Source organism: Massilia mucilaginosa, assembly GCF_011682145.1.
GTDB lineage: Bacteria > Pseudomonadota > Gammaproteobacteria > Burkholderiales > Burkholderiaceae_D > Telluria_A > Telluria_A mucilaginosa.
In genome coordinates, this window is record NZ_WHJH01000051.1 from 1 (window position 1) to 50,444 (window position 50,444).

Annotated in this window: 50 protein-coding genes and 1 pseudogene; 31 read left to right on the forward strand and 20 right to left on the reverse strand. The window is 63.9% G+C overall.

The genetic code is table 11. The annotated features are described in order from the left end of the window. Window positions 1-254 precede the first annotated feature (254 nt). From F2P45_RS27330 to F2P45_RS27340, 3 genes are read left to right on the forward strand one after another with little or no spacing between them, the layout of a single operon-like run. Entirely contained in the window at window positions 255-581 is a 327-nt protein-coding gene (locus F2P45_RS27330) for a hypothetical protein (protein WP_166881373.1), read from the forward strand. A 54-nt stretch (window positions 582-635) separates the two neighbouring features. Continuing rightward, window positions 636-893 (forward strand): hypothetical protein, encoded by a 258-nt coding sequence (locus F2P45_RS27335; RefSeq protein ID WP_166881374.1) that lies wholly within the window; start codon window positions 636-638, stop codon window positions 891-893. Then, a complete protein-coding gene (locus F2P45_RS27340; protein ID WP_166881375.1) occupies window positions 853-1,470 on the forward strand; it encodes a hypothetical protein in 618 nt (205 codons plus the stop codon). The genes F2P45_RS27335 and F2P45_RS27340 overlap by 41 nt, the downstream gene beginning before the upstream one ends. Before the next feature lie 101 nt (window positions 1,471-1,571). Here F2P45_RS27340 and F2P45_RS27345 read toward each other — a convergent pair whose 3' ends face one another. After that, window positions 1,572-3,329, reverse strand: coding sequence for a DnaJ-like cysteine-rich domain-containing protein (locus F2P45_RS27345; protein ID WP_166881376.1), 1,758 nt, complete (start codon window positions 3,327-3,329; stop codon window positions 1,572-1,574). A gap of 335 nt (window positions 3,330-3,664) precedes the next feature. Between F2P45_RS27345 and F2P45_RS27350 the strand changes: the two genes are divergently transcribed. The 3 genes and pseudogenes from F2P45_RS27350 to F2P45_RS36460 form a co-directional block, all read left to right on the forward strand. Then, the gene (locus F2P45_RS27350) at window positions 3,665-4,489 is read left to right on the forward strand and encodes an ankyrin repeat domain-containing protein (RefSeq protein WP_166881377.1); all 825 of its coding nucleotides are present in this window, start codon (window positions 3,665-3,667) and stop codon (window positions 4,487-4,489) included. Between the two features lie 71 nt (window positions 4,490-4,560). Further along, complete coding sequence (locus tag F2P45_RS27355; RefSeq protein ID WP_166881378.1) at window positions 4,561-5,037, forward strand: DUF1795 domain-containing protein; 477 nt, start codon at window positions 4,561-4,563, stop codon at window positions 5,035-5,037. Between the two features lie 20 nt (window positions 5,038-5,057). Next, window positions 5,058-5,452 (forward strand): annotated as a pseudogene (locus F2P45_RS36460) (PAAR domain-containing protein); the annotation flags it as partial. A 286-nt stretch (window positions 5,453-5,738) separates the two neighbouring features. Here F2P45_RS36460 and F2P45_RS27365 read toward each other — a convergent pair. Beyond that, window positions 5,739-6,188 carry a hypothetical protein gene (locus F2P45_RS27365; protein WP_166881379.1) on the reverse strand — a complete coding sequence of 150 codons (450 nt, stop codon included), beginning with the start codon at window positions 6,186-6,188 and terminating at the stop codon, window positions 5,739-5,741. A gap of 220 nt (window positions 6,189-6,408) precedes the next feature. On the opposite strand from F2P45_RS27365, the gene F2P45_RS27370 reads away from it, so the two are divergent. The 5 genes from F2P45_RS27370 (at window position 6,409) to F2P45_RS27390 (ending at window position 10,753) form a co-directional block, all read left to right on the forward strand. Next, on the forward strand, window positions 6,409-6,675 hold the full coding sequence (locus F2P45_RS27370; protein WP_166881380.1) for a hypothetical protein: 267 nt from the start codon (window positions 6,409-6,411) through the stop codon (window positions 6,673-6,675). Window positions 6,676-7,110: 435 nt separating this feature from the next. Next, on the forward strand, window positions 7,111-7,458 hold the full coding sequence (locus tag F2P45_RS27375) for an ArsR/SmtB family transcription factor (RefSeq protein ID WP_166881381.1): 348 nt from the start codon (window positions 7,111-7,113) through the stop codon (window positions 7,456-7,458). Beyond that, window positions 7,436-7,864: a YeeE/YedE family protein gene (locus F2P45_RS27380; RefSeq protein ID WP_166881382.1), complete on the forward strand. Its 429-nt coding sequence runs from the start codon at window positions 7,436-7,438 to the stop codon at window positions 7,862-7,864. The genes F2P45_RS27375 and F2P45_RS27380 overlap by 23 nt, the downstream gene beginning before the upstream one ends. 7 nt (window positions 7,865-7,871) lie before the next feature. Next, window positions 7,872-8,279, forward strand: a complete 408-nt coding sequence (locus F2P45_RS27385; protein ID WP_166881383.1) for a DUF6691 family protein — start codon at window positions 7,872-7,874, stop codon at window positions 8,277-8,279. A 122-nt stretch (window positions 8,280-8,401) separates the two neighbouring features. Further along, a complete protein-coding gene (locus tag F2P45_RS27390) occupies window positions 8,402-10,753 on the forward strand; it encodes a prolyl oligopeptidase family serine peptidase (protein ID WP_166881384.1) in 2,352 nt (783 codons plus the stop codon). Window positions 10,754-10,882: 129 nt separating this feature from the next. On the opposite strand, the gene F2P45_RS27395 is transcribed toward F2P45_RS27390, so the two are convergent. Further along, entirely contained in the window at window positions 10,883-12,118 is a 1,236-nt protein-coding gene (locus F2P45_RS27395) for a M20/M25/M40 family metallo-hydrolase (RefSeq protein ID WP_166881385.1), read from the reverse strand. Window positions 12,119-12,120: 2 nt separating this feature from the next. Further along, window positions 12,121-13,350, reverse strand: a complete 1,230-nt coding sequence (locus tag F2P45_RS27400) for a urate hydroxylase PuuD (protein WP_166881386.1) — start codon at window positions 13,348-13,350, stop codon at window positions 12,121-12,123. Window positions 13,351-13,472: 122 nt separating this feature from the next. Between F2P45_RS27400 and F2P45_RS27405 the strand changes: the two genes are divergently transcribed. Together F2P45_RS27405 and F2P45_RS27410 are read left to right on the forward strand one after the other, a co-directional pair. After that, on the forward strand, window positions 13,473-14,411 hold the full coding sequence (locus F2P45_RS27405; protein ID WP_166881387.1) for a LysR substrate-binding domain-containing protein: 939 nt from the start codon (window positions 13,473-13,475) through the stop codon (window positions 14,409-14,411). 77 nt (window positions 14,412-14,488) lie between these two features. Beyond that, window positions 14,489-16,234, forward strand: a complete 1,746-nt coding sequence (locus F2P45_RS27410) for an allantoate amidohydrolase (protein ID WP_166881388.1) — start codon at window positions 14,489-14,491, stop codon at window positions 16,232-16,234. A gap of 45 nt (window positions 16,235-16,279) precedes the next feature. Here the strand turns inward: F2P45_RS27410 and F2P45_RS27415 are convergent, their stop codons facing one another. The 8 genes from F2P45_RS27415 to aptA all read right to left on the reverse strand — a co-directional run bounded on the left by F2P45_RS27415 (window position 16,280) and on the right by aptA (window position 27,401). Beyond that, the gene (locus F2P45_RS27415; RefSeq protein WP_166881389.1) at window positions 16,280-17,440 is read right to left on the reverse strand and encodes a zinc-dependent alcohol dehydrogenase; all 1,161 of its coding nucleotides are present in this window, start codon (window positions 17,438-17,440) and stop codon (window positions 16,280-16,282) included. 111 nt (window positions 17,441-17,551) lie between these two features. Beyond that, window positions 17,552-18,793 carry a Zn-dependent hydrolase gene (locus F2P45_RS27420; protein WP_166881390.1) on the reverse strand — a complete coding sequence of 414 codons (1,242 nt, stop codon included), beginning with the start codon at window positions 18,791-18,793 and terminating at the stop codon, window positions 17,552-17,554. Window positions 18,794-18,827: 34 nt separating this feature from the next. Beyond that, window positions 18,828-20,219: a dihydropyrimidinase gene (hydA, locus tag F2P45_RS27425; protein WP_166881391.1), complete on the reverse strand. Its 1,392-nt coding sequence runs from the start codon at window positions 20,217-20,219 to the stop codon at window positions 18,828-18,830. A 28-nt stretch (window positions 20,220-20,247) separates the two neighbouring features. Beyond that, a complete protein-coding gene (locus F2P45_RS27430) occupies window positions 20,248-21,729 on the reverse strand; it encodes an NCS1 family nucleobase:cation symporter-1 (protein ID WP_166881392.1) in 1,482 nt (493 codons plus the stop codon). Between the two features lie 70 nt (window positions 21,730-21,799). Next, window positions 21,800-23,077, reverse strand: coding sequence for an NAD-dependent dihydropyrimidine dehydrogenase subunit PreA (gene preA / locus F2P45_RS27435; RefSeq protein WP_166881393.1), 1,278 nt, complete (start codon window positions 23,075-23,077; stop codon window positions 21,800-21,802). Next, on the reverse strand, window positions 23,070-24,443 hold the full coding sequence (locus F2P45_RS27440; RefSeq protein WP_166881394.1) for an NAD(P)-dependent oxidoreductase: 1,374 nt from the start codon (window positions 24,441-24,443) through the stop codon (window positions 23,070-23,072). Before F2P45_RS27440 ends, preA begins: the two co-directional genes overlap by 8 nt. Before the next feature lie 122 nt (window positions 24,444-24,565). Beyond that, entirely contained in the window at window positions 24,566-26,080 is a 1,515-nt protein-coding gene (locus tag F2P45_RS27445) for a CoA-acylating methylmalonate-semialdehyde dehydrogenase (protein ID WP_166881395.1), read from the reverse strand. A 4-nt stretch (window positions 26,081-26,084) separates the two neighbouring features. Then, a complete protein-coding gene (gene aptA, locus F2P45_RS27450; protein WP_166881396.1) occupies window positions 26,085-27,401 on the reverse strand; it encodes an omega-aminotransferase AptA in 1,317 nt (438 codons plus the stop codon). A gap of 173 nt (window positions 27,402-27,574) precedes the next feature. On the opposite strand from aptA, the gene F2P45_RS27455 reads away from it, so the two are divergent. From F2P45_RS27455 to F2P45_RS27490, 8 genes are all read left to right on the forward strand, one after another. After that, window positions 27,575-29,041, forward strand: coding sequence for an aminotransferase-like domain-containing protein (locus F2P45_RS27455; protein WP_229505332.1), 1,467 nt, complete (start codon window positions 27,575-27,577; stop codon window positions 29,039-29,041). Window positions 29,042-29,049: 8 nt separating this feature from the next. Beyond that, complete coding sequence (locus F2P45_RS27460; protein WP_166881397.1) at window positions 29,050-29,736, forward strand: TetR/AcrR family transcriptional regulator; 687 nt, start codon at window positions 29,050-29,052, stop codon at window positions 29,734-29,736. Between the two features lie 7 nt (window positions 29,737-29,743). After that, complete coding sequence (locus tag F2P45_RS27465; protein WP_166881398.1) at window positions 29,744-30,043, forward strand: hypothetical protein; 300 nt, start codon at window positions 29,744-29,746, stop codon at window positions 30,041-30,043. Next, complete coding sequence (locus F2P45_RS27470) at window positions 30,040-30,381, forward strand: hypothetical protein (protein WP_166881399.1); 342 nt, start codon at window positions 30,040-30,042, stop codon at window positions 30,379-30,381. Before F2P45_RS27465 ends, F2P45_RS27470 begins: the two co-directional genes overlap by 4 nt. Before the next feature lie 174 nt (window positions 30,382-30,555). Beyond that, entirely contained in the window at window positions 30,556-31,218 is a 663-nt protein-coding gene (locus F2P45_RS27475; RefSeq protein ID WP_166881400.1) for a hypothetical protein, read from the forward strand. 86 nt (window positions 31,219-31,304) lie between these two features. Then, window positions 31,305-31,997 carry an SIMPL domain-containing protein gene (locus F2P45_RS27480; protein WP_166881401.1) on the forward strand — a complete coding sequence of 231 codons (693 nt, stop codon included), beginning with the start codon at window positions 31,305-31,307 and terminating at the stop codon, window positions 31,995-31,997. Between the two features lie 31 nt (window positions 31,998-32,028). Beyond that, a complete protein-coding gene (locus F2P45_RS27485) occupies window positions 32,029-32,640 on the forward strand; it encodes a hypothetical protein (protein WP_166881402.1) in 612 nt (203 codons plus the stop codon). 18 nt (window positions 32,641-32,658) lie between these two features. Then, a complete protein-coding gene (locus tag F2P45_RS27490) occupies window positions 32,659-33,255 on the forward strand; it encodes a hypothetical protein (protein WP_166881403.1) in 597 nt (198 codons plus the stop codon). Between the two features lie 69 nt (window positions 33,256-33,324). On the opposite strand, the gene F2P45_RS27495 is transcribed toward F2P45_RS27490, so the two are convergent. Next, on the reverse strand, window positions 33,325-33,828 hold the full coding sequence (locus F2P45_RS27495; RefSeq protein ID WP_166881404.1) for a hypothetical protein: 504 nt from the start codon (window positions 33,826-33,828) through the stop codon (window positions 33,325-33,327). 205 nt (window positions 33,829-34,033) lie between these two features. Here F2P45_RS27495 and F2P45_RS27500 point away from each other — a divergent pair, with 205 nt between their 5' ends. From F2P45_RS27500 to F2P45_RS27530, 7 genes are all read left to right on the forward strand, one after another. Further along, a complete protein-coding gene (locus F2P45_RS27500) occupies window positions 34,034-34,588 on the forward strand; it encodes a GNAT family N-acetyltransferase (RefSeq protein ID WP_166881405.1) in 555 nt (184 codons plus the stop codon). Then, the gene (locus tag F2P45_RS27505) at window positions 34,588-35,328 is read left to right on the forward strand and encodes a carbon-nitrogen hydrolase family protein (RefSeq protein ID WP_166881406.1); all 741 of its coding nucleotides are present in this window, start codon (window positions 34,588-34,590) and stop codon (window positions 35,326-35,328) included. Before F2P45_RS27500 ends, F2P45_RS27505 begins: the two co-directional genes overlap by 1 nt. Window positions 35,329-35,458: 130 nt before the next feature. Continuing rightward, on the forward strand, window positions 35,459-35,740 hold the full coding sequence (locus F2P45_RS35500) for a hypothetical protein (protein WP_187367237.1): 282 nt from the start codon (window positions 35,459-35,461) through the stop codon (window positions 35,738-35,740). 4 nt (window positions 35,741-35,744) lie between these two features. Further along, window positions 35,745-36,635, forward strand: a complete 891-nt coding sequence (locus F2P45_RS27515; RefSeq protein WP_166881407.1) for a sensor histidine kinase — start codon at window positions 35,745-35,747, stop codon at window positions 36,633-36,635. Between the two features lies 1 nt (window position 36,636). Beyond that, window positions 36,637-37,395 carry a LytR/AlgR family response regulator transcription factor gene (locus F2P45_RS27520; RefSeq protein ID WP_166881408.1) on the forward strand — a complete coding sequence of 253 codons (759 nt, stop codon included), beginning with the start codon at window positions 36,637-36,639 and terminating at the stop codon, window positions 37,393-37,395. A gap of 68 nt (window positions 37,396-37,463) precedes the next feature. Beyond that, window positions 37,464-37,895, forward strand: coding sequence for a VOC family protein (locus tag F2P45_RS27525; protein WP_166881409.1), 432 nt, complete (start codon window positions 37,464-37,466; stop codon window positions 37,893-37,895). A 35-nt stretch (window positions 37,896-37,930) separates the two neighbouring features. Further along, on the forward strand, window positions 37,931-38,323 hold the full coding sequence (locus F2P45_RS27530) for a VOC family protein (protein ID WP_166881410.1): 393 nt from the start codon (window positions 37,931-37,933) through the stop codon (window positions 38,321-38,323). On the opposite strand, the gene F2P45_RS27535 is transcribed toward F2P45_RS27530, so the two are convergent. From F2P45_RS27535 to xapA, 7 genes are all read right to left on the reverse strand, one after another. Beyond that, window positions 38,310-39,554, reverse strand: a complete 1,245-nt coding sequence (locus F2P45_RS27535; protein WP_166881411.1) for a nucleoside deaminase — start codon at window positions 39,552-39,554, stop codon at window positions 38,310-38,312. The genes F2P45_RS27530 and F2P45_RS27535 overlap by 14 nt on opposite strands. A 3-nt stretch (window positions 39,555-39,557) precedes the next feature. Beyond that, a complete protein-coding gene (locus F2P45_RS27540; RefSeq protein WP_166881412.1) occupies window positions 39,558-39,962 on the reverse strand; it encodes a cytidine deaminase in 405 nt (134 codons plus the stop codon). A 125-nt stretch (window positions 39,963-40,087) separates the two neighbouring features. Beyond that, window positions 40,088-41,410 carry a thymidine phosphorylase gene (gene deoA / locus F2P45_RS27545; RefSeq protein ID WP_166881413.1) on the reverse strand — a complete coding sequence of 441 codons (1,323 nt, stop codon included), beginning with the start codon at window positions 41,408-41,410 and terminating at the stop codon, window positions 40,088-40,090. A gap of 50 nt (window positions 41,411-41,460) precedes the next feature. Next, window positions 41,461-43,839 carry an aldehyde dehydrogenase family protein gene (locus F2P45_RS27550; protein ID WP_370663319.1) on the reverse strand — a complete coding sequence of 793 codons (2,379 nt, stop codon included), beginning with the start codon at window positions 43,837-43,839 and terminating at the stop codon, window positions 41,461-41,463. A 17-nt stretch (window positions 43,840-43,856) separates the two neighbouring features. Further along, window positions 43,857-44,813, reverse strand: a complete 957-nt coding sequence (gene deoC, locus F2P45_RS27555; protein ID WP_166881414.1) for a deoxyribose-phosphate aldolase — start codon at window positions 44,811-44,813, stop codon at window positions 43,857-43,859. Further along, window positions 44,810-46,003: a phosphopentomutase gene (locus F2P45_RS27560; protein ID WP_166881415.1), complete on the reverse strand. Its 1,194-nt coding sequence runs from the start codon at window positions 46,001-46,003 to the stop codon at window positions 44,810-44,812. The genes deoC and F2P45_RS27560 overlap by 4 nt, the downstream gene beginning before the upstream one ends. A 193-nt stretch (window positions 46,004-46,196) precedes the next feature. Continuing rightward, on the reverse strand, window positions 46,197-47,039 hold the full coding sequence (gene xapA / locus F2P45_RS27565; RefSeq protein ID WP_166881416.1) for a xanthosine phosphorylase: 843 nt from the start codon (window positions 47,037-47,039) through the stop codon (window positions 46,197-46,199). Window positions 47,040-47,325: 286 nt separating this feature from the next. Here xapA and F2P45_RS27570 point away from each other — a divergent pair, with 286 nt between their 5' ends. From F2P45_RS27570 to F2P45_RS27580, 3 genes are read left to right on the forward strand one after another with little or no spacing between them, the layout of a single operon-like run. Continuing rightward, window positions 47,326-48,471, forward strand: coding sequence for a carbohydrate kinase (locus tag F2P45_RS27570; protein WP_166881417.1), 1,146 nt, complete (start codon window positions 47,326-47,328; stop codon window positions 48,469-48,471). A 2-nt stretch (window positions 48,472-48,473) separates the two neighbouring features. Then, window positions 48,474-49,403, forward strand: a complete 930-nt coding sequence (locus F2P45_RS27575; protein WP_166881418.1) for a pseudouridine-5'-phosphate glycosidase — start codon at window positions 48,474-48,476, stop codon at window positions 49,401-49,403. Window positions 49,404-49,421: 18 nt separating this feature from the next. Beyond that, complete coding sequence (locus F2P45_RS27580) at window positions 49,422-50,321, forward strand: LysR family transcriptional regulator (protein ID WP_166881419.1); 900 nt, start codon at window positions 49,422-49,424, stop codon at window positions 50,319-50,321. The last annotated feature ends 123 nt before the right edge of the window (window positions 50,322-50,444 follow it).

The following is a 50,444-nucleotide window of genomic DNA, read 5'->3' on the forward strand; positions in this document are numbered from 1 at the left end:
GCACTTCTGCGTCATCCGCTCCTGTCTCGACACACTGCGCAAACAAGGCCACAGCATGCTCGCTGTACTACAACGCGCCTTTGCCGGCAACCCTATCCCACTAATTGCTTAGTCGCTGAACAGTCACTCAGTTCCTTAACCAGCTCTCGCCGGCGGCGCTGAAAAACAGCGACCGCCAGTCCTTCGCCGGCACCGATCGACAGGGTAAGGTCCAGCTGCTGCTGTGGGATTACACGCACACCCTGCCGGACGCGGTGAACAACCAGCAGTACTTCATCAAGGACCTGCCGCCGAAGGACAAGGGCACGGTCGATATCCGGCTGCGCGGACTGAAACGCGGCAGCTACACGGTGGACATCTCCACGATCGGCTACCGGCGCAACGATGCCTTTACCGCCTACATTGACATGGGGTCGCCGAAGCAATTGGCGAAAAGCCAGGCCGGCGCCCTGAAATCGCTGGCAAGCGGCAAGCCGGACGAGCGAAAAACAGTGCGGGTGGGCGCCGACGGCCGCTTTGCCCTCACCCTGCCGCTGCGCGAAAACGATGTCTACCTGCTTCAACTACGCCCCAGCAAATAGCCCCGAAACAGATCGACTATACTGTTAGCTTATTGATCACATCAAGGCTTTCCGATGAGCGACACCAGCAGCGTTCCAGACGATGCGGCTCCGATGATCAATGCCTATCGCCGCATCTGCGATCGGCTCGGCGCGGCAACTGAACCGCATCCACCAACGAGATCATCGCCGCGGCGATCCATTATCTTGAAAAGCCACTTTCATGCGATAAAACGGGGGCGCGAAGGCTGCAAGCGGAAAAACGACAACCGGGCCGATGTCTTGCGACGATATGAACAGAGAACAACTGGCAGCGATTTTCGAGGAACATGAACATGCTGACGCGCGGCTGCTCAGCCAGGCGGAGTCCAGCGGCGTTTCCGAAAAATGGGGCACGGGACTGCCGCCGCTGACCCTGGAGCCCTACGATAATGAACTGCGCGGCGACACGCCCTCCCCGTTTCTGAAAAGAGCCAGCGGTCCCGGAAAGAATCGGTTCAGGTACCTGTTCGACCAGCAGGCGCGTGTCGTATCGATGACGTGGTATTCGGCGTTGATGGACGACGGCCTGTGGATGCATGCTGACGAGGTCACCACATACGACGGCCAGGGCGCCTGCGAAGTCCGCTTCGGCAGCGTCTGCGGCCATGCAGGGAATGCGACCTTGCAAAGAGTGACTTACGGCTCGATGCGGGACGGGCGCATTCAAAAAACCTGGACGCTGCACGCCCAGGGCGACTACCTCGAAACGGATTTCCACTACGACGACGCGCGCGTCAGTGCGGTGAATATGCGTCTGTGGTACCAAATCTACATCGAGAGAAACTTCATCGTGAAGCACGACGGCGACCGGGTCTCAATCACGGAAGTATCGAACGGGAAGGTCCACCAGATCTACCCGCGCCGATAAATGTCCGCTTCCGTCATGCGCGCCGCCCACGGCAAGCAGCAATACCGGCTTTACCCGCAAGCCGATATGGGTTCATGGTCCTGAACCCCATGCGCGGCACACTACGGTTTCTCGGCGTTCCCGGCCGGCGCGTTTTTCGCGGGCGCCAATTTGTTACGCTCGCGCCGCTTCTTTTCGATCTCGACCACCGATTCGAACTTTCTACCCTCGCGCCGCATTTTTTCCATTTCCTCGGCCGCTTTCTGCGCTTCCACCGGGATTCTCGGTTCATACAAGGGAATCATGCCGTAGCCCTTGCCCTGATGATCGATCCACATCGGCCAGCGCTTGAAGAACGCCCCGGTGCTGCCGACCGCGGTCACCATGATCGCCAGCGCCGTCCACTTGCCCATCAACAGTCCCTGGCGCTGCGCCCACAAGACCGTCCTTTCGCCGCCGGCCTTTTTCAGCCAGCGCGTGCTGAGCCACTTCGCAACGAACCATCCGAGCAGCGTGAACGGAATCGTCATCAGCCCCATTTCCCACACAATGTCGGCGTTGCCCGGCGGGTAAATCAAACGGTGCGTATCGGCGGACAAGAGGTCGATGCGCTTGTCGCGCTCGATATACGCAATCGCCGCAAACGAAAACGGTATCGACAGGATGATAAACACAATCAGGCAGCGCAAACGCGACCAGTTCAGCGCGACCGAGACCGTTGTCTTGAGGTTTTTCAACGTCTCCTGCACATACGTTTCCGAGACCGAGCGGCTGAGGCGTTCCACAATCGCATTGGGAGCGAGCCCTTCAGTCGTCGCATCGAGCACCATCTGGTTCACCTCGGACTCCATGAACGGCGCGATCGCCTTGCTCGCCGAACGATAAAACCAGGGCGACCAGCGCGCGCTTCCGGTGCTCACGTCCGCGAGGGCTTTGAAATCGCTTTCCAGTAATGCTTCCAGCACCCCGCCGGCGTCGAATATCTGCGGATCCGTGCCGAACATCACCCACTTCGATGTCACGCCCCGCACGTCGATCGACAGCTCGCAAAATGGCATCGTGCATTGATACACAAACTCCACCGCCGACTTTTCGCGGAACACATCCACCTTTTCAAGCGTGATATCGCCGTGACTGGCCAGGCTGGCAAATCCGACTTTGCACAGGGCCGCATGCACATGCTCCGGCGTGCCTTCGGGATAGCGGCCCGCGAAACTCGGAATGGTATAAGTCGCCGTCGACGTGATTTTGGTCAGGTAGCCATGCCCGGAACAGCCGCTGCAGGTCACCTCGCCCGAACCACCGCAGTTGCCGCACTGGTTCTGCCCCGACCCGCCGCAGTGGAAGCACGTGACCCTGCCGCCCGAACAGGAACCGCACGAGCGATGCTGCGTCTCGGAGCGGCTATGGCCGTTGTAATCGGTCACGGTTCTATGCTGGACGACAGTGCCGGAACCGCCGCAGCTCGAGCAGCTGACTCTTCCGGAACCCGAGCAGCCGCCGCAGGTGACCTGGCCCGAGCCGGAGCACCGGTCGCAGCATACCCTGCCCCGGCCATTGCAGCCATTGCAGGTATACGTATGGAACAGGCGCCGCGGGTGGGTGCGAATACAGGTTTTGACGGAGATCGCAGCGTACGCCTGGTTCCTGACCGAATGCACCAGGCTATCCATCGTCTCGGGACGGTCCAGTTCCGCGTGCGCCTGCAATCCGACTTCCTCCAGGTACCACTTCCAATCGGCCGTGCCGAAATCGCCCTGGCCCGGATGGTGGACACCGTGGTAATCGGTTCCCTCGGAAGCCACCTCCAGCACATGCCGGATCGTGATCGAGAATTGATGCATGACAGGGCGCGCGTCGAGCACCGCCAGGTCGGTCACGTTAAAGCGGGTCGCGCGCTCGATATACCCGGCGGCCGTGGCCTTGCAGCGTTCCAGATAAAGCTGCAACGCGCTATCGTCAGCCCCCATGCGCCGCGCTCCTTGGATACAAGATGGTCGAGGTCGACGACAGTGGCAGCGAGATGCGCTGTGCGGACATGATCGGCTCTTTGACTGATGTTTAAAAAGTTGATCTTAACACAATGATCATTGCAAACCTAAGCGGTAGGCGGCTACCGACCCGTGTTCCGATACAAATTGTCTTGGGTGAAATGGTTTGATAGAATCTATCTTGCTTTTTATATATTGCAGCCACACTCGATGGATCTTCCAGCATGGGCAATTGCAAGGACTCACCTGAAACGCACACCAGGCCGCGCCGCCCGATCGGCTGCGGCACGCGCCTGGCGTTGCTGGCCGCCTGCCTGCTGGCCGCAGCGCTGGCGCCGGCCGCGCCCTTGCCGGACCAGCCTTCCGCGCGCCAGCGCTGTGCCGATGCCGATGCCGCCAAAGCCCCGCGCATCTTCGCCGCCCTCGGCAAGGACCGTCACGCCGCGCTGAAAAAAGTGCTGGCCGCCGGCGACAATCCAAATGCCTGCCACGGCGGGCGCACGCCAATGATCATATCCGCCGCCGCCGGCGACGCCGACGCGCTGCACATGCTGCACCAGGCCGGCGCCGTCGTCGATGCGCCGCTCGATGCGCAACAAGGCGGCACGGCGCTGCACGCGGCCCTCGCCGCCGGCCAGTGGCGCGCCGCCGCCGCCCTGCTCGAACGCGGCGCCGATACGCGCCTGCGCGACGACTACGGCAACACCGGCTTGCACCAGCTGGCCAACAGCGCCCACGGCGTGGACCCGGGCGCGCAGGCCGCGCTGGCCGACAGCATGCTCAAACTGGGCGCGGCGATCGATGCGCCCGGCCCGCAGGCCAGCACCGCGCTGATGCTGGCCGTCGAGGCCGGCAAGCGCGAACTGGCCGCCTTCCTGGTCGACCAGGGCGCCGATCCGTTTCTTCGCAACGCGCGCGGCGAGAACGCGCTGGCCATCGCGCGCCGGCGCGCCCTGCCCGCCATGATCGAGATGCTGGAACGCTGCACCGGCCAACGCGCGCCGCGCTGCGCCGGCAACCCCACGGCGGCGCGCTACTCCGCAAAATAGCGCCGGCACCCACAACCCGCCACCTCCCATCGCCAAATACTTTTTGAACTTCACATTACGGAAAGCAGCGCATGAGCGACACCACAGCAGCGAGCAGCAGCGCCAGGATCGGCATCCACGAAGGCAGCATCGGCCTGCCCGCCGGCTATGAAGACCGCAGCAGTAACATCTTCATCCCGGCCAACCTGCAGACCCAGCCCAACCTGAGCATCGCGCGCGACTGGCTGGCCGAGGGCGAAGACCTGCCCGCCTATGTCGAGCGCCAGATCGCCCTGCTCAAGGCGCGCCTGGCCAGCCACAAGCTGCTGGCGCGCGCGCCCGAACGCCTTGGCCTGCACGACCCGGCCATGCAAGGCGAACGGATCGAAGCCCAGTACAAGAACGGCGCCCAGACCATCCGCCAGCGCCAGGCCGCATTCCTGATCGGCCCGCGGCGCGCGCTGATCTTTTCGGCCGCCAGCGCGCGCCCGTTCGACCAGGAATTCGAGACGCTCTGGCGCACCTGGCTGGACAGTTTTGCGCCGCCCGCCGCCGCCAGCGCCCCGTAACGCCCAACGCAAGGTCCACCATGCTTGAAGCCGCCCGCGTCACCGACCCGATCGCCCACACAGCGCACTGACCGGTTTCCTGGTCGGCGCCGTGATCGGGATCGCGCTCATCGCCGCCGTCGCCTTTGCCACCTTCACCTGCGGCTTCGGCGTGGCCCTGCTGGCCGGCATGGCCGCCGGCCTCGGCGCGAGCGGCATACTCGCGCTCGGGGAGGGCATCGGCAAGATGTTCTCTTCCCCGGCCGGCACCATCATCAGCGGCTCGATGAACGTCTTCACCAACAACCTGGCCGCCGCCTATGCCACCGTCAGCACGGTCGCCTGCAGCAATCACGCGCCGGCGCCGGTGATCGCCGACGGCTCCGGCAACGTCTTCATCAACGGCCTGCCGGCGGCGCGCAAGACCGACGCCATCGCCGCGCTGGGCATCGTGGCTAGCACGGTCAACTTCGACTACGATGCCGCCGGCCGCCTGGTGGCCGAACACGGCGCGGAAGGCACGGTCGGATACGCGTTCGACACACCGCCAAATTTCATGAAAGCGGTCGATATTTACGAAAAAGAAGAACCGGTCAGCGCAGAAGCGGCGAAAGCGCTGCCGACGCTGGCAGCGCGGGGCGATGTCAATATCAAGAAACTGATCGCTGCGAGCGAGAACCCGCCTGGTGGCCGCCGTTGACCGCATCGCCATCCCAGCTGCGTCAATGACCGACGCGCCCTGAAAACCGGCCCCACGGGGTGCGCACGCAGCGCCCGACCGCCGTCCTGACGGCCTCTTTGCCCTGCACGGAGCGCAGCGTGACGGTGCAGACGAACGGGTCGCCCTGATAATCCCTATTGATGGGCCGATCCCGCAATGCGGTATTGAACTGGACATCCACCCTTGCTTCCTCAATTTCATCGAGCCCGATGCCTTTGGCTTGCAAGGCGCGCTGCAAAAACGCCGCATAGGTGCTGGCGACGATTGCCGAGGCGGGGGTGGAAGGTGCGGCGCCGCCGTCGAGCAGGCTCAACTTGAAGGAAAAATCCGGCGCACTGGCTTCGCCATACAGCACGCCGAACGCCCAGAAACCGCCGACGTCGTTGTTGCGGCTGACGAAGGACTGTAACAATCCCGCGGCGACATGGTGAAAGGTTTTCAGTCTGGTCATCGGTTACTCTCGCAAGGCGCTTGATCGCTTTCATCATCTTAATATTCGAACATTTCATATTGCCCAGTAACATCACTGGCGCGAATAATGCATATAGCCAAGAAATAGATTGATATTGACGATGGTGATATGGGGCATCATAAATCAAAATTTTCTTTATAGCTGCGACTCTCTTATACTGCACTGCAACAACACACAGTTTAATCCAGGAGAGTTCCAAATGAGCAGCGCCACCTACACCCAACCGACGAACCAGGGCTTCCGCCATTACCTGACCGATGTCAGCAATGCGGCACGTGCCTTTGCCGCTGCGCTGTTCGCTGCGCAAGAGCGCCAGTTCATCGCGCAGGAAGTAGCGGTCAAGCCGACCCAGAACGAGCGTGCGCGCATGCGCAGCCACCGCAAGCTGATCGTGATGGCGAATGCCTATCAGAACATGCATCCAAGCCTGGCTGCCGAGCTGCGCAACCTGGCATCGCGGGGTTGAACATGGAAGTCATCGAATATCTCCCTGGCGCCCTGGCGGCGATCGCCCTGGCCGTCCGCATTGCCATTTTCTTCCGCGACGGCCCCGAGCCGGAGCAGGACCAGCAAGACGCTTGATTCCTCACCGGCCGCGCTCGTGGCCGGACGCATGACCGCGCTGCCACCGCTGCAGCGCACAAAGCCCTCCGATGTCGGGCCTGGCATTCCCCCTCAATGCCAGGTCCGCCATCCTCCCTCCGGTGTCCCCTCCGGTGTCAGGTCTGACATTCGGACACGTGCTCAGCACTAGCGCATCATCCCCCATCGGTGTCAGGTCTGACATTCGGACCCGGCCAGGAAAGGCACGGCCTCAGCAATCGCCCCCAGAACAATTCACACAACCATATTCTATCTTGTGATATATTATTCGGATTGATAATGATTGCCGTACCTCCCCATGCCCGAACACCCACTTGATCTCGACCGCTTTGCCGCCGGTGCCGACAAGGCCTGCGCGCTGCTGAAAGTGCTGGTCAACCGCGACCGACTGTTCCTCCTTTGCCAGCTGTCTCATCAGGAGCGCAATGTTGGCGAACTCGAACAATTGACCGGTATCCGCCAGCCGACCCTGTCGCAACAACTCACAGTGTTGCGCAACGAGCAACTGGTCAGCACCCGGCGTGAAGGCAAGCAAATCTTCTACTCGCTCAGCAGCGAGCAGGCCAAAGCCGTCATGGACGTGCTGTACCAACAGTTCTGTTCGCCCACCCCGGAGAAGCAAGATGATGCCATCGCTCAACCCTGACTTTGTCCGCGCACTGGCGGGCGGCGCCCTGATCGGCCTGGCAGCGGCCATGTTCCTATTGCTAAATGGCCGCATCGCCGGCATCAGCGGCATCCTCGGCGGCTTGTTGCGTCCGGTGCGTAGCGAACTCGGCTGGCGCATCGCCTTTCTTCTTGGATTGCTCATCTCGCCATTGGCGTTCGTCTTGTTCGCTCCCTTGCCCACCGTGCACGTCGAAGCCGGCAAGGCGAGCCTGATCGTCGGCGGCTTGCTGGTCGGGCTCGGCACCCGCTACGGCTCCGGCTGCACCAGCGGACACGGCGTGTGCGGCATCGCCCGCAAGTCGCCCCGCTCGCTGGCCGCGACCGCCGCTTTCATGCTGGCCGGCTTCGCCACGGTCTTCGTGCTGCGCCACCTGTTCAATTAAGGCATCCATGAAACACCTTATCGCAGCTTTCGCAAGCGGCCTCGTCTTCGGCCTTGGCCTCATCCTGTCGGGCATGACCGATCCGGCCAAGGTGATCGGCTTTCTGGACCTGGCCGGCAACTTCAATCCCGCGCTGGCGTTTGTGATGGCCGGCGCCATTCCCGTGGCGGCGATCGGATTTCGCATCGCGGCCCGGCGCCCGGCCGCGCCGCACCTGCCCGATGCGCGCAAGATCGACAAGCGCCTGCTGCTCGGCGCGCTCACTTTCGGTGCCGGTTGGGGCGTGGCCGGCTACTGCCCGGGTCCGGCACTGGCGTCGCTCGCGACCGGCGGCAGCGATGCACTGGTTTTCGTGGCGGCGATGTTGGGCGGGATGCTGATCTACGAACTGATCGAAGCGCGGCGCAAGGCATAAGCCAGACGCGCAACGCTGCCCCGGCGCCCGCCGGAAGCCGCCCACGCCCGCCGCGCCTGCGCTAGAATGCGATCCTGCAACTTCTCGCATTTCCTTTCATTTTCCACTGAACTGTATTTACCATGCGCCTAATTGTCCTTCCCCTCCTGGCCGCGCTGTGGGCGATCCCCGCCGTCGCCGCCGACCCCATCAGCCTCGATCAGGCGATGGCCCATCCCGACTGGATCGGCACGCCGGCGGAAACCGCCTGGTGGAGCTGGGACGGCAAGCAGGTATTCTACAAACAGAAACGCAGCGGTTCGCAGCTGCGCGACATCTACCAGGCCGCTCCCGGCAAAGCGCGCGTGGTCGCTGACGCCGAACTGGCGAACCTCGACAGCGACAAGGTGATCTACAACCGCGAGCGCACGCGCTCGCTCATGCTGCGCAACGGCGACCTGTTCGAGCGCGACCTGAAAAGCGGCGCGCTGACCCAGATCACACGCGGCAGCAACGGCATCACGGCGCCCCAGTATGCCGCCGACGGGCGCGGCGTGCAGTTCCGCGTCGGCCACGAGTGGCTCGGCTGGAACCGCGCCGACCGCCTGATTTCGCCTCTGGCCGCCGTGCGCGCCACCAAAGATCCCGCCGCCGCGCCGGACGCCGACAACCTGCGCGACCTGCAACTGCGCCTGATCTCGACCCTCAAGCGCCAGAAAGAAGACCGCGACGCGGGCCGCGACCGCGCCGAACAGGAACGCCGCGCGGACGCCACGCGCGCGCCGGCGCCGATCTACCTGGGCGACAAAGTCGTCATCGACGGCAGCGCCCTGTCGCCGGACGGCCGCTGGCTGCTGCTGGTCACCGCGCCGAAGGTGACCGACAAGGGCCGCATCGGCAAGCTGCCGCGCTACGTGACCGAATCGGGCTACGAAGAATTCGACGACCAGCGTCCGCGCGTGGGCCGCAACACACCGGTGTCGCACACGCTCAAGCTGCTCAACCTGGCCACGCGCGAGATGCGCGACCTGTCCTTCGACACCCTGCCCGGCATCACGGTCGATCCGCTGGCGGACCTGCGCAAGGCGCAAAAACTGCCCGAGCTGAAAGGCAACCGCGTGGTGCGCGTGGACGACGACGGCGCCTCGATCGAATGGAACCGCAGCGGCAGCGGCGTGGCCGTGATGCTGCGCGCGGCAGACAACAAGGACCGCTGGATCGCCACCGTCGACCTGGCCGGCGCCACGCTCAAGCCGGCCCACCGCGTCACCGACAACGCCTGGGTCAACTCGGGCAACAACGAATTCGGCTGGCTGCCCGATAACAGCACCCTCTGGTACCTGTCGGAAGAAAGCGGCTATGCGCACCTGTACACGCGCGCCAGCGACGGCAGGACGCGCGCGCTCACGCAGGGCAAGTGGGAAGCGACCCGCATTCAGTGGACGGCCGACGGCGCCACGGCGTACATGATGTGCAACCCGAAGAATCCGGGCACGTATGAAGTGTGCGCGGTCTCAGGCGCCGACGCGAAACTGCGCGAAGTGACGGCGCTCGAAGGCGTTGAACAGTTTGCGCTGTCGCCGGACGAACGCAAGCTGCTGCTGCACTTTTCCTCGAGCTACATGCCGACCCAGTTGGCAACGGTGGCGGCAGGCGGCGGCGCACCAAGCAAGCTGACCGACACACGCTCGCCGGAGTTCAAGGCGCGCAGCTGGATCGAACCGCAGTACGTGGCGGTGCCATCGACCAAAGGCGCGGGCCAGATCTGGGGCAAGCTGTATCGCCCCGCCACGCTGGAACCGGGCAAGAAGTACCCGATCGTGATGTTCGTGCACGGCGCAGGCTACCTGCAGAATGTGAGCAAGCGTTATCCGGTGTACTTCCGCGAGCAGATGTTCCATAACCTGCTGGTCGAGAAGGGCTACATCGTGCTCGATCTGGATTACCGCGCGTCGAAAGGCTACGGCAGCGCATGGCGCACCGCGATCTATCGCCAGATGGGTTATCCGGAGCTGGAAGATTATGTCGATGGCGTGAACTGGATGGCCGCGAACCACCAGGGCGACCTGAAAAACGTGGGCGTGTACGGCGGCAGCTATGGCGGCTTCATGACCTTCATGGCGCTGATGCGCGAGCCGGACATGTTCAAGGCCGGCGCCGCACTGCGGCCAGTGACCGACTGGACCACCTACAACCACGAGTACACCGCCAACATCCTCAATACGCCGGATCTCGATCCGGAGGCGTACCGCAAGTCGTCGCCGATCGAATACGCCGACAAGCTGCGCGGGCACCTCTTGATCTCGCACGGGATGGTGGACGATAACGTGTTTTACCAGGATTCGGTGCGCATCGCGCAGCGCCTGATCGAACTGAAAAAGGATCACTGGGAACTGGCCAGCTATCCGCTGGAACGGCACGCGTTCGTGCAGCCGGAGAGCTGGTACGACCAGTATCGCCGGATTTACCAGTTGTTTGAGCGGACGTTGAAGTAAGGCTGCGATCAAAGGGATCGGTGACCGTTAACCGCGAAACCGTCGTTCCCGCGGAGGCGGGAACCCAAGGCATCGTCGCTTAGCAAACATACCTTGGGTTCCCGCCTCCGCGGGAACGACGGGTGGAGGTCAGCGCCCAAAAAAATCCAGCAACGTCAACGCCACCACCTTGGTCGCCTTGCGCAAATCCTCCAGCGCCAGGCGTTCATCGGCCTTCTTCGCATTCGACTCCGGCACCGTTCTTGGCCCCGCGCCATACAGCACCGCCGGAATCCCATGCTCGCCATACAGGCGCGCATCCGCATACAGCGGCGTGCCCTGCGCCGTAATCTCTTCGCCGATCACCTGCCTGCCGTTCTTCTGCAGGCTCGCCACCAGCTTGTCCGACCCCGGCAACGGCCGCAGCGCGTGCGACAGCAGCAAGCGCCTGATCTCGACCCGAATTCCCGGTTCATCGCGCACGGCATCCTCGATCAGCGCCCTTACCTGCGCCTCCACCGCCACCGGATCTTCTTCCGGAATCATGCGCCGGTCCATTTTCAGCACGACCTTCCCCGGCACCACATTGGTATTGGTTCCGCCATCGATGCGGCCCACCAGCATGGTTGGCGAATCGATGCCCGCCACCTTCGACTTGATCTTTTTCAGTTCCGGCAGCTGCCCGTAAATCGCATTCAAAATGCGCGTGGCCGCCTGCAAGGCATCGTGCCCGGTTTCCGGCATGGCGCCATGCCCGGACTTGCCGTGCACGGTCACTTCCAGTTGCAGGCAGGCGTTATGCGCGGTGACGATGTTGTAGCTGAATCCCGCCGCGATGACGAAGTCCGGGCGGGTCAGCTTTTGCTCAAGCAGCCAGCCCGGCCCCAGCAAACCGCCGAATTCCTCGTCATACGTAAAGTGCAGTTCAAGGCCGCCCTTGAGCGGCACGCCCAGTGCTTCCAGCGCGCGCACCGCAAAAATATACGTCGAAAAATCGCTCTTCGAGACCGCCGCCGCGCGCCCGTAAATATAGCCGTCTTCCACCACCGCGCCGTACGGCGGATGCACCCAGCCATCGCCCGGCGGCACCACGTCGCCATGCGCATTGAGCGCGATGGTCGGCCCGCCCGCCGCATACGGCCGGCGCACGATCAGGTTGGTGATGCTCTCCATGCCGTAGTCGCGCACCGCCTGCTCGGGCACCGCATGCTTCTCGGCGCTCCAGCCCAGCGCTTCGATCATCGTGGCCACGGCATCCGCGTGCGGCGCGTTGTTCCCCGGCGGCGTGTCGGTCGGAATGCGGATCACTTCCTGCAAAAACGCGACCTGTTCGTCGAAGTGGGCGTCGATCCAGTCGACCAGTTTTTCCTGTGCGTTCATTGTCATCCTTATTGAGAGCCTGTCTTGGCGCCGGCTTCGAACCACGCGGCGACCTGCGCGCGTTCGGCATCGGTCATATTGGTCATGTTCCCAATCGGCATAGCCTTCAGCTGCACCGACTGCTCGTAAATCTTCGCTGCGTTCTGGCCAATCAGATCCGCGCTGTGCAGCATGACGCCGGCCGGCGCGCTGGCAAACCCGGGCTGGGTCGGACGCTCGGCGTGGCATGTCGCGCAGCGCTGCGTCACGATCGCCCGCACCTGCGCGAACTGCGCCGCCGGGTCGACGCCCGCAACGGCGGCTGCCGGCGCTTTCGGCGCGATGGCAATCGCCACCGCCAGCAGCAGCGCCACCCCGGCTGCCGGATAGCGCCACTCCACGCGGCCGCGGTGGCGCAGGTTGAAGAAGTGGCGGATCAACACACCGGCCGCCATGATCCCGGCCAGCACCGCCCACGCGTGCTCGTGGCGGTAGGTCATGGCGTAGTGATTGCTGATCATGATGAACAGGACCGGCAAGGTGAAGTAGTTGTTATGCACGCTGCGCTGCTTGGCCTTGATGCCATGGATCGGGTCCGGCATCTGGCCCGCCGTCATCGCCGCGACCATCTTGCGCTGGCCCGGAATGATCAGCATGAGCACATTGGCCACCATCATGGTGCCGATCATCGCTCCCACATGGATGTAGGCGGCGCGCCCGCTCAGGTATTTGTTCAGCACATACGCGCTGGCCACCAGGAACAGGAACATCACGATCCCGAACGGCAGGTCGCGCTTGCCGAGCGGGGAGCGGCACAGCAGGTCGTAGACCGTCCAGCCGACCACCAGGCTGCCGATGCCGACGCCGATCGCCTGCCAGGAACTGAGGTCGGCAACGGCCTTATCGACCATCATCGCCTGCGCGTTGAAGTAGTAGACGATGGTCAGCAGCGCAAAGCCCGACAGCCAGGTGGAGTAAGCTTCCCACTTGAACCAGTGCAGCTCCCTGGGCAGTTCGGCCGGCGCCACCAGGTATTTTTGCGGGTTGTAGAAGCCACCGCCATGCACCGCCCACAATTCGCCGGACACGCCCTTTTTTTCGAGTTCGGACCCCGGCGCGGGCGGGCGGATGGTGTTGTCCAGCCAGACGAAGTAGAACGAGGCGCCGATCCAGGCGATACCGGTGATCACGTGCAGCCAGCGCACAATGAGGTTCAGCCATTCGAGGCCGTAGGGGAGCAGGTATCCGTACACTTGCATGGGTTTCCTTGTTGCGTGGGCTGCGGCGATAGTAGCGCGAATTTACCCAAGATAAACCGATTCAAGTGTCATTACATGAAATATCGCGTATATTCCACATATTCGAATTCATATACACAACGATGTCCAGCCTTCCCCAACACCTCGACCTGCACCTGATCCGCATTCTGTATCTGCTGCTGGTCGAAAAGAACGTCTCGCGCGTGGCGCTCAAGCTCAATCAGCCGCAGCCCTCGATCTCGGCCTCGCTGCGCAAACTGCGCGAACTGACGGGCGATCCGCTGCTGGTGCGCGGCGCGCGCGGCATGGTGCCGACCCAGCACGGCGAAAGCCTGCTCAAACCCGCCAAGCGCATCCTCGACGAAACCGAGAGCCTGTTCGTCAAAAAGTCGCCCTTCGTGCCGCAGGAAGAAGCGCGCACCTTCCACATCGCCGCGCCGGATTACCTCGACAGCCAGTTCCTGCCAAACGTGGTGGCGGCCCTGCGGCGCGGCTCGCCCAACAGCCGCGTGGTCATTCACAGCCTTGGCGGCGGCGTCGATTACATCCGCATGCTGTCGGACGGCGACATGGACCTCGTCATCGCCAACTGGGACGAGCCACCCGCGCATCTGCACATCTCCAAACTGTTCGAAGACCCGATCATCTGCACCATGCGCGCCGACAGCCCCTACGCCAAGCGCACCGCCAGCGACGCCATGACGATCGAGGACTACCTCACCCTGCCCCACGTGGCGCCATCGCAGATGCTGCCCGGTTACCACGGCGTGATCGACGCCTTCCTCGAACGCCAGGGCATGCAGCGCAAGGTGGCGGTGGAATCGGCCTATTTCGGCCTGATTCCGTATATGCTGACGCAGACCGACCTGGTACTGACCACCGGGCGCCAGTTCATGCGCTTTTACGAAAAGACGCTGCCGCTGAAAAGCTTCACGGTGCCGGTCAAATTCCCGCCGATGCGGTTTTACCAGTTGTGGCACGAGCGCGTGCACCAGGCGCCCGAGCATAAATGGCTGCGCGACCAGGTCAGCGCGGCGGCCAAGGCGCTGGTGCAGAAGTAGCGATAGCGCTTATCAGCTTGGGCGTATGTGCGCACGGCGGCCAGCGCTTATGATCGGTAATCAAAGATGGAAAACCCATGACAACATTAACGGATTTGAACAACTGCGACGCGGCGGCGTTTATCGACACCCTGCGCGGCATCTATGAACACTCGCCTTGGATTCCCGAGCGCGCATCGGCCGCACGGCCGTTTGCGACCGTCGCCGCGCTCAGATACGCACTGCAAACGGCGGTAACCAGGGCCAGCGTCGACGAACAGCTTGGCCTGATCCGCGCCCACCCGGAACTGGCCGGCAAAGCCGCCATCGCCGGTGAACTGACGCAGGAGTCCACCAACGAACAGGCCAAGTCCGGCCTGAACCTGTGCAGCGCCGAAGAATACGCGACCCTGCACAAGCTCAATGCCGACTACAACGCCCGCTTCGGCTTTCCATTCATCCTCGCAGTCAAGGGGCCGGACGGCAACGGCCTGACGCGCAGCGCGATTATCGAGACCTTCACGCGGCGCCTGAAAAACCAGCGTCTCGACGAAATGGCCGAGAGCCTGCGCCAGATTCACCGCATCGCAGAACTGCGCATCAACGACCTGCTCAAACTCACGCCCGCATTCGGTCCCACCATCATGCAGTGGGCCGAAACCATTGGCGCATGGAGCGAAGCGGACGATGGCCTGACTTGCTCGTACATGACCAGCGTGCACCAGCGCACCGCCGCGCAACTGGCCGAGTGGATGCGCGAGGCCGGCATGGAAACGCATATCGACGCCGTCGGCAATGTGGTCGGACGCTACCTGTCGCATGACCCGGACGCGAAGACGCTGATGACCGGCTCGCACTACGACACCGTGCGCGATGGCGGCAAGTACGACGGGCGCCTGGGCATCCTGCTGCCGATTGCGGTGGTGCGCCACCTGCACGAGCGCGGCGAGCGCCTGCCCTGTCATCTTGAAGTGGTGGGCTTTGCGGAAGAAGAAGGCGTGCGCTTTCGCAGCACCTTCCTGGGTAGTAACGCGGTGATCGGCCAGTTCGAGATGGCATTGCTGGAACAGGTCGATGGCGCCGGCGTGACCATGCTGGAGGCGCTGACAGCCGCCGGCCACCATCCAGAGGCGATTGCCGGCATCGCGCGCAATCCGGCCGATTTGCTGGGGTTCGTCGAAGTGCATATCGAACAGGGCCCGGTGTTGCTGGAGCGCGGCCTGGCGGTGGGTGTGGTGACGGCGATCGCCGGCAGCTCGCGCTACCTGGTCGACCTGACCGGGCTGGCCAGCCACGCGGGCACCACGCCCATGAACATGCGCAAGGATGCGGCGGCGGCGGCGGCGGAAATCGTCCTGCTGGTGGAGCGGCGCTGCAGCGGCGCCGTCTCGCTGGTGGGCACCGTGGGCCAGTTACAGGTGCCGAATGGATCGGTGAATGTGATTCCGGGCCACTGCAAGCTGTCGCTGGACATCCGTGCGGCGCACGACCCTGTGCGCCACGCGGCGGTCAAGGATATCCTGGACGGCATCGAGGCGATCTGCGGGCGCCGGCATGTGGAAATGGAGATCGAGCAGATTGTATCGGCGCCTGCCGCGCCGTGTGCGCCGGCGTTGATGGACCGACTCGGTGCGGCAATCGAGCGTGCTGGTTTGCCGCGCTACGACCTTGCTTCCGGTGCGGGACACGATGCGATGGCGCTGGCGAAGATCACCGATGTGGCGATGCTGTTCGTCCGCTGCGGGAATGGTGGCATCAGCCATAACCGGCTGGAGACGATGACGGCGGATGATGCCGAAATGGCGGCGCAGGTCTTTCTTGATTTCCTGCGCAGCCTTGCGTAACGACGCTCCTGCGCGGGGCCGATGCCACGCGCAGGTTCTTTTCTCTTACGGCGTCAGCACCACCTTGCGGCAATCATCTTCCTTTTTGTCGAACATCTTGTAGCCCTCGGCCGCCTGCGACAGATTCAGGCGATGCGAGATGATCGCATTCGGGTGCAGCTTGCCTTCTTCGATGAACTTCAACAGTTCCGGCATATGCTTCTGCACGTGCGTCTGCCCCGCCTTGATGCCGATCCCCTTCTCGAAAATATCTCCGAACAGGAAGCCGTGGATAAACCCGGCGTACAAACCCGGCACGCTGACTGTCCCACCGCGCCGCACCGCCGCAATACACTGGCGTAGCGCCTTGCCGCTGCTGCCTTCGAGCTTAAGGTTGGTCATCACGGTTTCCACCGCACTGCCCTTGGCCTCGAAGCCGACCGCCTCCACCACGCCATCGACGCCGCGCGCGTCGGTGTGATCGAGGATGAACTCCGCAGCGTCGCAATCCTCGAAATTGATCGGAATGACGCCATAGGTTTTCTGCGCAAAATCGAGCCGGAACTTGTGATGGTCGACCATGAATATCTTCTCGATCCCCAGCATGCGCGCACTGGCCGCAGCCATCTGGCCCACCGGCCCGGCGCCAAAAATCGCCAGGCTGCCGCCCTTGCCCACACCCGTGTTGAGCACTGCCTGATAACCGGTCGGCAGAATATCGCTCAAGAACAGCACCTGCTCGTCGGCCAGGTTTTTCGGAATCTTGATCGGCCCCACATTCGCCTTCGGCACGCGCACGTACTCGGCCTGCCCGCCCGGCACGCCGCCATACAAATGGCTGAACCCGAACAGCGCCGCACCCGAGCGCAGGCTTTTCTTGTTCATGATCGAACCACGATCGGGGTTGGTCGTCTCGCACGCCGAGTACAGGTCCATATCGCAGAAAAAGCAGCTGCCGCAGGCGATCACGAACGGCACGACCACGCGGTCGCCCTTTTGCAGCCTGGTGACGTTGGGGCCCGTCTCGACGACTTCGCCCATGAATTCATGGCCCAGGATATCGCCGCTCTTCATTGCGGGGATCTTGCCGCGGTACATGTGCAGGTCCGATCCGCAAATCGCGGTGGCAGTCACTTTCAGGATCACATCGTCCAGCTCCTGCAAAATCGGATCGGGAACGTTGTCGACCTTGACGTCGTTGCTGCCGTGATAGGTTAAAGCGCGCATGAACTGTCCTCCTCATGGAAAAGGACAGGCTAACAAACAAAATCCTACGCACGAATCAGCAGACCCCGTAAGTAGCCGTAGGAGAACGCCGACGTGATTTCTGGACTGAAATTATGAGGCCACGACTTTTGCCCGTGCGAGCATGGCGTGCAGCAACACATTGCAGCCGGCTTCGAGGTGATCCGGCTTGGCATCTTCGATTTCGTTGTGGCTGATGCCGTCCTTGCACGGCACGAAAATCATCCCGGCCGGGGCCAGGCGGGCCGCGTAGATCGCATCATGGCCGGCGCCGGACACCACATCCATCGTCGAGTAGCCAAGTTGTGCGGTCGCCTCGCGCACCGCACCCACGCAGTCCGGATGGAACGGGCAAGGCGGATAGTACGACACGCGCTCGATCGAAATGGCCAGGCCGGAGTCGCTGCGCGTCTTGTCGATAAACGCCAGCATCTCCTCGTGCATGGTGTTGAGCAGTTCATCGTTCACGTTGCGCAGGTCGATGCTGAATTTGACCTCGCCCGGAATCACGTTGCGGCTGTTCGGGAACAGCTGCACCATGCCGACCGTGCCGCGCCCGTAAGGCGGATAGCGGTTCGCGATCTTCACCACCTCCTGCATGATGTGGGTGGAGACCTGCAACGCATCCTTGCGCAGTCCCATGGGCGTGGGGCCGGCATGCGCCTCCATGCCGGTGACCACGCAGTCGTACCACGACAATCCCATCACGGCCGGCACCACGCCGATTACCTTGTCGGCGTCTTCCAGCACCGGGCCCTGTTCGATGTGCGTTTCAAAATAGGCGCCGATGGGGTGCTGGCCGGGGACCTGCTCGCCCATGTAGCCGATGCGCGCCAGTTCGTCCCGCACGCTTTTGCCTTCGGTGTCCTTGGCGGCGTACGCGGTTTCCAGGCTGAAGGCGCCGCAGAAGACGCCGGAGCCCATCATCACCGGCACGAAGCGCGAGCCTTCCTCGTTGGTCCAGAAGGCCACTTCGACCGGTGCTTCGGTGGTGATGCCCCGGTCATTCAAGGTGCGCACGACTTCCAGCCCGGCCAGCACGCCGTAGTTGCCGTCGAATTTGCCCCCGGTTGGCTGAGTGTCGATATGGCTGCCGGTCATGATCGGCGCCAGCGCCGGATTGCGGCCTTCGCGGCGCATGAAGACATTGCCGATCTGGTCGACCGTGATCGACATGCCGGCTTCCTTACCCCAGCCGACCACCAGGTCGCGGCCCTGCTTGTCGAGGTCCGTCAGGGCCAGGCGCTTGACGCCGCCCTTTGGGGTAGCGCCGATTTTGGCCAGTTCCATCAGCGAGGCCCACAGGCGCTCGCCGTTAATGCGCAGATCGTTCATTGATCACTCCAGAGTTGAAGACGTGCGACGGGATTCAGGCATGGGTCTTGGTGAATGCGGGCCGGTCCACATGGCGCCCCGCGCCTTCGACGGCGCGCAGCTCGCCCTTTGCAAACACCACCTGCCCCGCGTGCAGGGTATGCGAAGGAATGCCCTTCACGGTGCGCCCTTCGAAGACGTTGAAGCCGCCCTTGGCGAACTGCGTGCTGGCCGAAATGGTGCGCGTGCCTTCCGGGTCCCACACCACCAGATCGGCATCGGCGCCCACCGCCACCACCCCCTTGCGCGGATACATATTGAAAATCTGCGCCGCATTCGTCGAGGTGACGCGCACGAATTCGGATGGTGTGAGCAGGCCCGAATTGACGCCCGCATCCCACACCACCGACATGCGGTCTTCAACGCCGCCGCAGCCGTTCGGAATCTTGGTAAAGTCGTCCTGCCCCGCCGCCTTCTGTTCGGCGCAGAAGGTGCAGTGATCGGTCGCCGTCGTGTGCAGGTTCCCGCCGCGCAAGCCCTGCCACAGCGCGGCCTGATGGTGCTTGCTGCGAAACGGTGGGCTCATCACATGCCCGCGTGCGAATTCCAGATCCGCACTCTGGTACACGCTGTCGTCGATCACCAGGTGCCCCGCCAGCGCCTCGCCGTACACGCGCTGGCCCTTGGCGCGTGCGCGCGAAATCGCATCGAGCGACTCGGCGCACGATACGTGCACGATGTACACCGGCGTGCCGAGCACATTGGCAATCGCAATGGCGCGGTTGGCCGCTTCCGCCTCCACCTCGGGCGGGCGCGAGAGCGGATGCGCGCTCGGACCGGTGATGCCCTTCTTGAGCAAGTCTTGCTGCAACTGGAAAACCAGTTCGCCATTTTCGGCGTGCACGGTCGGAATGGCGCCCAGTTCCAGTGCCCGGGTAAAGCTCTTCACCAGCGTTTCGTCGTCGGCCATGATGGCGTTCTTGTACGCCATGAAGTGCTTGAAGCTGTTCACGCCATGATCGCGCACCAGGGTGGCCATCTCTTCGTGCACCTTGTCGCTCCACCACGTCACCGCCACGTGGAAGGTGTAGTCGCCAGCCGACCTGGCGGCCCAGCCGCGCCACATGTGGTACGCCTCCAGCAAGGACTGCTGCGGATTCGGAATGACGAAGTCCATGATGGTCGTGGTGCCGCCCGCCAGGCCGGCGGCGGTGCCGGTAAAGAAATCGTCGGCCGTGACGGTGCCCATGAACGGCAGCTGCATGTGGGTGTGCGTGTCGATCCCGCCCGGCATGATGTACTGGCCGCTGGCGTCGATCACGGTGGCATGCGCGGGCGCATCGAGCTGCTCGCCGACAGCGACGATCTTGTCGCCGTCGCAGAGCACATCGGCGCGGAAGGCGCGGTCTGCGTTGACGACCGTGCCGCCGCGGATAATCGTGGTCATAAATCTCTCCTGTAAGGCAAACGGATACTCAGGTACGGACGGTAGCGAGGGTCGACACTGCTTTTCCCTTCATCATCACGCCGTACACCACTGCGGAAATGGCGATGCCGACGAACCATGCGTATGTATACAGTGTCTTGAACACGGCCCCCACACCGGGGAACGAGGCCGGAAAAGCCGCGTTCAGGAAGCCGGGAATATTCGGCAGCACGCCGACGACAAAGGCCACTACCGCCGCCACGTTCCAGCCGTTCCCGTACGAGTAGGCGCCATCGTCGCGGTACAGGCTCGCCACATGAAGTTCGGTCTTGCGGATGAAGTAGTAGTCGATGATCATGATGCCGGCGATGGGACCGAGCAGCGCCGAGTAGCCGATCAGCCATGTGAAGATATAGCCCTCGGTCGATTCGAGGATCTTCCAGGGCATCATCACCAGCGCGATGCCGGCGGTGATGTAGCCGCCAGTGCGGTAGGTGATGTGCTTGGGCGCCAGCGACGAAAAATCGTAGGCCGGGCCGACCAGGTTGGCGGCCAGGTTGACGCTGACGGTGTCGACCAGCAGCACGATCAGCGCAATCAGCACGGCGATGCCGGTCATGCGGCTGGCCAGGTCGACCGGGTCCCAGATCGCCTTGCCGTACAAGACGACGGTGGCCGACGTCACGATCACGGCCAGCGCCGCCAGCAGGCCCATTGGCACCGGCAAACCGACCGACTGGCCGATGATCTGGTCGCGCTGGGTTTTGGCGAAGCGCGTGAAGTCGGGGATGTTCAGCGCCAGCGTGGCCCAGAAACCCACCATGGCCGTCAGCGACGGCCAGAAGGTGGACCAGAACTGGCCTGCCTTCTTGCCTCCTTCGACGAACTGGGAAGGCTGCTCCAGCAGCGGCCCGAAGCCGCCCGCCTTGTTGTGGACCCAGCCAAGCAGCACGAAGCAGATGAGGATCTTGAGCGGCGCGGTCCAGGTTTCGAGTTTGCGGATCGATTCCATGCCGTGCACGATGTAGTAGAACTGGATCGCCCAGAACGCCAGAAAGCACAGCAGCTGCATGCCGTTGATGCCCAGCCCCGCGATTTTGGCGCCGCCGATTTCGGCTCCCATCATCACGCCGAGCAGCGTGTAGATCATGCTGCCGCCGAACCAGGTCTGGATGCCGTACCAGCCGCAGGCCACGACTGCGCGCATGAGGGCCGGAATGCGGGCGCCGGTGGTGCCGAACGAGGCGCGCGCCAGCACCGCGTAGGGAATGCCGTATTTGGTGCCTGCGTGGCCGATCAGCAGCATGGGCAGCAGCACGATGGCGTTGGCGATGAAGACCGTGAGCACCGCCTGATAGCCCGACATGCCGCCCTCGATCAGGCTGGCCGACAGCGTGTACGCCGGAATGCACATGACCATCCCGACCCACAGGGCGGCGAAGTGATACCAGCGCCAGGTACGCTGCGCGTCGGAGGTGGGCGCGAGGTCTTCGTTCCAGAGCTGGGTGTTGGCGGACAGGTCGTTGCTCACAGTGGTGTTCTCCAATTTGGTGACGCTGCGTCGTTCCCGCGCCACGGCGCGGGAACGACGGTTTAAGGGCTCAGCCAACCACTTCGGCCCGTGGATTCCTCGGATCCTGCGTCCAGTTCATGTACGCCTTCCCGGTCTCCTGCGGCACCATCGTGATGCACGCCTCCACCGGGCAGGTAATCTCGCACAGATTACACCCAACGCACTCGGACTTGATCACTTCGTAGGTGCGAATACCCACCGCGTCGATCAATTGGGCGATCGACTGGTGCGAGGTATCCTCGCACGCCACATAGCATTTGCCGCACTTGATGCACTTGTCCTGGTCGATCTGCGCGATCACCTGGTAGTTCATGTCCAGGTATTTCCAGTCCGTGGTATTCGGCACCGCCTTGCCCGAAAATTCGGCGATGGTCTTGTAGCCCTTCTCGTCCATCCAGCGCGACAGGCCGTCCTTCATCTCCTCCACGATCCGGAACCCGTGCAGCATCGCGGCGGTGCACACCTGCACCGATCCCGCGCCGAGCGCAATGAATTCGGCCGCATCGCGCCAGTTGCCGATGCCGCCGATGCCCGAAATCGGCAATCCGTGCGTTTCCGGATCGCGCGCGATCTCGGCCACCATGTTCAGCGCAATCGGCTTGACCGCCGCGCCGCAGTAACCGCCGTGCGTACTCGCATTGCCGACGATGGGCAGCGCCACCATGCGGTCCAGGTCCAGGTGGGTGATCGAATTGATCGTGTTAATCAGCGACACCGCGTCGGCCCCACCCGCCTTCGCCGCGCGCGCCGGTTTGCGCACGTCGGTGATGTTCGGCGTGAGCTTGACGATCACCGGCAGTCTGGAGTGCTTCTTGCACCAGCGCGTGACCATCTCCACATACTCGGGAACCTGCCCCACCGCCGCGCCCATGCCGCGTTCCGGCATGCCGTGCGGGCAGCCGAAATTGAGCTCGATGCCGTCCGCGCCTGTCGCCTCGACCTTGGGCAGAATCTCGGCCCACAGCGCCTCTTCGCACGGCAGCATGAGCGAGACGATCATGGCGCGGTCCGGCCAGTCCTTCTTCACCTGCGTGATCTCGCGCAGGTTGATCTCGAGCGAGCGGTCGGTAATGAGTTCGATGTTGTTAAACCCGATCACCTCGCGGTTCTTGCCGTACAGGGCGGAGTAGCGCGACGACACGTTGACCGCGGCCGGGTCTTCGCCGAGCGTCTTCCAGACCACCCCGCCCCACCCCGCCTCGAAGGCGCGCACCACGTTGTAGGCCTTGTCGGTCGGTGGCGCGGAGGCCAGCCAGAACGGATTGGGGGACTTGATGCCGCAAAATTCGATGCTCAGGTCAGCCATGGGAAGCCTCCACCTTGAATTGGATGTCATTGTGAATGGCCATCGCCGCCAGCTTGCCATGCTGGACCGCCTGTACCGTCAAGTCCTGCCCCGGCGCGACGCAATCGCCGCCCGCGTAAATGCCCGTCAGCGCCGTGCGGAACTGCGCGTCGACGTGAATCTTGTCGCCCTCGCGCGTGAGCTGCCGCGCCATCTCGTCCGACAAACCCACCGGGTCCATGCTCTGGCCGATCGCCTTGAACACGGCATCGGCGGCGATCTCGATGAACGCCCCGGTGCCGTTCAGGCGCCCGCCATCGAGGCGCGTCTCTTCAAAGCGCATGCCGCGCACGCGGCCCGCATCGTCGAGCAGCACTTCCAGCGGCGCCGCCCAGGTGCGGATACGCACCATATTGGCCTTGGCGATATCCTGTTCGTGGTGCGTCGCGCTCATCGACTCCGCACCGCGCCGGTACACCAGGGTCACGTCTTCCGCGCCGAGGCGCTTGATCTGCACCGCCATGTCGATCGCCGTGTTTCCGGCGCCGATGACAATGGCGCGCTTCGGCACCGGCAAGGTGGCCAGGTCGGTTGCCTGGCGCAGGTCGGCGATGTAGTCGACCGCCGCCATCAGGCCGGGTGCGTCTTCGCCGGTCAGCCCGAGCTGGCGGCTGGCGTTCAGGCCCAGGCCAAGGAACACGGCGTCGTACCGGGTGTGCAGTTCGTGCAGGTGCAGGTTCACGCCGAGGATGCGGCCGTGCTGCACGTCGATGCCGCCGATACTGAGCAAGAACTCGACCTCGCGCTGGGCGAAGTCGCCGGTCAGCTTGTACTTGGCGATGCCGTATTCATTCAGGCCGCCGGACTTGGAGCGGGCTTCAAAGATGACGACATCGTTGCCCAGCATGGCCAGGCGGTGCGCGCACGACAGGCCGGCGGGGCCGGCGCCGACCACGGCGATCTTCTTGCCGGTGCGCTCGGCGCGCTGGAATGGGTAGGAGGTAAACGAGGCGTGATCGAGCGCATGCCGTTGCAGCAGGCCGATTTTGACGGGCTGGCCTTCTTCATCGTGATTGCGCACGCAGGCGTCTTCGCACAGGATCTCGGTCGGGCACACGCGCGCGCAGCTACCGCCCAGGATGTTCTGTTTGAGGATGCCCGCCGCCGCGCCGTTGATATTCTGGTCGTGGATGTTGCGGATAAAGCTGGCCACGTCGATTTCGGACGGGCAGCTGCGCGTGCACGGCGCGTCGTAGCAGTACAGGCAGCGCGCGCTTTCGATGGCGGCCTGGCGGCTGGTCAGCGCCGGTGCGAGGTCGGTGAACTGTTCGGCCAGTGCGGTGCTGGAACTGGCCGCGTGCGGCAGGTGCTTGAGAGATTCGATCATTTTTTACATCCCTGTCTTTGTAATGTGTTCACCCACTTTGCGGAGGCATCGCTAAGCTCAAGACCGTCGCCCGCGCGCGGGCGACGGCTCTCAGGCTGCCGCGTCACCCCTCGCGATCCTTCCTACTTCATCTGTGGAAAAGCAAATTCCACGCCAGCACTCGCCGTGTTCGGCCAGCGCTGCATCACCGCCTTGTGCCGCGTATAGAAACGCACGCCTTCGGGACCGTAGGCGTGGTGGTCGCCGAACATGCTGCGCTTCCAGCCGCCGAAACTGTTGAACGCCATCGGCACCGGCAGCGGCACGTTCACCCCCACCATGCCGACCTGGATCTGGCGCACGAACTCGCGCGCCGTGCCGCCGTCGCGCGTGTAGATCGCCACGCCGTTGCCGTACTCGTTGGCGTTGATCAGATTGACCGCCGTGGCCACGTCCGGAGCGCGCAGCACGCACAGCACCGGTCCGAAAATCTCTTCCTTGTAGATCGTCATATCGGGCGTAACATGATCGAACAAGGTGCCGCCCACAAAGAAGCCGTTCTCGCGCTCCGGCACCTTGCAGTTGCGCCCATCGACCACCAGGGTCGCGCCCTGCTCCACGCCTTCGCCGATCAAACGCTCGATGCGTTCCTTGGCCGCGGCACTGACCACCGGCCCCATTTCGGCGTCAAGTGCCATGCCGTCGCGGATCTTGAGCGCGGCGGTGCGCTGGCCCAGCGCGCCAATCAGTTTGTCGCCGGCGTCGCCCACCGCCACCACCACCGAGATCGCCATGCAGCGCTCCCCGGCCGACCCGAATGCGGCGCCGATCAGGGCGTCGGTCGCCATGTCCATGTCGGCGTCGGGCATGACCACCATGTGGTTCTTGGCCCCGCCCAGCGCCTGCACCCGCTTGCCGCTGGCGCTGCCGCGCGCGTAGATATATTCGGCGATCGGGGTCGAGCCGACAAAGCTGACCGCCTGCACCTCCGGGTGATCGAGCAGCGCGTCGACGGTGACCTTGTCGCCCTGGACCACGTTGAACACGCCGTCCGGCAGGCCCGCTTCCTTGAGCAGCCGCGCGTGCAGCAGCGACGCCGACGGATCGCGTTCGGAAGGCTTCAAAACAAAGGTATTCCCGCAGGCGATCGCCACCGGGAACATCCACATCGGCACCATCACCGGGAAGTTAAACGGGGTAATTCCCGCCACCACGCCGAGCGCCTGGCGCATCGACCAGGCGTCGATGCCGCGCGAGATCTGGTCGGTGAATTCGCCCTTGAGCAGTTGCGGAATCCCGACCGCGAATTCCACCATCTCGATACCACGCGCCACCTCGCCCTGAGCGTCGGAAAACGTCTTGCCATGTTCGCGCGTGAGCATCGCCGCAAATTCGTCGGTATGCGCCTGGCATAGTTGCAGATACTTGAACAGGACCCGCGCGCGCGTCAGCGGCGGCGTGGCGGACCATGACGGAAAGGCGGCGGCGGCGGCGGCCACGGCGGCATTCACATCGTCCGCCGTGCCCAGCGCCACGCGTGCGCAGGGCTCGCCCATGGCCGGGTTGAAGACGTCGGCGTAGCGGCCGCTGGCCGTATCGACCTTGGCGCCGTTGATGAAGTGGGTGATTGTGTCCAACTGCGTATCGAGATTGCTCATGGGGTCAGTCCAGGTTTTTGAGGATGGTTGCCAGCTTGCCGAACAACTCGTCGATGTGCTTCTTCTCGAGTACCAGCGGTGGCGACAGGGCGATGATGTCGCCGGTGGTGCGAATCAGGACGCCATCGGCGAACGCCTTCTTGAAGGCGCTGAACGCGCGCGCACCCGGCTTGCCGTCGATGGGCGCGAGCTCGATGCCGGCCACCAGCCCGATCGTGCGGATGTCGATCACGTGCGGCAGGCCCTTGAGCGAATGCACCGCGTCGGTCCAGTATTCCTGCACGGCCCTGGCGTTATCGAGGATCTTCTGCTCTTCGAATACCTCCAGCGTGGCCAGTGCGGCGGCGCAGGCGAGCGGATGGCCCGAATAGGTATAGCCATGAAACAGCTCGATGCCGGCCGGGCCGTCCATGAAGGCGTCGTGGATATGCTGTTTGGTAAACACCGCGCCCATCGGCACCATGCCGTTGGTCAGGCCCTTGGCGCAGGTGACCATGTCCGGAATCACGTCGAAGTAATCGAACGCGAACGGCGTGCTCAATCGCCCGAAACCGGTGATGACTTCATCGAAGATGAGCAGGATGCCGTGCTTGGTGCACAGTTCGCGCAGGCGCTTGAGGTACCCTTTCGGCGGAATCAGCACGCCGGTGGACCCGGCCACCGGTTCCACGATGACGGCGGCGATGGTCGATGCGTCGTGCAGCGCGACGATGCGTTCCAGTTCATCGGCCAGGTTGGCGCCGTGTTCCGGCTCGCCGCGCGAGTAGGCGTTCTTTTCGAGGTTGTGCGTGTGCGGCAGGTGGTCGACACCCGGCAGGAGCGGGCCGAAGGTGCGGCGGTTGCCGCCGATGCCGCCGACCGAAATGCCGCCGAAACCGACGCCGTGGTAGCCGCGTTCGCGCCCGATCAGGCGTGTGCGCCCCGCTTCGCCGCGCGCGCGGTGGTACGCCAGCGCCATCTTCAGCGCCGTATCGACCGCTTCCGAACCGGAGTTGGTGTAGAAGACGTGGCCGAAACGGCGGCCGGTGTAGTCCATCAGTTTTTCGGCCAGATCGAAGGCGGCCGGGTGGCCCATCTGGAAGGTGGGCGCGAAGTCGAGCTGGCCGACCATCTCGCGCACGGCGGCCACGATCTTCGGCTGCGCATGCCCGCACGGCACGCACCACAGGCCGGCGGTGCCGTCGAGCACGGTGTTGCCGTCGACATCCTTGTAGTACATCCCCTCGGCCGAGACGAACAGGCGCGGGTTGGCTTTGAAGTCGCGATTATTGGTAAATGGCATCCAAAACGACGACATCGATGCGGGTCTGGACTCGTTCATGCGACTCTCCAATAGTTTTTACAAGCAAAAAAATAATTTACCAGTTGGCAAAATGATGATGCAATAATAGTCAGCAGATCAACTATGGCACATATACACAAATCGCAAAACCCGCCAACCGTATCGGTAGCACAAACAATACAGTTTGCGGCGCCGCAGCAAAGGACATGTGGATGGATGAGAGCGACGTTCTGCGTGAGGAAATGCCTCCTGGCAATTGCGGGGATGGCTGGCCGGTGCTGGCAATCGAGCGCAGCAAGCGCGGCGGCCTGGTCGACCAGATCGTGGCGGCCATCACGCTGATGGTAAACCGGCGCGAACTGCGCGTGGGCACAAAGATGCCTTCGGTTCGACGTTTCGCAAAGTGCAATGGGGTGAGCACCTTCACGGTGGTGGAGTCGTACGACCGCCTGCTCACCCTGGGGCTATTGAGTTCGCGCCGCGGTTCCGGCTTTTTCGTGGCGCGCAGCGAAGCGGCCGGCGCGCCGCAGCAACTGGCGCTGCAGCCCACGCCGGCCGCCATCGACGCCCTTACCCCCGACCTGTATTCGGGCGTGTCCGACGCGCTGCCGGTCGGCGCGGGCTGGCTGCCGCCCGAATGGTATGGCGACGACACGGTGCTCGACGCGGTGCGCCACGCGATGAAGATTCCCGCCAGCCGCCTGCGCGGCTACGGCCATCCGCTCGGCTTTCCCACCCTGCGCCAGCATTTGGCCGGCACCCTGGCAGATGAATTGTTCGCGGCCAGCCCGGACCAGATTTTGCTCACCAACGGCGCCACCCACGCGTTCGACCTGATTTTGCGCACGCTGACCAAGCCGGGCGACACGGTTTTTGTCGAGGATCCGGGCTACAGCAACCTGCTCTCGCTGATCCGCCATCACGGCTGCATTGCGGTCGGCATTCCGCGCGGGGCCGACGGGCTCGATATGGATGCCTTGATGGCGCAGGCGGCAAGCACCCAGCCCAAGCTCATGTTCGTCAACACCGTGCTGCAAAATCCGCTCGGTACCTCGCTCACCCAGGCGCAGGCGCACCGGCTGCTGCTGGCGGCCGAGCAGTTCGACTTCTGGCTGGTGGAAGACGACATCTACCGCGAACTGGCAGCCGGCGGCGACGCCTCGCTGGCCGCCATGGATGGACTGCGGCGCGTGATCCGGGTCGGCAGCTTTTCCAAGACCTTGTCGCCGGTGCTGCGGGTCGGCTCGATCTGCGCCTCCAATTCGCTGATTCCCGAACTGCTGCGCGTGAAGATGCTGACCGGGCTGACCACCTCCGAAATCAACGAGCGCGCCGTGTACCACGCCATCTCGGCGCGGCCGTACAAACGCATGGTCGAACGCCTGCTTGATCAACTGCGCTCGGGCCGCGAGCGCACCATCGAGCGCCTGTTCGAGGCCGGCATGGAGCCGCTGGCGCGCCCGCGCGGCGGCATGTTCATCAGCGCCGGCTGGCCCATCGCGCCGACGCCGGAGTTCAATGGCAAGGTGATCGCGGACCGCGCGCTGCGCGCCGGCATTTTGCTGTCGCCACACGAATTTTTCATGCTGCGCCCGTCCCCGAGCATCTGGTTCCGCTTCAACGTGGCGTATGCCGCCGACGCGCCCGAGTTGATCGGCTTCCTGCAATCGCTACGCTGAAAGTCACCATGGCCGCCACCAAGACCGCACCAGTTGCGCGCACGCCCGCCGTCAAGCGCCGCATTCTCAATCGCGACAAGCTCGAAGCCGACATCGCCGGCGTGGCCGTGCGCGTGTTCGCCGAATGCGGCTACGAAGGCACCTCGATCGCCACCATCGCCGAACAGGCCGGCCTGTCGAAGCAGAATCTGATGTACTACTTTCCGACCAAGCAGGCGCTGTACGAAAGGGTGCTCGATGGCGTGCTCGATGACTGGCTGGCGCGCATGGCCACCCTGGCCGATCCGGGCCAGGAACCGCGCGACATGCTGCGCGCGTACATCCAGGCCAAGCTGCGCTTTTCGCGCGAGCAGCCGTGGGCCTCGCGCGTGTATGCGATGGAGGTGATCAGCGGCGCGCAGCTGTACGGCCAGCAGATCCAGAGCCGCGTGGTGCCGCTGCTGCGCAAGGATATCGAGGTGTTCGAACGCTGGATCGGCGAAGGCCGCATCGGCCCGATCAACGCCACCCACCTGCTGTTCGCCATCTGGGCCATGACGCAGTCGTACGCCGATTTTTCGGCGCAGATGGCGCTGGTGCTGAACCGCAAGCAGCTCTCGCGCAAGGACTTCGACGATGCCGAGGAAATGATCACGCACATGGTGCTGGCGGCGGTATCCATGACCGGCACGGCAGACCGCGCCGGTCACGCATGAGCGCTCAATGAAACAGGCACCGCCAAACCCGAAGCGGCCAAAAGAAGGCATGCGGCGCAAGCGCGAGCGACTGGGCGATCCAGGCAGCGCCGGCAAGCAGGACGCGTCGCTAGACGCCGCCTGCGGCAGCGTACTGGCCTGGTGCGCCGCGGACTATCATAAAAAAGACCATCTCGAGCAAAACGTGTTGGCGTTCCTGGCCGTGTGCGGCGTGTTCGTGGTACCCGCCACCGCCCTGTTCTTACTTGCCAATATCGTGATGCTCTTCGTTTCGCTATTCGCAGGCGAAGCGCCGCACTGGGCATGAGCACGGCGCTTTCCCTGGGCGGGATCTTGCACAAGGATGTCATCCGCTACGACATCGACCTGGAGGCGGGCCAGCTCACCCTGCACCAATCGCGCTTTCCTGATCGTGTCGAGGTGGTCACGATCCCGTTGTCGGCAATCGTCTCCATTGCTCCCTACCTGCCAACTACGTATGCCGTCACCGGGGGCTTCTACTTCACCTACGCCTCCGGCGCAACAGAGCCGGAGCAATGGAAAACGCGTGACAGCATCGCGCAGAAAACGGTGCGAGCCCACACCGATGCGCTACGCGGGGCGCTGGGTGAGCGGGTGCACGACTGGATCAGGCACGACCCCTGAACACCATCGCAATCGCGCCGCCGGCAGCGCCTGCATATCGGCCGCATAGTATGATTGCGCGGTGGGACCGCCACGCTGACCCAACCCGCACCAACACACCACCATGGATTCGTATATCGACCTCACCGGAAAACCGTCGCTGGCCGCACGCGCCATCACCGCAGCGGGTGTCGCATGACCGTCTACCGGTCGCGCCGGCTGAACCTGAAGCGTCCGCAGGCACGCAACAGGCAAGTGCCGCCCGACGCCTCCTGGATGGCAGCCACGCACGCGCCTGTAGCGCTCGAATGGTGCTCCGATTTTCACGACAAGAACACGCCGGAGGAAACGCCGCCAAGGTTTCCGGTCCTGTCCTTCGTGCAAGAGCAACCGTTCATGACGACCTTCCTGCTGATCCATGTCTTCTTTTTCGTGCTACTACTGACCAACGAAAGAATATATCACCTGGTCGCCAGTAACATGTTTTCGGTCGTGCTGTGGTTGACCTGCGTGGTCACGGTATGGTGGATGGCGTCTCTAAGCAAATCCGACGGGGTAGTCGTTTTTTACCAGATCGACCTGGAGTCGGAGCAGCTCTTGCTGCACCTTCGCGGCGGCGCCAGGGGCATCAGGATCATGAGGCTGTCGTTTTACTCGATCACATCGATCCGCGCATTCAAATACTATAGCTATTCCACCACCTGCGGCATCGACATCGGCTATCTCGACGACCGCCTCAAGCTCCGGAAACTGCAGGTACCCGACGTGCTGCCTGAAAGACTGGCCGAGGCGCATATGAGTGCGCTGCGCCCGGCACTGGGCCTCAAAGTCGAAGAATCGGTCACCTACGACAACTGACCGTGCCGCCGCAGCCGGCGCCGGCCGCATAGTATGATCGGCCCGTGGACCAACCACCTTGAACCCAACCCGCATAAAGAAACCCCATGGATTCGTATATCGAAGTATCCGGCGAGTCTTCACTGGTCGAACAAGTTGCCATCTACCGCGCCGACCTGTCGATATCGGTGCGCGCCACCACGACGGAGCACGCCATCACCGAAGCGGGCGCGCTGCGCGACGACTGCATTCGCGTTCTCAAAAGTTCGGGCATCGCGCCTGAGGAAATGAGCGAGGGCGGCAACGCCATCTGGCAGCCGTGGTTCTGGAAGAAGAACAAACCAGGGCAGGAACGCAGCTTCAAGATCTTGCTGGCCTGCGCGGAAGCGAAACGCCTCTACAGCGCGCTCGACGCGCTGCAGCCGGTCTTCGAACACCAGCGCTACACCCTGAACGTGGCGATGCTCGCGCCGCAATTCGACGCGTCCGGGGCCGAGCGCGCCGCCGCCCACGCTGCGGCGATCGCCAACGCGCGCAGCGTGGCGCAGATCATCGCGGACGAAGCGGGCCTGCGGCTCACGTTCGTCGCCCAGGTAGAGGCCCTGGGAGCGCAGATCGAGCATTCCGGCGCCTTCGGCGACCAGGGCTGGGCCAGGGCTGGCCTGATGCGCGGGATGGGAGGATCGGGCGACGATCAGGAACCGGCGTACCTCGAACTCGATGCCGCGAGGCGGGTCAGCACGCTGCGCTACCGGGTGCGCTTCGGGATTGCGGCGGCGCCATCTTCAGGTGGCGCATGACCGCACTCCCCTCGCGCCGGCGAGCCAGTTAGTGAGCGACGTCGTGCGCGACGACACGCCCGATGCCGACGATGGCGCCATGCTCACCTGGCGCGACGGCCAATACGATGAGGTACCTGGCGTTGCGCAAGCAGCGCTCGGGTTCTTGATCGGTTCGGGCGTCGTGGTGGTGCCCGTCGCCGTGCTTTACCTGCTGCTCAATCTCTTGAAAGCGGTCATTTCCTTCTTCAAGGGTGGATCGCCATCCTGGCTGATACTGGACCATCCCGCCCACTTCATCATCGCGCTGCTTGCCGTCGCGTTTGGAGGCTGTTTGTGCTTGATATGCGTCTTGACGAAGGAGATCATCCGTTACGATATCGACTTGCACGCCGGGCAGCTCACCCTGCATCACGCCCGGTTTCCGAAACGCGTCGTGATCGTCACCATGCCGTTATCGGCAATCGTCTCGATTGCTCCCTACACGCGCACCAGCCATGCCGATACCGGCGGTTTTTACTTCACCCATGTGAACCACGCCGGCAAGCCGGTGCAATGGGAAACGCGTGACAGCATCCCGGTCAACGAGCTAAGGGTTCGCGTGCAGGTGCTGAAAGGCGCGCTCGGCGAGCTGCTGCACGATTGGGTCCACCACGATACCTGAACAGAGGAAGCCATCGTCATGAATGAACCGGACAATACAGCTGCCCCCGTCAAACTCAGTTGGCGTGCTCAACATTATCAAGGCAGCAGCACCCACGTTCCACCGCCAGTACGGTTTCCCGCCTTCGCCTGGTTCGCCGGGCGGCCCTGTCTGTGGAGTTTCCTGCTAGTAAATTCGCTGGTCGCGGCCCTGTTGGTTTTCAACGCGGACGTGCGTGCACGCGCCGTGACCGACATGCATTTTTTGCCATTCATCTTGTTGGGTCCCACCGCGCTTGCGTGGCTGATGTGCCGCCACGTGGATACGGGCGATGATGTGGTTTGCTACGAGATCGACCTTGCCGGGAAACAGATCATGTTACATCTGTGGCGCTCATCGGGCCGCGTCGATATCGTGCGGGTGCCGTTTGCCGCGATTACCTCGATTAAACCGCACAAGAGCAGCGAATCCGATGTGGGCGGCATGTGGCTAGGCTATCTTGACGAGCAGGGTCATTCCCGACTCATCGCGATGCAGAACGCACTTTGCGAGACGATCATCCAGGCCCACCTTGAGGCACTGCGTCCAGCGCTCGGCGAAAAAATCAAGGATTGGTATGTCAGCCACCCTGACTGATCACACCTGATGCCCGACGCGCCACCGCCGGCAACACCATCCATGGCGCTCCCGGCAGCCCCAGTGGCATCAACGCACTGGCGGCACGGCCGACTTGTCGCCGGTCGATCCCGTACTGTTCATGCCGCCGGTGCGCGGCGCAGGGATATCGCCATTGCGCGCCGGTTCATTGGTGCTGGTCGTGCCATTGTTATTCATGGTGCCGGTTCCGGTGGCGCCAGCGGTCCCCGACGAGCCGCGCATCTCGGCGCCGCCGCTGGTGGACGAGCGGTCGGCGTCGCGCGCGACCGTATTGCCCGTGGCGGTCCCGGTGCCCGTGTTGGAGGTGTTATCGCGCGGGTCGTTCGCCACGTCGCGCTCTTCCGGTGCCTTGTCGCGGTTCTGCGGCGCTTTGGCGCGGTTACGACTCTGCCTGTTCGGATTGGCCCTCGTCGCATCCCCGCGCGCAGCCGTCCCGGTGTTGGCGGCGGTCGATCCTGTGGTAGCGTTGCCGCTGGTGCCGCCCTGGGTTTGCGCCAATGCGGCGCCGCCCACCATGAGTGCGACGAGAGTCATTGCGATCCTGGTTTTCATGCCTGTCTCCTGATGAAGATATCGAACAGACATTCTTACATTGCAAGCTATCCATGCGAGTAGGAGCATGCCCCGGGTGCGCGTGGGATCAGGTCGTGCTGTTTTTGTCGGTAGGAAAGAAACAATGCCGCCGGGATGAGGGCTGCGCGCGCCTGAAGCGGCATTCGTGTATTCTTATTAACCTACTAATTCGCCGGACCGTCCCATGCCAGAAATTGCTCCAGTCACCCTGCAGACCGAACGCCTGACCCTGCGCTTCCTGCACGCCAGCGACACGCAGGCGCTGTACACCATCCACTCCGACCCGGCCGTGATGCGCTACTTCAGCGGGACCGCCTGGACCGACCCGGCGCAGGGCGACGCAGACATTGCGCGCGCACTCGATGGCTACAGCAGCGGTAGCGGCATGCAACTGGCGCTGGTGCTGCGCGAGACGGGCAAGCTGATTGGCACCATCAAGCCGCACGCCTTCCATGCGCAGAACCGGCGCTGCGAAATCGGCTATGCGCTGGCCAGCGCGTTCTGGGGCCAGGGCTACCTGAGCGAAGCGATGCGCGTCACGCTCGACTACCTGTTCAAGGAAATGAACATGAACCGCATCGAAGCCGATATCGACCCGCGCAACCTGGCCTCGGCCAAGCTGCTCGAACGCATGGGCTTTCAAAAGGAGGGATACATGCCGGAACGCTGGATCGTCAACGGCGAAATCTGCGACACCGCCTTCTACGGCCTGCTGCGGCGCGGCTGGGAAACCATCTGATGGCCGGCCTGCGCTACGCGGCCGCGCAGTATGCCTGCGTGCCGCTCGATATCGAAGCCAACGTCGCGCGCCATCTGGCCGTCATCGACGCCGCCCGCGAGGCAGGCGTGCAGCTGCTGGTGTTCCCGGAACTGTCCTTGTGCGGCTACGAGCTGGCCGGCATGGACGCCTGCGCCCTCAAGGCCGGCGACGCCGTGCTGGCGCCGCTGCGCGAGCGCGCCGTCAGCGCCAGCATGACGATCATGGCCGGCGCGCCGCTGGCCAACGCCGCCGGGCTGCCCGCCATCGGCGCGATCACCTTTCATCCGGATGGCCGCACATCAAGCTACCGCAAGCACTTCCTGCACGCGGGGGAAGAACAGCACGTCACGGCCGGCAGCGCGATCAGCCAGCTGCACGATGTGCGCGGCACCAGGGTGGCGCTGGCGATTTGCGCCGACACGGACCAGCAGCAGCACGCGCACGCCGCCGCGGTGGCCGGGGCCGAGCTGTATGCGGCCGGCTCGCTGATATCAAGGGCCGGCTACGACAAGGATACGGGGCAGCTGGCCGGCTACGCCAAGCTGTTCGGGATGGGTGTATTGATGGCCAATCATGCGCACGCCTCGGGCGGCTGCCAGAGCGCCGGCCGCAGCGCGATCTGGGCCGCCGGCGGAGCACTGATCGTCGCCGCGCCGGGGCCGGGCGAGATGCTGGTGATCGCGGACGACCTTGGCGGCAAGGTGGTGGCGCTGGCTTAGGCCTGCGGCCCGCTTATCGCCGCTTCCAGCCAGTCACCCCCCATTTTATGCACTTCGTCGGACAACCGTAGAGCATTCGCCTCGCACTTGCTACAGTCTCTCCATCGACAACCCTCCCCTGGAGAAGCAAATGAACAACCCTGCCTTTACGTCCCTTTATGCCAGCCTGCAAGACCTCGGCCGCACCCTGGTCAAGGCAGCAAAATATGCCGTCGGCGCCATTTCGACCATGTCCTGGCCGACCCTGATGCTCAGCGCCGTCGGCCTGGCCTTGCTGCTGACCATCGTGCCGCTGGTGCTCACCTTGTTCGTGTTGTTCATGGTTATCAAACTGGTCAACGGCTACGTGACAGACCGCGCCACGCGCGGCCCGGCCACGCCCTACACCCCGGTCAAGACCGAAGGCCAGTAACAGCGTGAAAGCAAGCCAGCTGAACAAGGTGATGGATTTCCTGCGCGATTCCCTCGCGCAAGCCACGGTGTTATGGTGGAACTTCTTCGACTGGCTTGCCCTGGTGGAATGGCGGCAACTGTTCATCACCTGGTTCCTGGCCCTGGCGTTCGGCCTGATCCTGACCCTGCCCGAACCGGCGGTCTGGTACATCATCATCTCGTACGGCGTGAAAGTGCTGGCAGGCGGCAAGCGCCGCGCCGAACTGGTGGCCAGGGAAGCGACCGCCGAAGCCAACGTCGCCATGCTCGAACGGCGCCTGCTGGAAGCCCAGATGGCGACCCTGCAGGCGCAGGTCGAACCGCACTTCTTGTTCAACACCCTGGCCCTGATCGGCCAGCTGATCGAAACCGATCCGCCGCAGGCGGCGCGCATCCACATGCACCTGATCGAATACCTGCGTTCCACCCTGCCGCAGATGCGCGCGGCCGGCGGCGGCACCCTGGGGCGCCAGGTGCAGCTGTCGCGCGCCTACCTGTCGATCATGCAGGCGCGCATGAAGGAGCGGCTCACGGTCAGCTTCGACGTGCCCGCGCACCTGGAGCACACGCCCTTCCCGCCGATGATGCTGCAAACCCTGATCGAAAACGCCATCAAGCACGGCCTCGAACCGAAGATCGAGGGCGGCCGCATCGACGTCGGCGCGCGCTTGGTGGGCGAGACCATGCACGTCGATGTGCGCGACAATGGCGTCGGCTTCAACATGCATGCGGGCGACGGCGTGGGCCTGGCGAACATTCGCGAGCGCCTGTTCCTGCTGTTCGGAGCGCGCGCCGAACTGGTGATCGAAATGCCGCTTGAAGGCGGCGCGCTGGCATCGCTGCGCGTGCCCTATTCTTCCCAGGAGACTCACTGATATGGCCAGCGCCCTCATTGTCGACGACGAATCGCCCATGCGCGACCAGCTGCGCGCGCGCCTGGCCGAGGTGTGGCCCGACCTGCTGATCGTGGGCGAGGCGGCGAACGGGCTCGATGCCGTCAGCATGGCCGAGCAGCAACGGCCCGACATCGTCTTCCTCGACATCCGCATGCCGGGCCAGGGCGGCATCGAAGCGGCGCGCCAGTTGTACAACCGCTGCCACATCGTGTTCGTGACCGCCTACGACCAGTACGCGCTGGACGCCTTCGAACAGGGCGCGATGGATTACCTGCTCAAGCCCGTGGTGGCCGAGCGCCTGCGCGTGACGTGCGAACGGCTGCGCACGCGCCTGACCCGCGCGCCCGAAAACATCGGCGAGCAATTGCGCCAGCTGACCCGGATCCTGCAGCAGGGCGACGCCAAAAAACCCGCTTACCTGCGCTGGATCCAGGCGCAGGTGGGCAGCAACCTGCGCATGATCAGCACCCGCGAAATCCTGTTCTTCCAGTCCGACGACAAGTACACGCTGGTGCGGACGGCGCAGGCCGAACTGCTGATCCGAAAAACGCTCAAGGAGCTGGCCGACGAACTCGATCCCGACGAATTCTGGCGCATCCACCGCTCCACCCTGGTGCGGGTCGACGCCATCGCCGAGGTCACGCGCGACGAACGCGGTCGCCAGATGCTCAGGGTCCGCAACCATCCGGTGCTGCTGGAAGTGAGCCGCAATCACGCGCATCTGTTCCAGCAAATGTAAGCGCCAGGGCCCCGATTATCCAGTACCATATAGCCTGCTTTTCCGATCACCTACCCAGGAGAAGGAACATGTCCGCAAGCCCGAAACAAACCCGCGCCAACGTCATTCCGTGCCTGCGCTACCGCGACGCGCCGGCCGCCATCGAGTGGCTCTGCAATAACTTTGGTTTTCAAAAGCAACTCGTCGTCCCCGGCGACAACAACATCATCCTGCATGCGCAATTGACTTTTGGCAACGGCATGGTGATGCTCGGCTCGACCTCCGCGATCGATTCCGAATACAGCAAACTGATGAAGCAGCCCGACGAGATCGGCGGTGCCCAGACCCAGACCATCTGCGTGGTCGTCGCCGATGCCGACGCCGTCTACGAGCGCGTGCTGGCGGCGCGCGCGCAGATCGTCATGGACCTCAAGGACGAAGACTACGGCGGGCGCAGTTTTACCTGCCGCGACCTGGAGGGCCACGTCTGGACCTTCGGCACCTACGACCCGTTCGAATAATTCGGCCAACTAAGGCAGCCATCGAGGAGCACACCATGTCACGTGCAGTCCACTTCGAAATCCAGGCATCCGACCCGCAGGCGATGATCGACTTTTATCAGCGCCTGTTCGGCTGGACCTTCAACAAATGGGAGGGCGGTGACTACTGGATGGTGCACACCGGGCCGGAAGACCAGCCGGGCATCAACGGCGGCCTGCTGCCGCGCCGCGGCCCGCTGCCCGAGAGCCAGGCGGCGGTCAACGCCTTCGTCATCACGGTCGATGTGGAAGATATCGACGCCTCGCTCGCAAAAGCCGCATCGGGCTCGCCGCACGGCGTGGTGTCCGTGCCCAAGATGGCGGTGCCGGGGATCGGCTGGCTGGCCTACGTCAAGGACCCGGACGGGAATATCTTCGGGATGATGCAGGCCGATATCACGGCTGCATAATTGGCTGCGGCTGCGGCTGCGCCAGCGCCGCCACCAGCGCCTGATCGGCCACCTGGCACGGGCGGATGCGGATGATGGCGCGGTACAGCGGCGGCATGTGCGCGCAGATCGCTGCCAGCTCAGGGTCGTCCAGCGACGCGCTCACGTACTGGAACTGCGCCGGGTTATCCGCCGGCAGCGGACCTTCCATGGTCGACCCGTAGGCGCCCAAGTTCATGTAGCTCTGCGCGCTGGCGTCCGGCCCGCGCGCAAAGACAAAGGTGCCTTCGCGCGGGTGGCCGAGGTACTGGCGCACCTCGGCCTGCGCCTGCGCGTCCAGCCCCTGCATCAGGGTATAGCGCAGCTGCGCGTACTGGCGCGTGCATTCCATGAACGCGGTGCAGATCGCCGACAGCGCGCGCCGGCCCGGTGAACACAGCAGCAGATTGCCGAAGGCATCGAGCAAGGCGACGGCATCGCCCTCCCCGCCCTGCTGGCGGTCGCGTTCCATGGCGGCGCGCAGATAGGGCGCCAGGCCCGCATCCGGCTGGTGCGGCGCGCAGCGGTAGGCCAGCGCGCCGGGGTACAGGGTTTTGAGCTGGCGTACCAGCGGGTGCTCGGGCGCCAGCAGCGCGGGGTCCTTGAGCTGCCCGCGCGACAGGTCGCTGGTGAGCAGCAGCTGGACTTTTTCGGAGGTCGCTTCGAACACCAGCGAGCAAAGCGCCTGGGTGGGTTCGGCGATCGTCTTACCGATGAAAAACGACTTCGGCGCGGCGCCGGCGCTCTCGCGCGCGAACGGCGACGCGCCTTTCACGGCCGGGTAAAAGAAGCTGGCTTCGGCCAGCGGGCGCAGGCCGGCGGGCAGGCTGGTAAAGGTGAAGCTGGCGTCGTAGTTGATGCCGGCGTTGGCGTCGCGCGCGGCGACGACCACGTTGAAGCCGGCCGACAGGATCGCGCCGGTGCACATGGCGCACGGGTCGAGCGAGGTGACGAGGGTGATTTCTTCGGGCGGCGGCAGGGCGCGGCCTTTGGCGCGTTCGGCGAAGTACCAGTCGATCAACTGGCGCTCGCCATGGGCGGTCGGATCGAAGATCAGGCCTTCGCGCACCACATTGTTCTGTAGTGATTTCAGCACGTTGCCATGCTGGTCGAGCAGCACGCCGCCGACCCCGAAGGTTCCCTGGGTCTTGGCGGCGATGGCTTCAATGGCCGCCAGGGCGACCGCGGCCTGTACATCGATGGTTTTTTTCAAAGCTTACTTCTTCAAGTCCCAGCCGCCGAACGCGTTCGGAAGCTGGCCGGCCGCCGTCGTTTCGAGAATGTCGCCATTCAGGTTGGTCAACACGATCGGCAGGTCGTTGCCGCCCAATTCCAGGATCACCTGGCGGCAGGCGCCGCACGGGGCGATCGGGCCGTCGGTCTGGCCGATCACGGCCAGCGCGGCGAAGTCGCCCGGTTTGTAGCCGTGGGCGATGGCGCTGAAAAAGGCGGTGCGCTCGGCGCAGTTGCACAAGCCGTAGGACGCGTTTTCGACGTTACAGCCACGGAAAATGCGGCCGTCCTTGCATTCGAGGGCGGCGCCGACCTGGAAGTTCGAGTACGGGGTGTAGGCCAGCAGACGGGCTGCGGTGGCTTCGGTGATGAGTTTATCGTAGTTCATGGGTGGTCCTTGTTGATTCCCATATCCTCAAAACCGTCGTTCCCGCGAAGGCGGGAACCCAAGTTCGCTCCGGAGCCAACGGCTAAGCAGATAACTTGGGCACCCGCCTGCGCGGGTGCGACGGTTTACGGGCGGATCGTGCGGTAGATGATCGGATTCGCAGCCGGCTTGGTATCGCCAACCTTGTACGCAGCCTGCACCTCGCGCACCGCCTGTTCGGCCGCAGCCTGCGTGCGCGCGTGCACCATCGCCAGCGGCTGGCCGACCGCAATCGCATCGCCCAGCTCCACCAGATCCGTCAAACCGACCGCGAAGTCGATCGCGTCTTCCGGACGACGGCGTCCGCCACCCAGACTGACCACCGCCAGCCCAAGCCCGCGGCAATCGGTCGCTGTCGCAAAGCCGGCTTGCAGTGCCGGTACCGGCACCACGATCGGCGCCTTTTCCAGATACGCATCCGGACGCTCGACCAGATCGGCCGGGCCGCCCAGCGCCGCCACCATGCGCGAAAAGCGCTCGGCCGCTTCGCCGCAATCGAGCCCCGCCTGCAACTTGGCGCGCGCCTCGGTTTCGTTGGCGGCCAGTTTGCCCAGCACCAGCATCTCGGCGCACAGCGCCATGGTCACTTCGTGCAGGCGCGCCGGGCGCGAACGGCCGGTCAGGTAATCCATCGCCAGGCGAACTTCCAGCGCGTTACCGGCCACGGGACCGAGGGACTCGTTCATCTCGGTCAGCAGCGCCGAGGTGCGCGTGCCCGCGCCGTTACCGACAGCGACGATGCTCTCGGCCAGTTCGACCGACTTGTCGTAACTCGGCATGAATGCGCCGGTGCCGACCTTCACATCCATCACCAGCGCATCCAATCCGGCCGACAGCTTCTTCGACAGGATCGAACCGGTGATCATTGCCACCGATTCCACCGTCGCGGTGGTGTCGCGGATGCTGTAGAAACGCTTGTCCGACGGCGCCAGTTGCGCGGTCTGGCCAATGATGGCCACGCCGACGTCCTTGACGACATTGCGGAACAATTCAGGATCGGGCACGGTGCAGTAGCCGGGAATCGAATCGAACTTGTCGAGCGTGCCGCCGGTGTGGCCCAGGCCACGGCCCGAGATCATCGGCACGAAGCCGCCGCAGGCTGCGATCATGGGTCCCAGCATCAGGGACACCACATCGCCCACGCCGCCGGTCGAGTGCTTGTCGACCACGGGACCCGGCAAATTCATCGAACCCCACTCCATGACCTGGCCGGAGTCGCGCATGGCCAGGGTGAAGGCCACGCGTTCGTCCATGTTCATGTCATTGAAGAAGACGGCCATCGCGAGTGCCGCGATCTGGCCTTCGGTGACGCTGCCGTCGGTAATGCCGCGTACGAAGAACTGGATCTCTTGGGCCGAAAGAGCCCCGCCATCGCGTTTTTTGCGGATGATTTCCTGATTTAAGAACATGTGCTGCCTCTATTTGTCATTGCTTGATATTGTCGTCACTGGCAGCAGGCTTACACGCCGTACGGAATCCAGACATTCTTGACCTGGCTCGCGTGAGCCAGCACTGCGCGTCCCCCGGCCTGTTTGGTGTCGTACCAGTCGCGCCCTTTGCCGCCGCCCACCCAGGTGCGCTTGAGCGATTCGGCCGACAGGCGTTCGACTTCGGCGCAGCCCTCAAGCGACCCGTCGTGGCGCCACACGGCGTCCACGTCCGAGTGCGTCGCCAGCGTCTTGGCCAGTTCGTCGGCGCTGCCGGTGATGATGTTGAGCGCACCGCCCGGCAGGTCGGACGTGTCGAGTACCTGATACAGGTCGGTCGCCGCCAGCGGATACGCTTCCGACGGCACCGCGATCACGCGGTTACCCAGCGCCAGCGCAGGCGCCACCAGCGAGATGAAGCCGAGCAGCGGCGACTCGTTCGGGCAGATGATGCCGATCACGCCAACCGGCTCGTTCAGCGCCACGGTGATGCCGTGCATCGGCGGCTGGTGCGCCAGGCCGTCGTACTTGTCGGCCCATGCGGCGTAGTAGAACAGGCGTTCGATCGAGGCCTGGACTTCCTTCTCTGGGTTTTTGGCGCCGGTCATGGCCGCCAGTCGCGCCGCGAATTCGTCGGCGCGGATCGCCAGGTTCTCGGCGATGTAATACAAAACCTGCGCGCGGTTGTGCGAGGTGGCCTTGGCCCAGCCGGACGCCTTGTGCGCCGCTTCCACGGCGTTGCGGATGTCCTTGCGGCCGCCCTCGCCGACGTCGCCGACAAACGCGCCGTTGGCACCATGGACCGCGCGGGTGTAGGCGCCGTCAGGGCGCGCCTGCTTGCCACCGATGTACATCTTGGCGGTGCGGTCGATGGCGAACGGACCGGGTGCGCCGGCCGGCTTGGCCTTGCCCTTCGATTCCACCACTGGCAGCGCCGGACGCGCGTCTTCCGACAGCGCCGTCATGTACTCGTACATGCCTTCCTTGCCGCCTTCGCGGCCGAAACCGGACTCGCGGTAGCCGCCGAAGCCGCAGGCGGCGTCGAACTGGTTGGCGGTGTTAATCCACACCACGCCAGCCTTGATCTGCGGCGCCACGTCGAGCGCGAGGCTGATCGACTCGGACCACACGCAGGCAGCCAGGCCATACACGGTGTTGTTCGCCAGCTGGACCGCTTCGACCGGGGTGCGGAAGCTCATCGCCACCAGCACCGGTCCGAAGATTTCGGTCTGGGCGATGCCGGCCGAGGTGGAGGCGCCGGTAATCAGGGTCGGCGGGAACCACGAGCCGGTGGCAGGCAGTTCGCACGCTGGTTGATAGATGGTGCAGCCTTCGGCGCGGGCCGCTTCGACCAGGCCTTCGATGCGCTGGCGCTGGATCGGATCGACCAGCGCGCCGATGTCGACCGATTTTTCGATCGGCGAACCGAGACGCAAGTTATCCATGCGCGCGCGCAGCTTGGCGAGGAAGCGTTCTTCGATCGATTCCTGCACCAGCAGGCGCGAACCGGCGCAGCAGACTTGCCCCTGGTTGAACCAGATCGAATCGACCAGGCCTTCGACGGCGGCATCCAGATCGGCATCTTCGAACACGATGAACGGCGACTTGCCGCCCAATTCGAGCGAGAGCTTCTTGCCGCTGCCGGCAGTGGCCTTGCGGATGATGCGGCCAACTTCGGTGGAACCGGTAAAGGCGATCTTGTCGATGCCCGCATGGTTGACGATGGCCTCGCCCACGCGGCCGTCGCCGGTGACGATGTTGACCACGCCGGCCGGCACGCCAGCCTGCTGGCAGATCTCGGCGAACAGCAGCGCCGACAAGGACGTGAATTCAGCCGGCTTGAAGACCACCGTGTTACCGGCGGCCAGCGCTGGCGCGATTTTCCAGGCCAGCATCAGCAGCGGGAAGTTCCAGGGGACGATCTGGCCCACCACGCCCACGGCGCGGTAGTCGGCAAATTCTTCCGACTGCAACTGCGCCCAGCCGGCGTGATGGTAGAAGTGACGCGCGGCCAGCGGCAGGTCGGCGTCGCGCGTTTCGCGGATCGTCTTGCCGTTGTCGAGCGTTTCGATGACCGCGAACAGGCGCGCATGCTTTTGCAGCAGCCGCGCCAGCGCGTACAGCACGCGCGCGCGGCCATGGCCGCCCAGCGCCACCCAGCCCGGCTGGGCGCGGCGCGCCGCTGCCACTGCGCGGTCGACATCGTCGCCGCTGGCCTGGGTCACTTGCGCCAGTTCCTTGCCGTCGGCCGGATTGGTCGTGGCGAAGGTGTCGGAGGAATCGGTCCAGGCGTTATCGATGAACAGGCCAAACCGGCGCTCATGCTGGTCCAGCCATGCTTGCGCTTCTTTGGTGCTCTCGGGTGCAGGGCCGTAGTCCATAGTTTGAAGAATCTCGTTGATTGTTGGCATGACGAATCCGTTGATGTTTATGGTTGCGCGTGGCGATGGTTGGCCGAGTAGTTCCCGGTGACGTAGTGTTCGAGCTGGCGCTCGATGTCGGTCAGCAGGCTCGATGCGCCGATGCGGAACAGATGCGGCTCCAGCCACTCGCGTCCCAGTTCTTCCTTCATCAGGGTCAGGTACTGCAAGGCGCTCTTGGCACTTGAGACGCCGCCGGCCGGCTTGAAGCCGACCTGGAAGCCAGTCTGCTCATGGTATTCGCGGATCGTGCGCACCATCGTCAGGGCGACCGGAATGGTGGCGTTGACGCCTTCCTTGCCGGTCGAAGTCTTGATGAAGTCCGAGCCCGCCATCATGCACACCCACGAGGCCTTGGCCACGTTTTCCAGCGTGAGCAGGTCGCCGGTGGCGAGAATGGCCTTGACGTGCGCCTCGCCGCAGGCTTTGCGGTAGGCGACCATTTCGTCGTACAGGGCCTGCCAGTTACCCATCAGGACGTGCTGGCGGGTGATGACGATATCGACTTCGGTGGCGCCGGCGGCGACCGACAGTTCGATCTCGCGCACCTTGGTTTCCATGCTGGCCAGGCCGGCCGGGAACGCGGTCGACACGGCGGCGATCGGCAAGCGGCCTTGCAAAATTTTGGCGGCAGGGGTGATCATCTCGTGGTACACGCACACCGCGCCGGTGGTCAGGTTCGATACGCCCAGCGCTTCCATCAGGTCCGTGCGCAGCGGGCGCATGGCTTTCATGCACAGGCGCTCGACGCGGCCCGGCGTGTCGTCGCCGCCCAGGGTGGTCAGGTCGATGCATTGCAGCGCCTTGATCAGCCACGCGGCCTGGTATTCTTTTTTAACGGTGCGGCGATTGGCCAGGCTGGCGGCGCGGCGGTCCGACGCGTTGCGATTGACTTTGATCTGGTTGACCCAGCCGAGATCGAGGCCAACCGCCTCGTTGCGTTTGAATGCGGGATTGTGAGTCATAGCAGAGCGGTTCCGTTGGAAAGTGGTTTGACGCCGAGGTGCTTGGCCAGGGTGGCGCCGATGTCGGAGAAGGTGTTCGATACCGGCAGCTCGCGCGCGGCCACGTTTGGCCCGAAGAAGATCATCGGAATGTGTTCGCGCGTGTGGTCCGAGCCCGGCCAGCTTGGGTCGCAGCCATGGTCGGCGGTGATCACCACCAGGTCGCCCTCTTGGAGCTTGGCCATGAATTCCGGCAGGCGCGCGTCCATTTCGTGCAGCGCATTCGAGTAGCCGGCCACGTCGCGGCGGTGGCCGAAGGCCTGGTCGAAGTCGACGAAGTTGACGAACGTGAGCGACTTGTCGCCAGCTTCGTCGGCCACCTTGAGCAGCGCGTCGAACAGGGCCATGTTGTCAACGCCCTTGACCACGCGCGAGATGCCCTGGGTCGCAAAAATATCGCTGATTTTGCCGAGGCCAATGACTTCTCCGCCTTCGTTTTTCACGTGGTCGAGCAGCGTCGCGCTTGGGGGCGGCACGGCGTAGTCGTGGCGGTTGCTGGTGCGGCGGTAGTTGCCGTTCTCGCCCAGGAACGGACGCGCGATCACGCGGCCGATGTTGTACGGCTTGACCAGTTCGAATGCGGCTTCGCAGACGGCGTACAGGCGCTCAAGGCCGAAGTGTTCTTCGTGCGCCGCGATCTGCATCACCGAATCACCTGAGGTGTAGACGATGATTTTGCCGGTGGCGACATGCTCGTCGCCGTGCTTGTTGATGATGTCGGTGCCGGACGCGTGGCAGTTGCCGAGGTAGCCGGCCACGCCGGTCAGTTGCTGCAGCTTGTCGGTCAGTTCGGCCGGGAAGGATGGGACGGTGCGCGGGAAGTAGCCCCAGTCGAATTCGACGGGAACGCCGGCGATTTCCCAGTGTCCGCTCTGGGTGTCCTTGCCGGTGGAGCGCTCGCGCGCCGCGCCGTAGGCGCCGGTGAAGCCGTCGCGCTGGTTGAAGCCCGCAGCCCATTCGCCGCTGGCCAGGTGGGCGGCGGCGGCGAGGCCGAGGCGTTCGAGGTTCGGCAGCTGCATAGGCTTGCCTTGTTCGGCAGCCCAGGCGGCGATGTGGCCGAAGGTGTTGGCGCCGACGTCGCCGAATTTGTCGGCGTCTGGCGTCGCGCCAAGGCCGAAGGAATCAAGCAGGAGGATAAATGCGCGTGACATGGGATCGCTCGCTTCAGAAAGGTTCAGGTACGGTAGATGTAATACAAGCCCGCTACCGTTTGCCTCCGTCTCCCCCGCGAAGGCGGGGGCCCATAGCACCGATGCTTACAGGTGCTATGGATCCCCGCCAAGGGGGCCGCCCAGGCCGGGGAAGACGGTCTTAAGGGTAGTGGCATCGAGAGAACGTCGGCAATCAGGCAGCGGCGCGCGGTTGTTGCGCAACGCGCTCCAGGAACGCCGGAATCAAGGCCACCAGATCCTTGGCGCCGATGGCGGCGTACTTCAAGGTCTGCTCGTGCGACAGCGGAAACGGCGACATCCCTTCCGCCAGGTTGGTGATCACCGATACGCCAACCACTTTCAAACCGCAGTGACGCGCCGACACCACTTCCGGCACCACCGACATGCCCACCACGTCGGCACCCAGCTTGGCCATCATGCGGATTTCGGCGGCGGTCTCGAAGTTCGGACCCGGATACGCGATAAACACACCTTCATGCAAGGTGATGCCCTTGGCGGCGGCGGTCTCCTTGACCACGTTGCGGATATCGCTGTCGTAGGCATTGGCCATGCTGAAGAAGCGCGGACCGAAACGGTCGTCGTTCGGACCAACCATCGGCGTGCCGGGCAGCCAGTTGATATGGTCGGTCAGGGCCACCAGGCTGCCGGCGTCGACTTCGGTGCGCAGCGAACCGGCGGCGTTGGTCACGAACAGCATCTCGCAGCCGAGCAGCTTCATGGTGCGCACGGCGCTGGTCATCACGCCCATGCCGTAGCCTTCGTAGAAGTGGCCGCGGCCCTTCATGCACACCACGTTCACGCCCGCCAGAGTGCCCAGCACCAGCTCACCGGCGTGACCGTGCACGGTGCTGATCGGGAAGCCAGGCAGTTCGTCGAAGCCGATCGAGACCGCGTCGGTCATCTGCTCGGCCAGCACGCCAAGGCCGGAACCGAGGATCATCGCCACGCGCGGCTCAAAACCAGGTTTGCGGGCGCGGATGATATCGGCGGCTTCGAAGGGGGTGTTGTTCGACATGTGGATTCCTTATCTGTTCGGAGAGGGCGCTGCCGCGCGGCGCGCATGATGCGGGCGGCGCGGAGAATGAGTTCGCTAACTATTATAACTATGCATGATCGGTGATATGTATGGCAAATACCATTTTTCTTCCTCATTTATACGCGCAACATATAAATACACGCTAGAATCAGTTGGCCCCTGATATTGATTCAGGCACACTATAGGAGAGCAGGACACAATCATTGATTGACAGCACTAAGACATTTGTCTAACATCACAAACAATTGTTTAATGATTGCTTATTGTGACCGAACTCTCCAAAAAAGACCAGTTGTACGAACTGATCCGCGCCAATCCCTTCATCTCGCAGCAGGACTTGGCCAGCGTACTGGGTTTGTCGCGCTCCGCCGTGGCCGGCTACATCGCGGGCCTGATCCGCGACCGCCGCCTGCTCGGGCGCGCCTATGTACTGCCCGATAACCGGCCCATCGTCTGCCTCGGCGCCGCCAACCTCGATCGCAAGCTGCGCTCCATCGCCACGCTCAAGATGGGCACCTCTAATCCCGCGCGCCAGGACGAGTCGTTCGGCGGCGTGGCGCGCAATATCGCCGAAAACCTGGCGCGCCTGTCGGCCCCCGTCGCGCTGATCACCGCCATCGGCGACGACTCGTCCGGCAAGGCGCTGCTGGCGCACGCCGAGGCGGCCGGCATCGACACCCGCGCCACTCTGCACATGACCGGCGTTTGCAGCGGCACCTACACCGCGGTGCTGGACGACCATGGCGAAATGCTGCTCGCGCTGGCCGACATGGCCCTGTACGACGCCCTCACCCCCGCCTTCCTGGAAACGCGCCAGCCGCAGCGCGCCGTCGGCGCCCTGATCGTGGCCGATCTGAACCTGCCGCGCGAAACCCTGCGCACCCTGCTCGACGACGCCGCGCGCGGCTCGGTGCCACTGGTGCTGGTAGCGGTGTCGCAGCCGAAAATGGCGCACCTGCCGGACGACCTGCGCGGCCTGCGCCTGCTGATCCTGAACCAGGGCGAACTCGAAACGCGCATTGGCTCGGCGCTCAAGACCGACGCCGACTTCCTGGCCGCCTGCCGCGCCATCCAGGCGCAGGGCGCACAGGACGTCATCGTTACGCGCGGCGCCACCGGCGTGGTCTACACCACCGCCAGCGGCATCGCGCAGCTTGACGCGCCACCGGCGCGGATCGTCGACGTCACCGGTGCGGGCGACGCCTTTGCCGCTGCGGTATGCTGGTCCCTGTTTCAGGGCAGTGACGACATGACCCTGGCCTGCCGGCGCGGCCTGCAGTTGTCGGCCATGACGCTCGCCTGCGAAGAAACCGTGTGCCCTTACCTGACGGCGGAAGTCCTCGCCGAGATTCCGAATCCCGACGCCCTCCCCGGCGCCCAGCAACCGTTCAACGCTCTTTACCAGGACTGACCATGCACCAATACCTCTTGTTCTCGCCCGAAGTCGCCGCCGCCCGTACCGCCGGTAAACCCATCGTCGCCCTGGAGTCGACCATCATCTCGCACGGCATGCCGTACCCGCAAAACGTGACGATGGCGCAGGAAGTCGAGCACGTCATCCGCGCCGCCGGCGCCGTGCCGGCCACGATCGCCATCATCGAAGGCAAAATCTGCATCGGCCTGGTGGCCGAGCAGCTCGAACTGCTGGCCACCTCGCCCGACGCCATGAAAGTCTCGCGCCGCGACCTGCCGTACGTGCTCTCGCAAGGCCGTTTGGGCGCCACCACGGTGGCCGCGACCATGATCTGCGCGCAGCTGGCCGGCATCCACGTTTTTGTGACCGGCGGCATCGGCGGCGTGCACCGCGGCGCGGAAACGAGTTTTGACATCTCGGCCGACCTGCAGGAACTGGCGCGCACCAACGTGGCGGTGGTCTGCGCCGGCGTCAAATCGATCCTCGACATCGGCCTCACGCTCGAATACCTGGAAACGCATGGCGTACCGGTGATCAGCGTCGGCCAGCCAGGTTTTCCGGCCTTCTTCACGCGCGACAGCGGCTTCAAGGCCGACTTCCAGCTCGATTCGGCGCTGGAGCAAGCCGCCTTCATCCAGACCAAATGGCAGCTTGGCCTCAATGGCGGCGTCGTCGTCAGCAATCCGGTGCCGGAAGCGTTTGCGATGCAAAAGGATGAAATCGACGGCATCACCGAACAGGCATTGCGCGAAGCGCGCGATGGCGGCGTGACCGGTAAACTCGTCACCCCGTTCCTGCTGGCGCGCATCAAGACCTTGACCGAAGGGCGCAGCCTGATGACCAACATCGCACTGGTCAAGCACAACGCCCAGATAGGCGCCGAACTGGCCGTGGCCATGCGCGACCTGCCAGGCCTGCAGCCGATCTAACCGCCGATCCCATACGCCATGTCCATCGACCTGAAACAGCTCAAGTACTTTCTCGCGGTAGCTGAAGAAAAGAGCTTCAGCCGCGCCGCCGAGCGGCTGCACATCTCGCAGCCGCCTTTGAGCCAGCAGATCATGAAGTTAGAGAGCGAATTGGGCGTGCGCCTGTTCGCGCGCACCACCCGCACCTTCGAGCTGACGGTGGCGGGCAAGGCGTTGATGGGGGAAGCGTCGGACCTGCTGGCCAGGATGCGCATGACGATCGACACCATCCGCCAGATCGACCGTGGCGAAGTCGGGCGCCTGCGGGTGGGTATCGTCGGCTCGGCCATGTGGGGACCGATTCCCAGCCTGCTCGAAGAATTCCAGACCAAGTTCCCGCGCGTGACCTGGACCTTGCACGAATCGGGACCGAACGTGCAGTACGAAGCGCTGCGCGCCAAGCAGATCGACGTGGGTTTCTGGCGCGAGCCCAAGCTCGATGAAGATGAACTCAAACACGACAACCTGCGCCAGGAGCTGTGCTTCCGCGAGAATGTGTGCGTGGCGGTCAACGAGCATCATCCGCTGGCCACGCAGCCGTGGATCGAGCTGACCGACATTGCGGACCAGCCAATGCTGACGCTGGCCCTGGACAAGTCGGCCTTTCCGCGCTACCTGATCCAGTGCTGCATCAAGGCCGGATTCCAGCCGACGATTTTCCAGGAAGCGTTCGAGCCGCAAACCTTGCTGGCGATGGTCGGCGCGGGCCTGGGCGTGGCCTTGATGCCGGAGACGACCAGCCGCATCGGCTGGCCGGGCGTGATCTTCTTGCCGATCAAGACCAACGCACCGTCGGCCAATCTGTACATCACCTACACCACGCAGGACGACGCGCCGGTGGTGCGGGCCTTCCTGAACATCCTCAATCCGACTGCCTAGCCTGGATGTTTCATAAACGTCATCCGCAATTCCGAATTGTCGCTCTCGACGCCGCTCGGTTCGAATTATCCTATTGTGGGCAATAGGCGCCCTACCCAATTGAACGGGGCAGGGTAAAGCGGC

Coding starts and splice junctions, on each gene's coding strand:
- F2P45_RS27335 (WP_166881374.1), top strand. CDS start 636: ATGAGCGACACCAGCAGCGTTCCAGACGATGCGGCTCCGATGATCAAT.
- F2P45_RS27340 (WP_166881375.1), top strand. CDS start 853: ATGAACAGAGAACAACTGGCAGCGATTTTCGAGGAACATGAACATGCT.
- F2P45_RS27350 (WP_166881377.1), top strand. CDS start 3,665: ATGGGCAATTGCAAGGACTCACCTGAAACGCACACCAGGCCGCGCCGC.
- F2P45_RS27355 (WP_166881378.1), top strand. CDS start 4,561: ATGAGCGACACCACAGCAGCGAGCAGCAGCGCCAGGATCGGCATCCAC.
- F2P45_RS27365 (WP_166881379.1), bottom strand. CDS start 6,188: ATGACCAGACTGAAAACCTTTCACCATGTCGCCGCGGGATTGTTACAG.
- F2P45_RS27370 (WP_166881380.1), top strand. CDS start 6,409: ATGAGCAGCGCCACCTACACCCAACCGACGAACCAGGGCTTCCGCCAT.
- F2P45_RS27375 (WP_166881381.1), top strand. CDS start 7,111: ATGCCCGAACACCCACTTGATCTCGACCGCTTTGCCGCCGGTGCCGAC.
- F2P45_RS27380 (WP_166881382.1), top strand. CDS start 7,436: ATGATGCCATCGCTCAACCCTGACTTTGTCCGCGCACTGGCGGGCGGC.
- F2P45_RS27385 (WP_166881383.1), top strand. CDS start 7,872: ATGAAACACCTTATCGCAGCTTTCGCAAGCGGCCTCGTCTTCGGCCTT.
- F2P45_RS27390 (WP_166881384.1), top strand. CDS start 8,402: ATGCGCCTAATTGTCCTTCCCCTCCTGGCCGCGCTGTGGGCGATCCCC.
- F2P45_RS27395 (WP_166881385.1), bottom strand. CDS start 12,118: ATGACAATGAACGCACAGGAAAAACTGGTCGACTGGATCGACGCCCAC.
- F2P45_RS27400 (WP_166881386.1), bottom strand. CDS start 13,350: ATGCAAGTGTACGGATACCTGCTCCCCTACGGCCTCGAATGGCTGAAC.
- F2P45_RS27405 (WP_166881387.1), top strand. CDS start 13,473: ATGTCCAGCCTTCCCCAACACCTCGACCTGCACCTGATCCGCATTCTG.
- F2P45_RS27410 (WP_166881388.1), top strand. CDS start 14,489: ATGACAACATTAACGGATTTGAACAACTGCGACGCGGCGGCGTTTATC.
- F2P45_RS27415 (WP_166881389.1), bottom strand. CDS start 17,440: ATGCGCGCTTTAACCTATCACGGCAGCAACGACGTCAAGGTCGACAAC.
- F2P45_RS27420 (WP_166881390.1), bottom strand. CDS start 18,793: ATGAACGATCTGCGCATTAACGGCGAGCGCCTGTGGGCCTCGCTGATG.
- hydA (WP_166881391.1), bottom strand. CDS start 20,219: ATGACCACGATTATCCGCGGCGGCACGGTCGTCAACGCAGACCGCGCC.
- preA (WP_166881393.1), bottom strand. CDS start 23,077: ATGGCTGACCTGAGCATCGAATTTTGCGGCATCAAGTCCCCCAATCCG.
- F2P45_RS27440 (WP_166881394.1), bottom strand. CDS start 24,443: ATGATCGAATCTCTCAAGCACCTGCCGCACGCGGCCAGTTCCAGCACC.
- F2P45_RS27445 (WP_166881395.1), bottom strand. CDS start 26,080: ATGAGCAATCTCGATACGCAGTTGGACACAATCACCCACTTCATCAAC.
- aptA (WP_166881396.1), bottom strand. CDS start 27,401: ATGAACGAGTCCAGACCCGCATCGATGTCGTCGTTTTGGATGCCATTT.
- F2P45_RS27455 (WP_229505332.1), top strand. CDS start 27,575: ATGGATGAGAGCGACGTTCTGCGTGAGGAAATGCCTCCTGGCAATTGC.
- F2P45_RS27460 (WP_166881397.1), top strand. CDS start 29,050: ATGGCCGCCACCAAGACCGCACCAGTTGCGCGCACGCCCGCCGTCAAG.
- F2P45_RS27465 (WP_166881398.1), top strand. CDS start 29,744: ATGAAACAGGCACCGCCAAACCCGAAGCGGCCAAAAGAAGGCATGCGG.
- F2P45_RS27470 (WP_166881399.1), top strand. CDS start 30,040: ATGAGCACGGCGCTTTCCCTGGGCGGGATCTTGCACAAGGATGTCATC.
- F2P45_RS27475 (WP_166881400.1), top strand. CDS start 30,556: ATGACCGTCTACCGGTCGCGCCGGCTGAACCTGAAGCGTCCGCAGGCA.
- F2P45_RS27480 (WP_166881401.1), top strand. CDS start 31,305: ATGGATTCGTATATCGAAGTATCCGGCGAGTCTTCACTGGTCGAACAA.
- F2P45_RS27490 (WP_166881403.1), top strand. CDS start 32,659: ATGAATGAACCGGACAATACAGCTGCCCCCGTCAAACTCAGTTGGCGT.
- F2P45_RS27495 (WP_166881404.1), bottom strand. CDS start 33,828: ATGAAAACCAGGATCGCAATGACTCTCGTCGCACTCATGGTGGGCGGC.
- F2P45_RS27500 (WP_166881405.1), top strand. CDS start 34,034: ATGCCAGAAATTGCTCCAGTCACCCTGCAGACCGAACGCCTGACCCTG.
- F2P45_RS27505 (WP_166881406.1), top strand. CDS start 34,588: ATGGCCGGCCTGCGCTACGCGGCCGCGCAGTATGCCTGCGTGCCGCTC.
- F2P45_RS35500 (WP_187367237.1), top strand. CDS start 35,459: ATGAACAACCCTGCCTTTACGTCCCTTTATGCCAGCCTGCAAGACCTC.
- F2P45_RS27520 (WP_166881408.1), top strand. CDS start 36,637: ATGGCCAGCGCCCTCATTGTCGACGACGAATCGCCCATGCGCGACCAG.
- F2P45_RS27525 (WP_166881409.1), top strand. CDS start 37,464: ATGTCCGCAAGCCCGAAACAAACCCGCGCCAACGTCATTCCGTGCCTG.
- F2P45_RS27530 (WP_166881410.1), top strand. CDS start 37,931: ATGTCACGTGCAGTCCACTTCGAAATCCAGGCATCCGACCCGCAGGCG.
- F2P45_RS27540 (WP_166881412.1), bottom strand. CDS start 39,962: ATGAACTACGATAAACTCATCACCGAAGCCACCGCAGCCCGTCTGCTG.
- deoA (WP_166881413.1), bottom strand. CDS start 41,410: ATGTTCTTAAATCAGGAAATCATCCGCAAAAAACGCGATGGCGGGGCT.
- F2P45_RS27550 (WP_370663319.1), bottom strand. CDS start 43,839: ATGCCAACAATCAACGAGATTCTTCAAACTATGGACTACGGCCCTGCA.
- deoC (WP_166881414.1), bottom strand. CDS start 44,813: ATGACTCACAATCCCGCATTCAAACGCAACGAGGCGGTTGGCCTCGAT.
- F2P45_RS27560 (WP_166881415.1), bottom strand. CDS start 46,003: ATGTCACGCGCATTTATCCTCCTGCTTGATTCCTTCGGCCTTGGCGCG.
- xapA (WP_166881416.1), bottom strand. CDS start 47,039: ATGTCGAACAACACCCCCTTCGAAGCCGCCGATATCATCCGCGCCCGC.
- F2P45_RS27575 (WP_166881418.1), top strand. CDS start 48,474: ATGCACCAATACCTCTTGTTCTCGCCCGAAGTCGCCGCCGCCCGTACC.
- F2P45_RS27580 (WP_166881419.1), top strand. CDS start 49,422: ATGTCCATCGACCTGAAACAGCTCAAGTACTTTCTCGCGGTAGCTGAA.